Source organism: Bacillus sp. FSL R5-0820, from assembly GCF_038593385.1.
GTDB classification, from domain to species: domain Bacteria; phylum Bacillota; class Bacilli; order Bacillales; family Bacillaceae; genus Bacillus; species Bacillus altitudinis.
In genome coordinates this window covers 2,775,759-2,832,771 of sequence record NZ_CP151991.1, presented here as the reverse complement: position 1 = coordinate 2,832,771, position 57,013 = coordinate 2,775,759, and the positions used below count along the sequence as shown (strand labels likewise).

The following is a 57,013-nucleotide window of genomic DNA, read 5'->3' as shown; positions in this document are numbered from 1 at the left end:
TTAAATTGATTCCTATCGCATCAAGCGCACTAACGCGATCAGGAATAGAAGGTCCTTTGATGACCCGTATGACAAAAAGCAAAGTAGACAGCGCAAGAATCCCAAGTGACATTTGCAAGATCAGTTCCATTACTTACCGCTCACCTCCTGAATCGCTTTTTCAAATGATACCCGAATATCGTGGATGGCTTTTTCAGCATCTTCAATATCCATCGCATGAATATATAAAATCGAACGATCATCCGAAATATCGATGACCAGTGTACCAGGTGTTAATGTAATCATATTAGCCAGTATGGTGATTTCCCAATCTGTTTTTAAATCTGTACGAAAGGCGAAAATACCAGGCTTGATCTTTAGCTTTGGAGATAACACCGTCTTGAGTACACTCAAATTGGCAAGAAGCAGCTCTCTGATAAAAATGATGACGAGCTTGAAAATCGCATAAAGGGCATAGCCGTAAAAACGTTGCGGGAAGAATCGCCGTAGCATAAAAATGGCGATCATCCCTAGTGCAAAGCCTGATACAAAGTCTGCAGCTCTGTATGTATCATTCATAAACATCCATGTAAAGGCGAGGAGAGCGTTTAATAATATTTGAAAGGCCATGTTCATCTACTCCTTCAGCACAGCTTGAATATATTTTTCTGGTGTTGAAAGCATTTCCGCAGCTTGATTGATATAAGGTGCAATGAATTCTGTGCCTAATCCAATCGCAAGCGATAAGATAACAAGCAGTACCCCAGGATACACCATTCCTCTAATGGATGGCTTTCTTCTTCGCATATCCTGTTCCTCTCCCCAAAACGCGAGCATGAAAATTCTCATAACAGAATAAAGGACAAGAAGACTGGACAGTAAAACAAGGATAGAGAACGTCATGTACTCAGCAGAAAACCCACCTTCAACAATTTTCAGCTTGCCAACAAATCCACTTAGCGGAGGAATACCCGCAAGTGATAAAGCCGATATGAAGAACATCCAGCCGAGTAGAGGCTGGGATTGAATCAGCCCACCCATTTTTTTCAGATGATTGGTTCCAGCATACACAAACAGTGCCCCTGCAAGCATAAATAGAGCTCCTTTGATCACCATATCGTGAATGAGGTAATAAATGGCGCCTTGGAGTGATGCCGGTGTATTGGCCGCAATCCCAAACAAAATGACACCAACAGCTGTGACAATGTTATAAATCACAATTTTTTGCACATCAGAATAGGCGATAGAGCCAATGACACCGAATATAACCGTTAGAGCGGCTAGCCAAGCCATAATTGTATGTGTAAAACCTGTATCATGTATAAAGATGAGCGTAAAGACTCTGGCAATCGCATATAGCCCGACCTTTGTCAGCAGTGCGCCAAACAAAGCTGAAATCGCTGCCGGCGGTGCATGATAAGACCCTGGCAGCCAGAAATAAAGGGGGAAGACCCCAGCTTTTAAGCCAAATACGATCAGGAACAGAATGGCAATCACGGTGATTAACCCTGTTTGCCCAGATTCAGCTATTTTCACACTTAAATCAGCCATGTTCAGTGTGCCTGTGACTGCATATAAACACGCTACGCCAACAATAAATAATGCCGATGAGATAATATTAAACACAATGTATTTCAGTGATTCACGAAGCTGAGGCTTTGAACCACCCAGAACAATGAGCATATAAGATGCCATTAGCAACAATTCAAAGAAGACAAACAGGTTGAAAATATCTCCCGTTAAAAAGGCACCACTGACGCCAGCTAACAAGAATTGGACACCAGAATAATAGAACAGTCGCTCTCTTTCTTTCCCAATCGTTTGAAAGGAAAAAAGAACTGTGACAAGTCCAACAATGGAAGCGGTCAAAACAAGAAGCGCAGCAAACTGATCGGCCACAAGGGCAATGCCAAACGGTGCTTTCCAGCCGCCCAAATAAAGGGTTTGTATGCCGTTTGTGAAAATCGTTTGGACCAAATAGACATTACAGATAATGGCTAAAAGAGATGCAAACACACTAAAGCCTCTCGACAGCATGGTGTTTTTATTCATAAAGATCAATAATGTAGCAGCTAGTAATGGAATTAATATAGGCAGGATCACGAGATTATTCATGCTGATCATTTCCTCTCATTTGATCCATGTCATCTGTTCTCAGCTCTTGGAAGGCACGGAAGGCCATCACCAGCAAAAAGGATGTTACACCAAAAGCAATGACAATGGCTGTTAAAATTAATGCTTGTGGCAATGGATCTACATAGGATGTGAGCCCCTCTTTCAAAATAGGAGGTGCTCCCTTTTTTAAGCCGCCCATTGTTAATAGAAGCAAATGGACGCCGTGACTTAAAACGGCAGTACCGACGATGACCCGCAGAAGGCTTTTTGAAAGCATTAAATAGGTCGCTGCCATAAAAATGATTCCGACGATAATAGACATTAGAAATTCCATTATTCCTTCTCTCCAATCGTTTGAATAATGGTCATGGTGACACCAACAACAACTAAATACACACCGATATCAAACAGGACCGCTGTCGCCAGTTCTGTTTTCCCTAGAAACGGCAGTTGGAAATAATCGAATGCATGGGATAGGAAAGGTGCTCCGAACAGAAAAGATCCCATACCTGTTAGGATGGCAACGAGCAAACCGACACCAGCCACATAAATAAAGTCAAATGGTAAAATGCGTCTGACTGTTTTAAGGTCGTAGGCTAAAAGCAGAAGAACGACAGCACCAGCACTCATCAAACCGCCAATGAATCCTCCGCCAGGATTGTTATGTCCTGCAAGAAATAGGTGAAGTGAGAAAAGCAAGATGATGAATGCTGTAATTTTAGTAGTGACTTGTAAGAGCATATCATTCGTATCAATCTTTCTCATCGCCGTACGCCTCTCTTCCGTTTTCCTTGTGCTTTTACCTTCAATAATCCATAAATACCGAGTGCCGCAATGGCCAGCACTGTAATCTCAAAGAGTGTATCAAAGCCCCTGAAATCGACAAGAATGACATTGACAATATTGTCTCCGCCAGCCAGTTTGTAGCTGTTTTCAATGAAGTACGTTGAAATTGTGTCAAGAGACTGCTGGCTTGTTGAAGCGAAAGCAAGACAGGTGACAACGACTCCAACACCTAATGAGATGATCAAATTTGTTAATTTAAATCTTCGTGTTTTTTGCTTCAGACTCAGCTTTGGCAAATGATAGAAGCAAAGTAAAAACAGCGCGACAGAAATGGTTTCAATAATGAGCTGTGTCAGCGCAAGGTCAGGTGCTCTGAAAATCACGAAGAACAATGACAGCGTGTAGCCCATAACACCTAGCGCAATAATAGCTGTTAAGCGTGAACGAGCAAATACAGTCGTGACTGTCGCTGCGACCATCACAAGTGAAAGGATGACTTCGTACGTGCCGATTGATGCAGCGTGCTCAGTTTGAAATGAGAAGGCTTGCTTGTAGAACATCACGCTGCCAAGCACGATAATCATAAACCCAAATACATAGACAAGATAGTCACGAAGGAATCCTGTCATATAGCTGTTTGTTAGGCGGTAAGCCCCTTTTTCTACACCTATAAGTGAACGATCATACAAAGCGTTAAATGACCATTTTTCTTTAAATATGTTGTACATTGGGCGCCATTTCGACAGCGTTAAATAGCCAATGGTACCGAGCGCAACTACACCAATTGTCATGTAAAGCTCTGGCTGGAATCCATGCCACGCTTCAATTTTTACGGCAAAGCGGCTTCCTGTTTGAATGGCTTCTGGAATGATCGCTTGAATGGCAGGTTCAATGACAGAATAGGCAAGAATATTAGGGAAAAAGAAAAACGTGACCACAAGTGCAGCTAAAATAATTGGCGGGATCAGCATACCAATCGGTGCTTCATGCGGTTTTTTCTCCAATTGATCGACATTCAGACGGCCTCTAAATGTTTTGAAGACGATCATCATACTGTAGATGAACGTAAACACACTAGCGAGCCAAGCGATAGCAGGGAAGACAGCCCCCCATGTTGAAACATCCGTAAAGCTGATGTCAGAAATCCGAATCATACTTGTGAAAAATAGCTCTTTACTTAAAAATCCATTAAAAGGCGGGAGTCCAGCCATCGAGAATGTACCAATTAACGTAATTGTAAAGGTAATTGGCATGATGGTCATTAATCCACCTAATTTGCGAATATCACGTGTACCTGTTTCGTGATCGATAATCCCTGCTGCCATAAAGAGACTACCTTTAAAGGTCGCGTGGTTAATGAGATGAAAAATAGCAGCAAGAACGGCTGCGCCAAAAAAGGCAGGGTTGTTTTCATGAATGGCAGCTGCGCCTACTCCTAGCATGAGCATAATCATACCGAGTTGACTCACTGTCGAGAAGGCCAGAATGGCTTTCAAATCATTTTGCCGAACGGCGTGGAAAGATCCCCAGAATAGTGTGATAAGTCCGACAATCGAAATGGTCCAAAACCACACCTCTGATATAGCAAAAATCGGACTAAAGCGGGCAACCAGATAAATACCGGCTTTGACCATAGTAGCAGAATGCAGATAACTGCTTACAGGGGTTGGTGCTTCCATAGCATCAGGCAGCCAAATATAAAATGGGAACTGCGCTGATTTCGTGAAGGCCCCTAGTAAAATGAGAACCATCGCAGGGATGAAATAAGGTGATGCCATAATGAGCTGAAGCTGATTGACTGCTTCGCGAATACTGAATGAATCAGTGATCAGGTAAATGAGGATGAAGCCGCCAAGCATAGCCAATCCGCCAAACACAGTAATAAGCAGTGATTTGGTTGCTCCGTAACGGGAACGCTCACGCTTATACCAATACCCAATTAAGAGGAAGGAAGAGATACTTGTTAGCTCCCAGAACAAATAAAGTACGACCATGTTGTCAGAGAGGACAACACCAAGCATAGCGGTCATAAACATTAATAAATACGTATAGAAAGAGCCAAGCTGTTCTTTTTCCTTTGATAAGTAGAAAATACTGTACAGTACCACAAGTGCACCAATACCTGTGATGAGTAAAGCAAATAACAGGCTGAGACCATCTACATACACAGTGAAATTCATCCCTAGAGAGGGAATCCATTCAGCTTGTGAGAACAACGTTCGTCCATTCGAGGTGATCTGGAGCATTTGGATGAAATAGGTAAATAAAAGAATAGGCAAGATGAGAACAAACCATCCTGTATGTATACGCCTTACGTATTTAAAGAGAAAAGGGACGACAAAGGCAAGTAAAAAAGGTGATAGGATGGCGAAGTGAATAAGCTGCAAGAAAATGAACCTCCTTTGATCAATATAAATTCACGTTCTAAAGAACTGGTAATTAAAATTATAGCGTAAATACAGACATAGTGCATTGGTTTGAACTGATTTACGGCAAATTGAATTTATTTTGAGTTCTTTTGACCACAAAAAATATTTTATCAAAAATGAAACTCGTTGTATATTGTTTTGTATTTCGTACATGCTTTTCTTAAAGGAGCTGATCAAATGAAACGAAAGATCACCATCAGCTTAAGCATATTCTGCACGATTTTAGGAGGAGCATTCTTGATTGAACGAAATGATCAAAAAAGGTGGCAGGCCGGGAGTGAATGGCCGCTATTTTCCGAACAACTCCTCCATATGACCTATCCTCAGGCGAAACAGTATCCTTTTCAGCCTCGGGAATATTTACGAATTGTATTAGCTGATGAATGAGGATGTATGGGAGAAAAGAAATATAAAAAAAGCATGTCCCTTACGAAAAGGACATGCTCAGCGTGTAGAAAAACCCTCGCATTCGTTGTCAGTCCTGCGCTCCGGTGCTCACGAATGTCAAATTCGCTCTGCTCCGGTGCTCGTCCTTCCTAGACTGCAAAGGTTTTCTATCACGCTGAAAAGAAGACAAAGGGCTAAAATAAAGTACATTTTAGCCCTTTGTCAACTATCTGAGCATGTCCCTTATGAAAAGGACATGCTTTTTGTTTCTTTTTTAAGTAAACATTCTGAGTAAGATTGTTGCGCAAATAACGGTTGCTGCTCCGCCAAGACGTGTAGAGACTTGAGCGAAAGGCATAAGGCCCATTCTTCCAGAAGCTGAAAGAATTGCAACGTCACCAGTACCGCCTAATCCACTGTGACAGCCAGTCACAATTGCAGATTCAACTGGATACATGTTCATGAATTTACCAACAAAGTAACCAGAACCAACCATGCCTAGAACAACAGCAATACATACACATACGAAAGGAATAGAAATAACAGTGGCCACATCATCAAGTGGAATGTATAGAATTCCTAAACCAACCATTAGAGGCCATGTAAAGCTTTTCGATACAAACTTGTAGAACTGCTGTGAGCCGTTTTGCAAATGCTGAGGCATCACGTTTAAGTATTTGATTAATGCAGCAAGAACAATCATTAAGATTGGACCTGGAATATGAACAAAACTTTCTAATAAGCCGCCAAAGATAAAAGTTGTACATGCAACAAGCACACCTGCACCCATTAAGCTGAAGTCAACTTTAGTATCCATTTCAGGCTGTTCAAAGATTTCATTTGCTTCTTTTGATTTAACAAGTCGTCCATTCCCGTTTAGTTCAGGACGTTTTTCACCAAGCTTTTTCATTGCGCCAGCACAAATGATGGCAATGACGTTCCCAATAACAGCAGCCGGAATCAATTGAGAAATTAATGACTCTGCTGATACACCAAGAATTTGTGAATAAGCAATTGATAATGGCAATATTCCTTCACCGACACCACCGGCAATAATCGGTACAATGATAAAGAAGAACGAATGATGCGGTGTGTAACCAACTAGAAGACCCACTAGAATTCCAGCAGCTACAGCTGTAATTGTACCTGCAACAAGAGGAACAAACATACGAATAAGGCCTTGTACTAAAACAGTTCGTTGCATCCCAAGAATACTACCTACTACAAGAGCAGATATATAGAAGTATAGGAAGTTTGACGTTTTCATCAGAGACGTAACCGCTTCCAACGAGTTTGGATTCAGAACATGAAAAAAGACCAGGAACGATGGTACGAATAAAGAAAGAATCGCCGGTCCACCAATATCTTTTAAGATTGGAATACGTTGTCCTACATCTCCTAGGAAAATCCCCAAAATCATAATAACAGCGAAACCACCAAGCATATTTGCTGGAATTTTATTAAAATAAGCGGCAGTTAAAATAATCGCTGCAAGTACTATATACACAGGTAGATCAATAACACCAATTTTCCAAGAAAGAATTTTTCGGAAAACGCTTTTATTATTGTCAGAATCGTTTGTAATCGATTTCAATTGTTGTGTATTAGCCACATAAACACCCCCAAATGCTATTTGTCTCAATTGTAGAAGATTCTGTGACACTCATCTATTTATTAAACTAAATTAAGTGTAATAAAAGTAAAATAAACGGGGGTTTTGTCGTTTTTATCATACAAAAATCCCCTGAAGATAGTTTGTCCTTCAGGGGATTGATCATACATGGTATTTATTTATCGTTTTCCTTTTAAATAAGGGGTACCAAGTGCTTTTGGTGCGTCTGCTCGTCCAATGAAGCCAGTAAGAGCTAGGATCGTCAGCACATATGGTGCAATGAGCATGTATACGTTCGGGATATCTTGAAACAGTGGAAGCAGAGAGCCAATGATGCTTAAGCTTTGTGCAAATCCAAAGAATAAAGCAGCGCCCATAGCGCCAAATGGGTGCCATTTCCCGAAAACAAGGGCGGCTAACGCAATGAAGCCTTGTCCTGTAATGGTGGCGTGTGAGAAGTCAAGAGCGATGGTCGATGCATACACAGCTCCGCCAAGACCGCCAAATAGACCACTAATGAAGACGCCGATATAGCGCATCCGGTATACCTTGATTCCCATTGTATCAGCTGCCATTGGATGCTCGCCGACTGCACGAAGTCGCAAGCCAAACGGCATTTTAAATAAAACAAACCAAGCGACAACCGCAAGAACCAATGCGAGAATGGACGTATAATACACATCTTTAAAGAAAATATCACCAATGATCGGAATGTCACTTAAAAGGGGAATATCTCCTTTATAGAAAGGTTCTGTAATTTTATCCGTTTGTGCTTTGCCATAAATCAGTTTGACAACAAACAGCGTAGCACCAAGGGCAAGCATGTTAATCGCAACACCACTGACCGTTTGATCTGCTCTGAACGTAATAGTGGCAACAGCGTGAATGAGTGAGAACACGCCGCCAATGGCCATACCAACAAGAAGACCGAGCCAGGGGGTCAAGGCACCAAACGTATCAGCAAACATTAAGTTAAAGATAATACTAGAAAATGCTCCGACGACCATCAAACCTTCAAGACCGATATTGACGACACCTGATCTTTCTGAAAAGACGCCTCCAAGAGCGGTTAAAATAAGTGGTGCAGCATAAACAAGTGTAGCCGGGACGATGATTTCAAGAATTTGCAGAAATCCCACTTATTTTCCCCCCTTTTTCTTCAATTGTTGAATGACAAGACGGATGATATAGCTTGAGGCAACGAAAAGAATAATGATCGCAATCACAATATCAACGACCTCAGTCGGTACGCCAGATTCAAGCGGCATGTTTAAAGCACCGACTTTCAATCCACCAAGCAATAATGCCGCTAAGACGACACCAACAGCTGTATTTCCGCCTAATAAGGCAACAGCGATTCCATCAAAACCAACGCCAGTGAATGATCCTTTAATCGAAGCATATTCAAATGTTCCGAGTCCTTCCATCGCACCTGCAAGACCTGCAAAGGCACCAGAAATGAGCATCGCATAAATGATGTTGCGTCGAACGTTCATCCCAGCATAATGAGAGGCCTGCTGGTTCATCCCAACTGCGCGTAATTCAAACCCTTTAGAGGTTTTCTGGATAATAACCCACATGACAACAGCCGCAATAATGGCAACAAAAATCCCATTATGCATTCTAGAGAAATCAGTGATCTGCTCAAAAAAACCAGATCGAAGGGAAGCTGTTGCATCAATTTTTTCTGTTTTATCTTTATTGTTTGTTAAGACATTTGAGATTAAATAATTTGTGACATGAAGGGCAATGTAGTTCATCATGATGGTGACAATGACTTCATGTACGTAAAAACGAGCTTTTAAAAATCCGGGAATAAAGCCCCATAATGCACCAGCAGCTGCTGCTGTGATCAGTGCAAGAGGCAGATGGATATACATAGGTGCATGGACAGTTGTGCCGATCCATACAGCAGCTACCCAGCCAATCAGCATTTGACCTTCTACCCCGATATTAAATAGGCCTGTCCGAAATGCAAAGGCAACAGCAAGTCCTGATAAAATATAAGGAGTGACTTGTCGGATGGTTTCTCCCATATAATATGTTTCACCGAATACGCCATTCCAAAGGGCGCTATAACCTTCGATGACACTATAACCGCTTGCCAGCATAATGATGGCCCCAACGAAAAGACCAAGTACAATGGCTATAAGCGGAATCAGCAGATTTGTTAAGCGATTAGACATTTGCTTCTTTCCCCACTTCCTGTTGCGTACTTCCAGCCATTAACAGACCAAGTTCTTGCTCTGTTGTTTCTTTTGGATCAACAATGGCAATAATGCTGCCTTCGAAAATAACAGCAATCTTATCACTGACATTGATAATTTCATCAAGCTCAAAGGATATGAGCAGAACAGCTTTGCCTGAATCCCTTTGTTCAATCAGACGTTTATGAACAAACTCAATGGCTCCGACATCAAGTCCACGTGTCGGTTGTGCGGCAATTAATAAATCAGGATTTCGGTCAACTTCACGGCCAATAATGGCTTTTTGCTGGTTACCGCCTGATAGCGCACGTGCTTCTGTATATTCACTAGGTGTCCGTACGTCGTATTCAGCAATGATTCGTTTTGCTTTTTGATAAATATTTTTCATATTCATCAAGCCAAACTTCGAATATGGACGCTGATAATACGTTTGTAAGGAAATATTTTCTCCAATTGAAAAGTCAAGGACAAGTCCGTGCTTATGACGGTCTTGAGGAATATGTCCGATACCAGATTCTGTGACCTTACGAGGCGGGAGATTTTGAATGGCTTTCCCGTTTAGCATGATCGTGCCAGATTCGGATTTTTTCAGACCTGTAATGGCTTCAATTAATTCAGATTGACCATTTCCGTCTACACCCGCAATTCCGACAATCTCACCAGCTTTCACTGATAAATTGAGTTGTTTCACGGCTTCAATTCCTCGTGCATCTTTGACAGTGAGATCTTGAATTTGCAAGACTTCTTCAGCAGGGGAGGCTGCTTTTTTGTCTGTTTTAAATGAGACTTCGCGGCCGACCATTAAACTGGCAAGCTCGTCTTTGTTTGTGTGTTCCACATCAAGTGTACGAATGCCTTGCCCTTTTCGGATAATGGTCACGCGATGACAGGCATCCATAATTTCTTTTAGCTTGTGGGTAATTAAAATAATGGATTTGCCTTCATTGATTAAGTTTTTCATAATTTGTATGAGTTCTTTTATTTCTTGAGGTGTTAAGACGGCTGTTGGTTCGTCGAAGATCAAGATATCAGCGCCGCGGTATAGTGTTTTTAAGATTTCTGCTCGCTGCTGCATACCGACTGAGATGTCAGATACTTTAGCGGCAGGGTCTATTTTCAGTCCATAACGGTCAGAAAGTTCCTGCACTTGCTGAATGGCTTGTTCTTTGTCAATCTTTCCAAATTTCTTTGGCTCTTTTCCTAAAATGATGTTTTCAGCCACAGTAAATGTATCTACTAGCATAAAATGCTGATGGACCATTCCAATGCCTAAATCACTTGCATCATTTGGACTAGAGATTGTAACCGGTTTTCCGTGTACCTTGATTTCACCTTTTTCAGGCTGATACAGTCCGAAAAGCACGTTCATGAGCGTTGATTTTCCAGCGCCGTTTTCACCAAGCAGCGCATGAATTTCGCCCTTTTTTAGCTGCAGCGTAATGTTATCATTTGCTACAATGCCAGGGAATTCTTTGCGTATATTCAACATTTCAATGACATAATCCACAGGTTTAACCGCTCCTTTTTTAGGGTGCTGATGAAGATAAAAACTAGCAAAAGAAAAGCTGCAAAACAAGGCTGCAGCTTTTCTTTTACCACCTTTTACGAATAAAGAGGAGGTAAAGGAGAGGCAAGGGGATAAGGCGCGCTTATCCCGATGCACAAATTAAGCTTTAAAATCTTTTAGTTCATCACGTGTTGCAGGGATTTTCACTTCACCCTTGATGATTTTTTGTTTCCATTCTTCGACTTTCTTCAATACATCTTTATCAAGATTCTCTTGAGATGGAGAGATGTCAACGCCGCCTTCTTTCAGACCGTACGTGATCACTTCGCCACCAGGGAACTTACCTTCTTTTGCTTTTGTTGTTAAGTCTTGTACCGCTGTGTCTACTTTCTTAATCATAGAAGTAAGAGTGACACTTTGTTTTGTTCCAGGTACTTTACCCTCATCATACTGGTCTTTATCAACACCAATGACCCACACTTTGCGGTCAGGATCAGCTTTTTTCAGGTTTTTCGCTTCTGTGAAGACACCAGTTCCAGTTCCGCCTGCTGCGTGGTAAATGACGTCAACGCCAGATTTGTACATACTTTCAGCTGTTGCTTTACCGATGTCTGCTTTATCGAATGCCCCAGCATATTTCACTTCAACTTTTGCTTTTGGATTAGCTGCTTCAACGCCTGCACGGAAACCAACTTCGAATTTTCTGATTAATTCAGAATCAACGCCGCCAACAAAACCAATTTTGTTTGATTTTGTAGAAAGAGCCGCTGCAACACCTACAAGGAATGATCCTTCGTTTTCGTTAAATGTAATGCTTGCTACGTTGTCTTTTTTTACAACTGCATCAACGATGGCAAAGTGGTTTTTCTTACGTTGATTCGCAATTTCAGTAATAGAATCTTGCATTAAGAAACCAATTCCGTAAATCAAATCAAATTTCTCACGAGCAAGTGTGTTTAAGTTTGTTGTATAGTCAGCGTCTGATTTAGATTGTAAGTAATCAAAGCCGTTTTTACCTTTTGTTAAATTGTTGTCTTTCCCAAATGCTTGTAAACCTTCCCAAGCAGATTGGTTAAACGATTTGTCATCGACACCACCGACATCAGTTACCATTGCAACAGTGAATTGATCTTTATCTTTTTTGTTTTCACCGCTGTTTGAGCCAGAGTTGCCGCATGCTCCAAGGATGGTTCCTGCTGCTACGACTAAGGACAATGCAAGTCCAATTTTGCGCTTCTTCAAAACATAACCCCCTATAAAATTTAAAAGTTTCAGAAAAGTCTCGCGAAAAAAGACCGACTCTTGCCTTCTCCTATCCTTCTGAAAAGGGTATTTTATCCTGCATTCTTTTAAAATTGATGGAAACAGGAGAGAAGATGTAAGACATCAGACTTATATCTCGTTGAACTAATCAATCATAATTTATCATTTCCCATCGAATAAATAAATAGAAATTTGTTTTATTTTTAAAAAAATGTTAAAAGGCTAAATTCGATGTCTTTTTATGTGCTGAAATATGATATAATGCCGCTTTTATGATGTGCTCTACTACAGTGAAACCGCTGATATCAAGGGGTTTGTGACATCGTATGCCATAAAAAAACATCTGGCCTTTGTGAAAGGTCAGATGTGTCAAATTAAAGATATTGCTGTATCAAATTCATGTTGCTTGTATTCAGTTTATATTGGAAAACAGGGCGGCCGATTGTCCCGTATGCCATCTCCACATCAACCACTTCGATATCCTCAAGAAATTTCAAGTATTTTCTAATCGAAACTTGGGAGATTTCTGTATGATTGGCTAGGTCTTCGGTCGTGAAAGCCTGCTGACCGAATGATTGAATGCTTGTCCAGATGAGTTTGAGTGTGCTCTTCGTTAAGCCTTTTGGCAGCAGGACTTTTTCCGCCTCTGCTTTTTTATGAAAAAGCTTCGCGTCTAAATCATTTTGAGAGATGCTGTTCATCGTTTGGTATAGGGCATGTTTTCTTTTATATTCTGCCAGTGCTGATTGGAAGCGTTCGAACTCAAAAGGTTTGATTAAATAGTCGACAGCTCCGTTTCGCATCGTTTGCTGTACGACATCCACTTCATTTGCAGCTGAAATGACGATGACGTCAACGGAATGATTTTGCTCACGAATTTCTGATAATAGGGCGAGCCCATTTTGTCCAGGCATATAAATATCAAGCAATACAAGGTGAATGATTTCTGATTTTAAGATGTCTAGTGCCTTCTGAAATGAGGTGGCAATCCCTTTTAATTCAAAACCTTCTATTTGGGTCAAGTAGCGTTTATTCAGCTCCCCGACCATTGGGTCATCTTCTACGATCAACACATTAATCATGTGAATCCTCCTTTTGTTTATATGGAATACGGAGACTAAAGGTCGTTCCTTCTCCTTTTTCGCTTGTGACGATCATATGTCCGTTCAGTTTTTTGATGCTTTGGTCAACAAAGTAAAGGCCAAATCCTCTGTCTTCTCCTTTTGTTGAAAAGCCCTGATCAAACATAATGTCCTGTTCTTCTTTTGTCAGACCGACACCTGTGTCTGTAATTTCAATATGAAGCTGCTCTTGGACATATCTGAATGAGATGGAGATATTTTTGTTCTCTGTATGAGAAACGGCATCGAGTGCGTTATTTAACAGATTACCGATGACCGTAATAAGGTCATGTGTGACTGCTGGGTCCTCCGAGTTTGGTACCTGTGTACTGCAATTGACTTCTAAAGCTGCGCCTTGTTCTCTGATGTAGCTTTGTTTTCCTAGTAAAAACCCGGCTAAGACTGAGTTTTTCACATGGTTGATGATTTCATTTGTTTCTGTCTGCTGATAAATCGCAATATCTTTAATATAGGTGCCAAGGTCATCATAGTTCTTCAGCTGGACCAATCCTAAAATGACATGAAGCTTGTTCATAAATTCGTGTGACTGGGCACGAAGTGCATTGGCATACATCTTCACCCCGCTCAGCTGCTCAGCCAGGTGTTTGACTTCTGTTTTGTCACGGAAGGTTGCGATCGCTCCGACAATTTCCCCTTTTACCGTAATCGGCACCTCATTAAAGACCAGCTCCAATCCGTTCATTCTGACATCGCGATCAAGCAGCGGTTTCCGTGTTTCGATTACTTGCTTTAAGCCGCTTGAAGGAAGAAGAGCCTGTACATCTTGTTCTCTAGGGTCAACCATAATGCCCATATTATGAAAAAGACGTTTAGCTTCTGCATTTGCCAGCTTGATTTTACCGTGCTGATCAACGGCAAGAATGCCTTCTTTTGTTGATTCTAGCATAGCGCTTCGTTCTTTTAATAATGTGGCAATTTCATCTGGCTCTAGTCCAAACATAATCTTCTTTACTTTACGTGCCACAATGAGTGCACCGATAATGCCAGATAAAAGGCTTAGCGATGTGACAAAGTAGAGCGGGAGCAGGCTTTGATGAATAATTAAATCAATCTCCTTTAATGTAATCCCAACTGCCACAGCCCCGAGCTGCTTGCCATCTTGGTTATAAACAGGAACAAAGGCACGCATGGACTTGCCAAGTGTTCCAGATGCGGTACTAATATGTTCTTTACCCTGTAATGCCGGTTTTTCATCACCGCCAGCAAACCGCTTCCCAATCTTTTGCGGATTCGGATGTGTTTTGCGGATACCGTTCATATCCATGACGACAACGAATTCGGTTTTGGTAATACGCTGAACACTTGTTGTATATTTTCGCAGTGCTGTATATGATTGATCTTTTTCCAATGATTTTGCTGTGATCGGAGCCTCTGCGACCATTTTGGCAGTGGAGAGGGCGATATCACGTTCCTGCTGATGAATATTTTTGGCTGTTTCTGACCAGATCGTAAAGAATGTGATACAGAGGGAGATCAGGACAACAATACAGACAAAGATCGTCAGCCGTGTTTGCAGTCTTAAAGTTTTTTTCACGAGTATACCCCTAACGCGCAATTTTTTCGTAATAGTAATACTTTAACGGGAAAATGTAAGTTTGTGAAGGAATGTACGTGCAAAATCACAAATTTGATTTAGATTCCAGTTTACTTGGAAAGCATCTTGTCAATCCGTTTTAAGTGAGCCATAATAAAAATGAGCTTATGAGAAAGGATCTATTTATGAAAAATACATATTTGACTGGATATTTTCCGCTGATTTCAATTTTGCTATTCAGCTCTGCCTTTTCTATTTTTACAGTAGGTATCACGACTGACTTCTTGACCCAAGCAGGAATTTTAAAAGGAATGCTGGAATTTTTCTCTGAACAGGGCATTCGTCTTGCTTTATTTGCCGCATTTGCACTTGTTTATTTTATGATTTTATCTGCTTTAAAACTCATTGCAGATACGGTGTTAGAGTTGGCGCTGCTCTTTTTTGCAAAGGACCCTGAAGGGGAGAACTTAAAGAAAATTCGGATTGCATCGGTTGTCTATTTGTTTGCCAGCTTACTTGCATTTCTATTGACGCAGCAGCTCATTTTGCTTGTTGGGCTTTTTGTTTTAGCAAGTCTCGTCTATTTTATCTGGGTTGTGGTACGCATTTATCAATCACTTTCCATGCTGAATTTAATTGGGTTTATGATGTTTAATCTGCTGTTTTGGGCCACGTTTTTGATCGGCATTTTGTACTTATTTATTAAGCTTTATAACAGTGTGATGGCGAGTCTGCCAGCTTAATCAGACGAAAGAAAGCATCCTCCGATGATGGAGGATGCTTTTTTTATGGAAGAAACCGCTTCTGAATATCAGGTGTAGGCATCATACAGGATGTTTTTTGACCAAACCATTTGTAGCGATTCTTTGCAATGAGCTGATAAAACCAGTCACGGATTGGACGAGGGATCGCGAGGAGTAAATAGCTCCATCTGTATATCCCTTTTAAATGCCGCGCGGCTTTTAAGATGCCTGTTGACTTCATATAAAGGGTCCCATTTTCAATATAAATGAATGAATTGAACTCATCTAAAGGCAAGCCGTTTTCTTTTAAAATACGCTGCCCTGTATCTGATTGTAAAGAAGCAAACATCATCCGCTCATTCGGGTCGCGCTTGATGATAAACTGAACAGCACCACTGCACACGTTGCAGACACCGTCAAATAAAATGAAGTGAGAGGGTTGTGTTGAATGCATCGCAATCAAACCTCCTGTTTATCTAGCGTATTGCATAGTTTGTTTCCAAATACGTAAGTGCGGGCTTGAACTATAAATAGATTCAACGGTTCCTCTATCTCTTCCTACCCATACACCCATTGTGTATTGATCTGTCAGGCCAACAAACCAAATGTCTTTGTAGTCATTGGATGTCCCTGTTTTCCCCCCAATATAAGGAGAATTGAAATTCGCCTTTTTCCCTGTTCCACTTTTCACAACAGAGGCAAGCAGCTTGCGCATTGTTTCATTTGTACGCTGAGAATAGATTTGCTTCGGCGACTCTTTCCACTCGTAAAGGGTTTTGCCGTTTAAGTCTGTGACCTTTGTAATGGAGTGGTTTCGCGTATAGGCACCTTGATTGCCAAACACGGTATATGCATCGGTTATTTCTAGCGGCGAGAAGCCTTTTGTAAATCCTCCAAGTGCAGAAGGGAGGCGGTAATCATCTGCGACAATATGTTCGAATGAAAACTTTTCTAAATAGCTGAAGCCTTTTTTGACACCGACTGTATCAAGCATACGAATCGCTGGTGTATTGTAAGAGTTCTTAAAGGCTGTTTCAAGTGTTACAGTTCCATACGTTTTATGATTATAGTTTTGCGGGCAATATCCGCTACTGCAAAACTTGCCGGCACTGATTTTGCTTGATGCCGTGGCACCGGTTTGATCAATATAAGGGCCATAATCTAACAGTGGCTTAATGGCGGAACCTGGTTGTCTTTGCGCTTGATAGGCGTAGTTGAAATCAAATTTTTTATAATTCTTCCCGCCAGCAAGTGCGACGATTTGATGGGTTTGGTGGTTAATGACTGCTGAACCGCCTTCCACACCTTGATAAGGCAATTGTGCATTGAGCTGATAAACCGCTCTTTGTTGTAAGGAAGGGTCTAGTGCTGTATAAATCTTCACACCATCTTGAAGCAATGCACTGACCTTTTCTGATAATTCTTTTTGAATTGCCTTTTTTGCGCCAGCTGTTTTGGCTTTTTTCAATCGTTTTGTAAAGCCTTCCTGATCAGACACCAGATCGGTAAATTCTTCATTGGCGTATGTCACATAGTCAGGGTAAAGATTTTTCTTTTCACTTAAGGACAAGCTGATTTTTTCTTTCACTGCTTTTTTGTATTGCTTCTTAGTAATGACACCATCTTTTTCTAAAATACCAAGCAGCCGTTCCTGGCGTTTCTTTGTATGTTTGAATTGTTTCAATGGGTCATACAGCGTAGGGTTGTTAGGAATCGCAGAAATAAATGCCATCTGTGCAAGCGTCAAAGAACTAAGCGGCTTATCAAAATAGTAATTAGCCGCAGAACCGACACCGTAAACCCCGTTACTGAAATAAATCGTATTTAAATAGCTTTCGAGAATTTCCTCTTTTGTAAATTTTCGCTCGAGCTCATAGGAATAGAGCAGTTCTGTAAACTTTCGGCTGAATGAACGTTCATGACTTAAATATAAATTACGGGATAACTGTTGTGTGATGGTGCTGGCGCCTTGGCTAATGCCATGGTTTTTCACATTTGCAGCAAGGGCACGAATCACGCCCATAAAGTCAATGCCTTTATGGTCATAAAAGTTGCGGTCCTCTGATCGGAGGAACAGCTCCTTGACGGAATCAGGAATTTTATCGTATTTCACGAAAACACGGTTCTCATCGTTTGATACGATCTCAGAGATAAGAGAACCATCTCGATCATACATATAACTGTTTTGGGAAAAGTCTACCTTCTCCAGCTTGATTTTTTGATCAAGCACTTCGTTAACAGGTTTTACACTTGCGGCTTCTTCCTTTGATAGATAAAAAGTCAGAACAAATAATGGGATGAGGGCAGCAAGTAATAACCAACCAATGATTGCACGAAACATGAGGTCACTCACTTTCTTCGGATTTCTAGCCATATCGTACCATTCTTTTGCGATTACGAGAAGGTTATTTTTAGAAAAGAATAGACGTGAAGTCTAGTAAACAAGGCATTTAGACAGAAGAAAAGAGTATCTGATAATGGATCAGACACTCCTCTCTTTTGTCTTTGATTGTGAGCGGACCGCCCATAAAAATAATGCCCCGAAAAGGAAAATGCCGGCGGTAACATAAAAGACAGCTGGAATTCCGTAATGACTCGCCACAATGCCGCCTATAACGGGTCCGACGACATTTCCAAGAAAGCGGAAGCTGACATTGTAACCAAGCACTTCCCCTTGCATAGAGGCAGGCGCTTTGATGCGAATATAGGCCGTCGTACAAGGAATGATGCCGCCTAGTGCCATCCCGTATAAGAAACGGAAGATCACTAACATCCCGTAGGAATCCGCCATCGCTTGCGGGATGAATAAAATGGAGGAGAGGATGAGAAGGGCAAGTAGCACCTTATCGTGGCCAATACGATCTCCAAGGTCTCCCCATTTCCGTGTAAACAGCAAATTGCCAAGCCCCGTTGCAGAAAACGCCAGCCCTGCATAAAAGGCAAGATTGACTGGGCCGTGTAAATCATGAATGTACAAGGCTAAAAGCGGCTGAATACTAAAGTTCCCAACTTGCGTAATAAATGTGAGCAGCATGGTGACGACAAGTAAAGGCTGTTTGAAAATATGGACAAGGACGTCCTTCCGTGAGTAAGAAACCCGTTTTGCTTCTTTTGAACGGATCGGCTGTTCTTTCACACCGAAGATAATGACAATCGCTGACACATATATGACAGCAGCTGTTAAGAAAAATGTATAAATGAATCCGACACTGTCTGCCATAAATCCACCCATTAATGGACCGAATAATCCTCCGGCGACATTACTCATCTGCATCGTACCAAGGGTCTTACCGGCTGTTGCCTTTTCGGTCTGTGCAGAAATCAGTGCCATCGAAGTCGAAATAAAGCCTGTCACAAGCCCCATGAAAAGCCTTAACGCAAATAGTTGATAAACGGTTTGAACAAGCCCCATTAATAAAATGCTTGTTGCAATCCCAATGCCGTTAATGAGCAAAATCTTTTTATAGCCATGCCGGTCACCAATCCGTCCCCAAATTGGAGAAATGAGAAAGGCTGTTAAAAACGTAACCCCAAAGACATAGCCGCTCCATCTTTGAACAAATTCATTCGAATAACTGCTATCAAGAGACTCTATGTAAAGTGATAAAAAAGGGACGATCATTGTAATGCTGGCAGATACAAAAAAGTTCACAAACCACATGATGTACAAGTTTTTCTTCCTGTTTGTGATAAAGACCACCTTCTTTATTTATTTCGTGTTCCTTAATAATTATAAAGGAAAATAAACGATCTTTCATCTGATGAATAGGTTGGGCATAGTGAATCTGCATTATTTTCACGAAAATGAAGTGATTTCAAAGTCCGTCTTAATATAATAGTAGCAGGATGGAAAACAGACGAGAAAGTGGGGTGAGACTGATGGAACAGAAGACGCTGCTTGTGGTCGATTTTGAATTTACGATGCCTGATGGGAAATATCATCCGCAAAATTTTTTCCCGGAAATCATTGAGGCCGGTGTCGTCAAAGCATCAAATGAAACGATCATAGACACATTCTCAAGCTATGTCAAACCGAAAAAGTTCCCGAAGCTGACAAAGCGCTGTAAATCGTTCCTTGGCATTACGCAGCAGGATGTAGAAAGCGGGATTTCTTTTGAGGCGTTTATCGAGAAGCTCGTGTCACTCGATGGGGGAGAAGACTGTGAGATTATCACATGGGGAAATATGGACATGAAGGTACTGAAGCAAAACTGTATGCTCAATCATATTGGTTTTCCTTTTAAGGGGAATCAAAGGGATCTGGCTTTTGAATATAAAACCTTTTTTGGGGATAGAACACTCACAGGACTTCGGAAAGCAGCTAAGGAGTACGGCAGTGAAGGAGCTGGTAAGCATCATAAAGCACTCGATGATGCCATGACCACTTATCAGCTGTTCACCCTTTTTGAAAAAGATCGATCCTATGTGGAAAATCCGCAAACAACCAAAATTGGTGAACTCATTGACTTCTCTCACTTTTTTGATTCGGCAGATTAGCGGGCGTCTTCTGGAAAATAATCTTTTTCAAGAGAAGAGAGGCACGCTCTTGATTTTTCAGCCCACTTGGAATCATCCGCACTGAGCCCTTTTTTCAATTTGTCTACGGCGTCTTTCAGTGATACTTGATAATTAGGTATGTCGCCATCATAAGGCTTGACCATATGATGAGGGATATTCGTCTGTTCCCTAAAGGCCAAAGCCCGTCTTTCCTGAAAAAAAGGTACGTCCGCTTCTTTTGGATGATGCAGGTCACCTTGAGTGGGGTGTGTTAAAACCGCTTTTACTTGAACGAGATAAGTAGATGGTTTAACGGCTGTCACTTCCCCAATGTAAACACCTGTTTTGTAAAAACCTTTCACGATTTGTCCAATCTGAATGTCTGTCATATGAAATTCCTCCATTTCCTTCGCATAAGAAGGTATTTCCTTTCTTTTAGCCAATATAGTGAAGTAAACGAGCAAAAGGGGGAAGAGCGAATCATGTCGTTCATCATATTCTTTCTACTGTATTTTCCTGAAGATAAAAGGGAGTATATCCCTGCGGCAATCACGACGGTGCTTTTCTTTGCTGCTGCATTTATTTGCTTTCGTCTGATCGTTCGTGCTTCTAAGAAGCAGGAGCAGATCGATGAAAAAAGGACAAAAAAAATGGATTGATCATTTTCTTCTTGTATCTTCAGGAAACTTCACGGTGACTGTTGTACCAGACTGCAATGAGCTTTTGAAACGAATGGTTCCATGATGATTTTCAATGATGGAAAATGTTACTGTCAGCCCAAGCCCTGTTCCTTTATTTTTCAATGTGTAATAGGGTTCACCAAGCTTTTTCATTTGGCTTTCTGACATGCCTACACCGTTATCAACGAAATAAAGGCAGATTCGATGATTTTCTTTTGAAGCAAACAGTTCGATTTTACCTTCGTGTTCGGGCGCTGCTTCAATTGCATTTTTGATTAAATTAATCATGACTTGTTTGATTTTCGTTTCATCACCTTGGATGTATAAGTCTGGTTCAATCGATTGATGAATCGTGACCGACTTAAAATTCGCATAGGATGTCATCAGCGACGCACACTCTTCAAGTAATTTAGATAAATTGAGAGACTCAATTTGATAATAATTTTGTTTCGCAATATCAAGATAGCTCGTAATAATATCCTGCGCACGGTCAAGTTCAGATAAAACGAGATTTTTATAATCTTTATTGGTTGACGGCTCTTTCGAATTGTCACTTGAAAAGAGCAGTTGGATAAATCCTCTCACCACCGTCAGCGGATTGCGGACTTCATGGGCGACACTTGCTGCAAGTTCACTCACAATCGTCAGTTTCTCTGATTGGACAAGCTGTGTTCTCATTTGCGCATTCTCTTTCACAAACTCAATGGAATAAATACTCAGCACAAGGAAGAATATGTAGTAAAGAGTTGAGAAAAATAATTCGAGCAGCTTTTGTTGCATAATGAATGCAGGGCTGTACTCTATTAAGCTGACCACAAGCAGTCCAATGTAAATAAACATCCCTTTTGATAACGCAATCATGACTCCGTATAACAGCTTTCTCTGCTTAGAATATTGGCGCCATTTCCGGTAAAGCAGGAAAGGAATGAAAAAGTAAATCGGTACAACAATCAATCCAACCCATAAAAAAGAGCCATACATCACGAACTTTACGGTTGAACTAACTAAGATAGCGACGATTCCGGCGGTATATCCCCCGTATAAAATAGCCAGTACAAGGGGAATCGATTGAAGCCCAGTCTGCAAATCTAAAATCGAACCAACTGGATACATAATACATAGTGCTGATGAAATGGATGCAAATATGGTGATGAGCAGTTTATTCGTTTTAGGGAAATGAGCAGGGGTCCGGCTTAGCCATAGTGCATGATATAAAAAGATTGGAAATAGAATAAAAGATACATGGAGCAGAAAATCCTTGAACATTTCCATTTAAATGCTCTCCTCGTAAATAATTGTAATTCCTCTCATTATATCATTTCATGTACAAAGTAGATATGATAATAGGAGGGTTTTTTTCTTTAAAAAGAACACCCGTTAGGATGTTCTTTTGATAGAAATGGTTTTATTCGGATGATTGAGTGAATGCTTGGTGAAGGCGCTTCAGACCTTCTTTCACTGTTCCGGCAGGACAGCCTAGATTCATTCGAATAAAGCCGTCTCCTTCGTGCCCATATACGTTTCCGAGCTCTAGTATGACCTTGCCCTTTTTCAGCAGATTACGTTTCAATTCTGCTTGAGTGAGCTCATAATCACGAATATCCAGCCACAATAGATAAGAAGCATCTGGTTTCATATAACGCATGCTCGGCAGATATTCATCAATATAATCCATTGCGATCTTCATATTATTTTCGAGATAAAGAACAAGTGAATCAAGCCACTCATCTCCGTGGCGATAGGCCGCCTCCATGGCAGGAATCGCAAAGGCATTCAGTTTAGACAATCCATTTCTTTGCACTTCATTGGTGAAAAGGGTTCTTTTTTCTTCATCAGAAATGATAATGGCAGATGCCTGAAGACCAGCTAAATTAAATGTTTTACTCGGTGCAATACACGTTACCGTGATGTTAGCTATCTCATCAGAAAGGCTTGCAAAAGGCACATGCGGCTGTCCGTAAAGCATCAGATCGGAATGAATTTCATCTGACACGACGGTGACACCGTACTGTACACATAGATCTCCTACACGCTTTAATTCCTCTTTTGACCAAGCTCTCCCTGAAGGATTATGCGGATGACAAAGAAACATCAGCTTTGCTTCTGGTTTGCTTAATTTCTTCTCTAAATCATCAAAATCCATCATGTAACGGTTGTTTTCTATTTTTAAAGGGTTGGTTGAGACGATACGTCCGTTTCTTTCAATCATTTGATAGAAGGGCGTATACACCGGTGACTGAATGACCACTTCATCATTCGGAGCTGTAAAGGCTTGTACCGCAAAACTAAGTGCTGTCACGATACCTGGTGTGAAGGTGACGGCATCTGTTTGTATCGTCCAACCGTGTCTTCTTTTGACCCAGTCAGCTACTGCTTGCTGCGTATCCTGATCCTGAAATGCATAGCCGAATACGCCGTGATCTAATCGTTCTTTTAAAGCATCAAGTACGACTTGCGGCGCTTTAAAATCCATATCTGCTACCCACATTGGCAGCGCATCTGTTGTCAGGAACAAAGACTCTGCTTGATCCCATTTGACTGATTTTGAACCTTTACGTATGATCTGTTCGTCGAAATTCATGAAACCCACCTCTAGCCGTTTTTCAACCATTCTTGGTTGTGCTAAAATAAACATCACAAAATTTATTATAAGCGGTGATCCCCATGAAAGATAGTCAAGCTGTAGAAGAGATGATTCAAATCATTAAGGCATGGGACCCTTTTCAGTACGGAGAGGACTTTTACGAAACGGAGCCTGCTGACGTCATCAGTGCCTTATACGACGCAGAAGACCCGTTATCTTTCGCGAAAGACATTCAAGCCATTTACCATCACTCATTTGATCAGCTTCTTCCGATGGAAAGCTGCCAGCATATCGCAAATCAGCTTTTTATCATAAGAGAAAGTAGCTCCTGCTCGTTTTAAGACAGGCTGAAATGACCAATTTGATCAGACACAAAGACCGGATTTTCCTCAGGGATGAGGTGCCCGGTTTTTTTTAATGCGTGAAAGGTTGAATGTGGCAGATCCTTGTGCAGTCTTTCGCCAATTTGAATAGGAACGATCCGGTCTTCCTCCCCCCAAATCAGCAGGACAGGTGTCTCCATTTTCTTTAAGACATCTGACGCTAAATCGCCTTCCCTGTGCCGGATCAAACGAAAAATACCTTTAAAAATTTGGTCATCTGAAAAAGGCTTTAAATATCCGTCTACCATCTCTTGATCAATAATCGAATGATCATGCACAACAGCGGTTAAATTTTTCATAATACCTTGCTTGAACAACTTTCTTTTTAAATAGAGATAAAAATAAGGAATATATGTGCTGTAAACTAGCGACTTTTTGGACTTATTCATATACCCTGAGCTGCACAAAAGAACAGCTTTTTCAAATAGGTCGGGACGCTCAGAGGCAGCATATAAAGCAATTTGTCCCCCCATGGAATGCCCCACGAGGATCGCATGCTGAATCTGCAAATAACCAGCTAGTTCAATGATGATTTTTGCCATGTTGCGATAGCTGTAAATGAACGTATTTGATTTTTCGGACTGCCCGAATGGAGGCAGATCAATCGCAATTAAATTGAAGTCTTGTTTCAGAAGCGGGATGAGCTTTCGATAGCTGAAGGTAGATGAGAAAAGGCCGTGAATCAAAATCAATGTCTTCTTACCTTCATTTGGATAGTGTTCGTAATAGATATCTAAACCGAATTTACTTTTCATATAGGATGGCTGTACAATGTCCACACTCATCAACTCCGATATTTGATACTCACTCTCTGTTAGGTGACTGTATTGTACCCTAAAAAGTGGATTTTAAGCTACGATTAGAATCTTTTCCCTGCTTAGCATAATGGGAAAAACGTGCTATAATGTTCAGAAGATTTTTTAAAACTAGCTTTTTACAATCAGAGGTGTGAAATCAATGAAACTAACCGAAAAAGAAACTGAAATATTAGAGATTTTAGATGAAAACAGCCGCGCCGATTTAAATACAATTGCAAAAATGGCAGGTGTGACATCAGAAGAAGCAGAAGCCATTATTCAAAAGCTCGAAGATCAAAAAGTCATTATTGATTATTCGACCATGATTGACTGGCGAAAAGTAGACGGACACGAAGGCGTTACAGCGATGATTGATGTGAAAGTGACCCCAAAAAGAGGCGTCGGTTTTGATGAAATTGCTGAACGGATTTACAGGTTCCAAGAAGTGGAGTCCGTGTATTTAATGTCAGGCGTGTATGATTTATCTGTTGTGATCAGAGGAAGATCCATGTCTGATATCGCCCGCTTCGTATCTGAAAAATTATCGACACTTGATTCTGTTGTTTCAACCACTACCCACTTTATTTTGAAAAGATATAAGCATGATGGGAAAGTCTTTGAAACAGGGGACGATGACAAAAGAATCGTGGTGTCTCCTTAAATGAAAAAGTCTTATTTATCTGAAACGGTACAAAGCATTCAGCCGTCAGGTATTCGGAAATTCTTTGATTTGGCAGCCACAATGGAAGGGGTTATCTCCCTCGGGGTCGGCGAACCGGATTTCGTGACAGCTTGGAATGTGAGAGAAGCCAGTATTATGTCTTTAGAACAAGGACTGACCTCTTATACAGCAAATGCTGGGCTGCTCTCTTTGCGAAAAGAATTGAGCCATTATTTATATAAGCGGTTTCACATTGAGTACAGTCCTGAAGAAGAACTCATTATTACGGTTGGCGGCAGCCAGGCGCTTGATTTGGCCTTTCGCGCCATTTTAAACAACGGGGACGAAGTAATCATTCCAGAGCCTTGTTTCGTCGCATATGGGGCTCTGACGACACTTGCGGGCGGTGTACCGGTTTATTTAAGTACATCGGCTGAAAAAGATTTTAAAGCCGATTCTGCTGATCTTCGTACGAAGCTGACGCCGAAAACAAAAGCCATCTTGCTATGCTCTCCATCAAACCCAACAGGGTCTGTTTACTCGAAAGAAGAGCTTGAAGATATTGCTCAGTTTGCAAAGGAGCATGATCTTTTAATCATCACAGATGAGATTTATGCAGAGTTGACATACGATGAAGCTTTTACGAGCGTAGCGGCGATTCAAGATATGAAGGAAAGAACGATTTTGATTTCAGGCTTTTCCAAAGGGTTCGCTATGACGGGGTGGCGCTTAGGCTATGTGGCAGCACCGCCAGTCCTCCGTGATGCCATGCTGAAAATACATCAATATACTATGATGTGTGCACCAGCTATGGCACAATATGCCGCAGAAGAAGCATTAAAAAATGGACTTGAAGATGTGGAGAAAATGAAGAAAAGCTACAGAAGACGCCGTAATTTGTTTGTCGGCTCTCTCAATGAACTTGGACTCACTTGCCACCAGCCAAACGGAGCGTTTTACGCTTTCCCGTCCATTAAAAGCACAGGCATGACTTCAGAACAATTTGCCGAGGAGCTGCTGCTTAGCGAGAAAGTAGCGGTTGTCCCTGGAAATGTATTCGGTCCAAGTGGTGAAGGACATATTCGCTGTTCATATGCGTCATCACTCGATCACTTGCAGGAATCACTTTCAAGAATCCAGCGTTTTTTGCAGAATAGACAAGTGAAAGAAGAGGCACCTGCTATCTTAAAATAAAAAAAGGCATCAATCCATCTGGATTCATGCCTCTCAAATTAGGGGGGAATACTAGAAAGCATTCTTGTTTTCAGGTATTCCCCCTTTTGAACGGATCTAAACCCAATTAAAAAATATTTTGCGTAAAAGACCGTTCTGTGATATAGTTTTTAATTGCGTATAAACGAATATTAAAACATTTATTTAGGAGTTGTTATCATGGCGACAAAGTTTGAAGTAGGCAGTGTTTACACTGGTAAAGTAACAGGATTACAAGCGTATGGTGCGTTTGTTGCATTAGATGAAGAAACTCAAGGACTTGTGCACATTTCTGAAGTGACACACGGTTTTGTAAAAGACATCAACGAGCACCTTTCGATTGGTGACGAAGTACAAGTGAAAGTTCTTTCTGTTGATGAAAATGCTGGTAAAATCAGCCTTTCTATCCGTGCAACGCAAGAAGCACCTGAAAGAAAAGAAAGCAAACCAAAGAAACAAAGACCACAGCAAGTGAAAGAAGAAGCTGCTGCACCACAAGGTTTCAATACACTGAAAGATAAACTTGAAGAGTGGATTGAGCAATCAAACCGTAAAGACCTTATCAAGAAATAAAAAAAGCACCGCTTCAAACGGTGCCTTAGGCTGCCTCATAGGCAGTCTTTTTTTATGTCTTTTTCATTAGCGGACCTCTGGATTTGGCTCGTCACGGCGGACAGCTTCTTCACTAGGTTTGAACAACAGACCAAGATTGACAAGGCCTGCAATTCCAACAAGACCATAAATAATACGTGATAATGCAGCACCTTGACCGCCAAAGATCGCTGCTACTAAGTCAAATTGAAAAAAGCCGATTAGTCCCCAGTTAATAGCACCGATAATCGTGAGCACGAGGGCAATACGCTGAATAGCACTCATCGTGATTCCTCCTTTCGCTACAGTATCAATACATTTATATTTTGCAGATTTTTAGCCAAACTATGCGTAAGAAAATGGATGAAAGCAAATTACTTTACTTTTGGAATGAAAGAGGCGCATAATGTAGCGCGAGGAGGAGATCACATGGATCGATTTACTTATTGGAACCCAACGAAATTAATTTTTGGAAAGGGAGAAGTATCAGCCCTTTCAGATGAACTAAAACACTACGGAAAAAACGTATTGCTTGTATATGGTGGAGGCAGCATTAAACGAAATGGCCTTTATGACCAAGTTGTCAGTATCTTAAAAGAATCAGGAGCTGCAATCACTGAGCTTGCTGGTGTTGAGCCAAACCCGCGCTTAACAACGGTTAGAAAAGGGGTTGAGCTTTGCAAAGAGAACCAAATTGATTTTATTTTGGCAGTCGGCGGAGGTAGTGTCATTGACGCAACCAAAGCGATCGCAGCTGGTGCGAAATACGATGGAGATGCTTGGGATATCGTCACTCGTAAGCATGTCCCAATGGAAGCCATCCCATTTGGTACAGTATTAACACTTGCCGCGACAGGTTCTGAAATGAACTCTGGCTCCGTCATCACAAACTGGGAAACAAATGAGAAATACGGATGGGGCAGTCCAGCTGTCTTCCCTAAATTCTCTATTCTTGACCCAGTCAATACATTTACTGTGCCAAAAAACCATACGATTTATGGCATGGTCGACATGATGTCTCACGTGTTTGAACAATATTTCCATCACACGGAGAATACACCTTACCAAGATCGTATGTGTGAAGGACTTCTTCGTACGGTCATTGAAACAGCACCAAAGCTGATCAATGATTTGGAAAACTATGAGCTTCGTGAAACGATTTTATTCACAGGCACCATTGCACTGAATGGAATGCTTTCAATGGGCGCACGCGGAGACTGGGCATCTCACAATATTGAGCATGCGGTATCTGCGGTGTATGACATCCCTCATGCAGGCGGACTTGCGATCTTGTTCCCGAACTGGATGAAGCATGTCATTCAAGAAAACCCAGGTCGCTTCAAGCAATTAGCAGTGCGTGTATTCGATGTAGACCCTGCGGGCAAAACAGACGAAGAAGTTGGCTTAGAAGGAATCGAAAAACTTTCTGCTTTCTGGACAAGTTTAGGAGCACCAAACCGTTTAGCTGACTATGACATCAACGATGAGAAAATTGATCTGATTGCAGACCGTGCAATGGCACGTGGTGAATTTGGCCAATTTAAAAAGCTGAACAAGGAAGATGTTCTAGCTATTTTAAACGCTTCTTTATAATCGAACATGGAAAAGATAGCTGCTTTTAAGCAGTTATCTTTTTTGAGTTCTGCATGTACATATGTTACAGTAGTCTTTCATGTTTTTGGATATATATGTTTTAAGGAGATGTAGAACAGATGGAGAACTTTATTTACTATAATCCAACGAAATTAATGTTTGGAAAAGGACAACTAGACGGACTAAAAAGCGAACTCGCTCGTTATGGAAAGCGAGTGCTTCTTGTATATGGTGGAGGCAGTATTAAGAAAAATGGTCTTTATGATAAGGTCATCAGCACTTTAAATGAAGCAGAGGCTGACGTATTTGAACTGTCAGGAGTTGAACCGAACCCTCGCCTCACTACAGTGCAAAAAGGGATCGACATTTGCCAAAATGAGAACATTGATTTCTTATTAGCAGTTGGTGGGGGAAGTGTCATCGACTGTACAAAAGCCATTGCAGCTGGAGCTGAATATGACGGGAATGTTTGGGATATTATTTCAAAGAAAACGACCGCTCAAAAAGCACTGCCATTTGGCACAGTATTGACACTTGCAGCGACAGGCTCAGAAATGAACCCGGATTCTGTGATCACGAACTGGGAAACAAATGAAAAGTACGTGTGGGGCAGTTCAGTCACGCACCCTGCTTTTTCAATTTTAGATCCTGAGCACACATATTCTGTGCCAGAGAATCAAACGGTGTATGGCATGGTTGATATGATGAGCCATGTATTTGAACAATATTTCCATAATGTCAAAAACACGCCTTTACAAGATCGGATGTGTTTTGCTGTTCTTCAAACAGTCATCGAGACAGCGCCAAAGCTACTTGAAGACTTACAAAACTATGAGCACCGTGAAACCATCCTTTATGCAGGAACGATTGCTTTAAATGGCACGCTGCAAATGGGCTATTTTGGCGACTGGGCATCACATACGATTGAGCATGCAGTATCAGCTGTTTATGACATTCCGCATGCGGGTGGACTTGCGATCCTCTTCCCAAACTGGATGCGTCATACACTTGATCATAATGTCGAACGTTTTAAAAACCTCATGTTGAACATGTTTGACATTGAGACAGAAGGAAAATCGGATCGTGACATCGCATTAGAAGGAATCGACAAGCTGTCAGCCTTCTGGACAAGCCTCGGTGCACCGAGCCGTTTAGCGGATTATGATATTGGTGAAGATCAACTGGACAAAATTGCTGACATCGCAGCAAAAGAAATGGAATATGGTGGTTTTGGTAACTTTATGAAACTTGGCCGTGATGACATTTTAGCGATTTTGAAAGCTTCTCTATAATTTGGATGGCCGCTTCTCTTCATGAGGAGCGGCTTTTTGCTGCATCAATGATGATCACTTGATTTCAATAGCTAGTTCCGCTAAAGTGAAAGGGACAGAACTAACGTAATGGAGGGCTTACAAGCGATGACACATATTCAATTTGACTACTCGAAAGCGTTACCTTTCTTTCAAGAACATGAGCTTACATATTTAAAAGATTTTGTGAAGGTGGCCCATCATAATATTCATGAACAAACGGGTGCTGGCAGTGATTATTTAGGCTGGGTTGACTTACCGAAGCAATATGATCGCGAAGAATTTGCCCGCATTCAAAAAAGTGCTGAAAAGATTAAATCTGATTCTGATGTATTACTCGTTGTTGGAATTGGTGGATCTTATCTTGGGGCACGTGCGGCCATTGAGTTTTTAAACCATTCTTTCTATAATACTTTGCCAAAAGGCAAACGCAAAACACCGCAAATCATCTTTATTGGAAACAACATCAGTTCTTCTTATTTAACAGATGTAATGGATCTGCTAGAAGATGCCGATTTCTCCATTAACGTGATTTCAAAATCTGGTACAACAACAGAGCCAGCCATTGCGTTCCGTATCTTTAAAAAGCTCCTTATCGAAAAATATGGTGCTGAAGAAGCGAAAAAACGCATCTATGCGACAACTGACAAGGCACGCGGGGCACTCAAAACATTAGCAACTGAAGAAGGCTATGAATCATTTATCATCCCTGATGACGTCGGCGGACGCTATTCCGTCTTAACAGCAGTTGGTCTATTGCCAATCGCTGTAAGCGGTGCAGACATTGATCAAATGATGGAAGGTGCTGCGAAAGCAAGTGAAGACTTCGCTTCATCTGAGCTCTCAGAAAATGCGGCTTATCAATATGCGGTTGTTCGTAATGTTCTTTACAATAAAGGACGGACAATTGAAATGCTGATTAACTATGAGCCAGGATTACAATACTTTGCAGAATGGTGGAAGCAGTTATTCGGTGAAAGTGAGGGGAAAGATGAAAAAGGAATCTATCCTTCATCTGCCAACTTCTCAACGGATCTTCATTCACTTGGTCAATATGTACAAGAAGGAAGAAGAGACTTGTTTGAAACCATCGTGAATGTAGACAAGCCACGACATGAACTTGTCATCGAAGCAGAAGAACAAGACCTTGATGGGTTAAACTATCTTGCAGGAAAAACGGTTGATTTCGTCAATAAAAAAGCATTTGAAGGCACAATGCTTGCTCATACGGATGGAAAAGTACCGAACCTGATTGTGACGATTCCTGAAATGGATGCTTATACATTCGGATATCTCGTGTACTTCTTCGAAAAAGCATGTGCGATGTCTGGGTATTTACTAGGCGTCAATCCATTCGACCAGCCTGGAGTAGAAGCGTATAAAGTGAACATGTTTGCTTTATTAGGAAAACCGGGCTTCGAAGAGAAAAAGGCAGAACTTGAGAGCCGTCTCAAACAATCATAAGAATAAAAGGCACATCTTTTCATAAGGTGTGCCTTTTTTTATGTTCTCATGGTGTCAGTGCAAGCCTCCCTAAGCTCTGTACATAGAATAATCAATGGAGGAGGTTGATGAAGCGATGAGAACAAATCATATTTATATCCATGACATTTCAGGGCAGGCCATCGTTAACTTTGGGAATGTTGGGCGGATTTGTCCAATGAGTGCTACGAAAGAAACATCAGGAGCGGGCAGTGTGAACGAGACAAATGCATCATCCAGCCAGGCCTTATTTGATGCCGCATTTACAAACAATGTGCAAATCACAAAAGGCAAATGTATGAATTCCTCTCTTTAACGAACCCTATACAAAAAGGAGGGTTCTGTATGATTCATGTACCATCTAGGCTAACTGGTGAAAGCTTTTCACTGTACCATTTAGAAGAAAACATGAAGCCGCTCGGATATGTCATTAATGGGAATTGGGATTATGATCATGGATATTTTGATTATAAAATTGACAACCGTGACGGCTATACCTTTCTCAGAGTTCCGTTTACAGCCGAGAAAGGACAGCTGGATCAGCCAGGCGTTGTGGTGAAAATGGGACATCCATTTCTCTTAAAGCATGTCTATCAAGATAAATTAGATGACCATGCGATGGTTGGAAATGTCGGGGCATCTTTTAACCAATTCCAAGAACCGAAAGAGAAAGACGGAGATGTGTCAAAGGCTTATGCCGAAATTGGCTTTTCACTCGTCAAAGAATTAGAAGATGCACTGCTTTAAAAGCTGATCAGCTCATCCTCTGGATGAAGCTCATATCCAAAAGGAGGATTCATCATGGGTCCTTCTTTTTTTTGTACGCCTACAATGATGACATGGTGCTCTAGAAAGTGATGAAGTGCCGTTAAGAATGTCTCTCCAGCTAATGAAGCCGGTACTGGAATGATGGTGATCTGTTTATGGAGGGTCATGTTTCTTTTGATTTTTAACGCCATGAGCTGTTCTTTTAAAAGAAAATGCTCCACCATTAAATGATTCACGGCATCAGAAGTGTGGATGACTTGATTGGCTCCAGCCCGCTCAGCATTTTTCACATAGCGATCTGTTAAAATTTCAATTAAACAATATAACGAAGGATTTAATCCTTTTGCCGCAAGCAAGGTTAAGACACTCTGCATATCAGCCGTCACTTCATTTTCATGCTGGTCGGCGGTAATCATCAATGTATCAGCACTCATAATATTTGCTCTGCGAAGTGTGGCATCCTCTGTACCATGGCCTTTAATAAAATGGACATTCTCTAAAAGAGGTCCTTCCTTTAAGGAATCATCAATGAGTACAATCGGCATGGCGGGATCAATGGTTTGAAACGATTGAAGCAGTTTGTTCGTTTTCTCATTCCAGCCAACGATAATGACATGTCCTTTCCCCTTAAAAGCGACCTTTCCTTCTACATAATGGTGCTGCTTACTGAACACAGCGGCAGCGAGTGTGGCAAAATAAGCCGTTACAAAGCTTGCCCCGATCAGAATCAGCGCCATACCTGCGATTTGTCCGGGCATGGTTTGCGGCACAAAATCACCATAGCCTACCGTCGCGACTGTAATGAGAGCCCACCAGATCCCATCAAAGATCGTATGATACTGCTTTGGTTCAAGTATGACGATTAATTGTCCAAAAAAGAGAAGCAAGAAACAGATGATGATCGCAATGCGAACATAAAGAGGCCATCTTAGCCAGGCAATGAAGATACGGTTTGATTTCATCGAACTCGTCCTTTCAGGGAGACTGCTAATGTCAGTATGCCCGATTAGGAAACAATTTTTCATCATCGTCATGTATTGAAACAGAACCCATATCTTAAAATAAGAGAGAAGAAGGAGGGAATGCGAATGTCGTTTGTTCAAAAGACCGTACTTCTTTTTATCGGCGCACACTTTTTATCATCTGCGGTGATTTTACTCGTGTTTGATTTAAATGCGGTGAACCATTTCATGAATGATTTCTCGTGGCTTCGTTTTTTTCAAGACCTATATGGAACGGTGACATTTTATACAGCATGCATCGGAATGTTCTTCTTTTTCATTGGTGTAGTGATTCCCCTTAAAAAGACCTAGTGCTTTTTGCTGTACACGTTACATAAAAGTCATTAAAATTGTAAATAAATATATAAAATAAAAAGGAAGCTGATGAGCATGCTGTTTTTTTATTTTTTAACATTTGCCGCATTGGGATTGTCTTTTTGGGCACAATTTAAAGTAAAGAATAATTTTGAAAAGTATTCAAAGGTTGAAGCTGCCAGTATGAAAACAGGTGCTGAAACCGCTCGATATATTTTAGATCGCAACGGGTTATACGACGTACCCGTTGAACCGGTAAGAGGAACTTTGACTGATCATTACGACCCGACGCAGCGTGTGGTTCGTTTATCTGAACCAGTGTATTATGGCCATTCCATTTCGGCCATTTCAGTCGCATCACACGAGGTTGGACATGCCTTGCAGCATCAGGAATCCTATGGTGCGCTTGTCTTGAGACATAAGATTTTCCCTGTCGTGAACTTTGCATCTGGTGTTGCCCCGCTTCTTTTCCTAGGTGGATTATTGCTCGGCAGCCTTAACTTAATCGGGCTTGGGATCGTTTTGTTCTCAGCTGCTGTGTTCTTTCAGCTAGTGACATTGCCTGTTGAGTTTAACGCAAGTTCTCGTGCAAAGAATATCATTGTTTCAGAAGGAATCATTAGAAGCAGTGAAGAAAGAGGCGTGAACAAGGTGTTAAATGCCGCAGCTCTTACGTACGTAGCAGCGGCCCTTGTCTCCCTGTTTGAATTGCTCCGTTTTGTAATGATCTTCCTAAATGGCCGTAATGATTAATTGACGCCAGAGGAGGTGAGCCCTTACCCGTGTTAGGTAAGGGTTTTTTTGTATATTTTAAACGTATTTTTAGTCCTATTACTCATTGCTGCGACAGCATTTTTTGTTGTCACTGAATTTGCGATTGTGAAAATTAGAGGCTCAAAAATCAATCAGCTGATTGAAAGCGGTGATAAGAGAGCCATTCATGTTCAGAAACTGACAACCAACCTTGATGAATATTTATCTGCCTGTCAGCTTGGTATTACCATCACGGCATTAGGCTTAGGGTGGTTAGGGGAGCCGACAGTGGAACATTTCCTGCATCCGCTTTTTGAAAAGGCAGGGCTTCATTCCGCTTTGACAGACATCATATCGTTTATCATTGCCTTTGTGATCATTACGTTTTTGCATGTTGTCGTTGGGGAACTTGCTCCCAAAACGATTGCCATTCAAAAGGCAGAAGCCGTCAGTCTTGTGACGGCAAAACCTCTTATTTTTTTCTATAAAGTCATGTATCCGTTTATTAAAGCATTAAATGGGGCTGCACGAGGCATTGTGAAATTATTTGGTTTTCATTCTGTCAAAGAACATGAAGTGGCGATCAGTGAGGAAGAATTGCGTCTCATCCTGTCTGAAAGCTACGAAAAGGGCGAGATCAACCAATCTGAATACAAATATGTCAATAAAATATTTGAATTTGATAACCGAGTGGCGAGAGAGATCATGATCCCGCGCACAGAAATCTCTGCCATTGAAATTGAACAGAGCCTGGAAGACGTGACGCATTATATGCTGAACGAAAGGTATACACGTTATCCTGTCATTAAAGAAGATAAAGATCATGTCATTGGTGTGATCAATAGCAAAGACGTATTTAAAGCAAGTTTTCTTAATCAAGAGGTGTCCATTGAAGACTTAATGCGCCCTGTTATTCGAGTCATTGAAAGTACACCGGTTCAAGAACTGCTGATTTTGATGCAAAAGGAACGGATTCATATGTCGGTGCTTGTAGATGAATACGGCGGAACAGCAGGTCTCGTCACAGTTGAAGACATATTAGAAGAAATTGTGGGGGAGATTCGGGACGAATATGATCAAGATGAAACCCCACATATTGTGAAAAAAGGTGACTTCCACTATGTCATGGATGGAAAAGCCTTGATCGATGAAGTAAATGATTTATTGGATTTAGCGATTGAAAATGATGATGTTGATACAATTGCCGGTTGGATGATGACGCATAAAATTGACTTTGACATTGGAGATATCATTGAAGCAGAAGGCTGTGAATTTAAAATCGTCGATGCAGAAGATCATCATATTCGAACCATAGAAGTAAAAAAGGTTCACTTTTCCTAAAAACCTCGGAGCTATTGACGAGGTTTTTTTGCTTGGTAAACTTTAGGTAAGAAGATTTGTTTCTGCCAACCGGCAGTGATTGGTTTCACATAAAAAGGGTATGGTTTTATAGAGATGATCAAAAGGAGCAGAGAAATGAAAAAAATCAATGTACAAACAGACAAACACGATGACATGATAGACATTACCCATGAAGTTCAGCAATATGTCCGGGAAACTGGGATTCAAAACGGAACGGTTATGGTCTATTGTCCACATACGACGGCTGGAATCACCATTAATGAAAATGCCGACCCAGACGTCAAACGAGATATGCTGCGCCGGCTTGACGAAGTCTTTCCGTGGGAACATCCAAAAGATCGTCATATGGAAGGCAACACAGCAGCGCATATGAAAGCTAGTTATATGGGAGCATCTCAGCATGTTCTTGTCCATCATGGTGATCTTGTGCTTGGAACGTGGCAGGGAATCTATTTTTGTGAGTTTGACGGACCGAGACATCGTCACTTTTATGTACAGGTGTCATCTAACGAGTAAGGGCGGGGGAGAAGATGGGAGAATTCACAGCGTTACTTCAAATTGAACATGGCATCATTCAAGCACCAATGGCAGGAGGAGCGGTGACGCCGCAGCTTGTCGCTGCTGTTTCACAATATGGCGGTCTCGGCAGTTTAGCAAGTGGTTATGTACAGCCTGAAAAGATGAGGCAGCAAATCAGACAGGTCAAACAGCTGACATCTCGTCCATTTCAAGTGAATGTGTTTGTCCCTGAACCCATTTCAGAAACGAAAACAGAAGATGTATCATTTTGGACAGATCGGCTACCTGTCATTCCAGAAGCACAGATGATCCCTAGCGAGGAAGAATTATGGAAGGACTATGAACAAAAAATCAACATTCTTCAAGAAGAAGAAGTCCCAGCTGTGTCGTTTACATTTGCCTGTCCAAACGAACAAACAATTCATCACCTGAAACAAAAGGGGATCTTTCTCATCGGAACAGCTACAACAAAAGAAGAAGCACTACTTTTAGAAGAAAAAGGAATGGATGCCGTTGTCCTGCAGGGAAGTGAAGCAGGAGGGCACCGAGGCACCTTCTTACCTTCAAAGGGAGATGCTCTGCAGGGACTTTTCTCCCTGATCAGTGATGTCAGATCCGTCTGTCATATCCCATTGATCGCCGCTGGAGGGATCACAGACCGGACCACTATGAAAGCAGCACTAGCACTTGGAGCGGATGCGGTTCAAATAGGGACACGATTTTTAGCGAGTCAAGAAAGTGCTGCGGCAGATGTGTACAAAAAGGCGCTGTTACAGGCAGAAGGCAGTGAAACAGCGATGACACGGCTTTTCTCTGGAAAAAAAGCCAGAGGTATTGTCAATCAGTGGATGGAGGAAGAAAGACGAAATGAAGACCGGGTTCTTCCTTATCCCATACAGCACGTATGGACAACACCGATGCGAAAAGCGGCAGCTGCTGCAGGAAACCGAGAACAAATGGCTCTTTGGGCAGGTCAGGGGGTTGGCCGCATTCTCTCGATTTTAACCGTTGAAGAGATCATGCATGAACTCACGCAGAAATAATTTGATAATGGGTGGTGTGACAGGATGGATATCTTAAAACATTCATATCGGAAAAAAGGACAAATTGAATTTCTATTTGATGATTTTCCGCACTCCCCTGCCGTCCTTACCCCCATTCGTCATTACTATTTCGTTCGTTATGTCAAATGGAATCAGCACGACCCTCCAGTCACAAGAAACGATCTAGAAGAAATGGAAATCCTAGCAAACACAATGCTTGGCACGCTCCATGATTACCGCAAACGCAAGGCATACAAAGGCCCCTTGTCATAACCTATAGACAAGAGGCCCTTTTTAGCTACCAAACATTTGCCTGAGATAAATAACATCCATCCTAGTAGTCTGCGGCAGTAAATAAGCGGACTGAACAGCCCCTGGCCGTCTTCTGGCATTTAATTTATCGATAATCTCTGCAGCTGTTAAGATCCCAAGCCCATGCCCATAATATTGATCTTCCCCTAAGTAAATCACATTTTCTCCGCGCCATTGAGACTGTTGATAGCTAAACTCTGGATTCTCGAAATATAGGCAATCCCCATAAATAAAATCATTTCCGCGCTCTGTATAAATGGATAATGTATCATAGTGCCAGTCATACAGCGTTAAACTTCTAAGTCTTCGATTGAACTTCTCGTCTCCTACCGTTTGCAGGACTCCCATATAAAACACAATGACAATCGCTGTGGCACATTCAAAGGCATATTTTGAGCCATTTTCAAAGATGTCTTTAATCCCCGTAGATGGCTCGACTTGATAGCGCAGTTCTAACGCTCCGGCCTCTGATACACGCCAATAGGCGTCATTCGCACGGGACCTTTGAAAGATAGCAAATGAGGCACCGCTCTTGTTCAAATCTCTTGCCGCATTCATGATATTCGATCGTAAAGTCACCTCAAATAACAAATCAGATGCCTGCCTATAACGGAACGTATCATTTGAGGCTTGTAACTGCATCAAAATGATCCGCTTTTGTCCTTCTAGCTGAAACGATGCCAGCTGCTCATTTGTCACTGGCTGTCCTGAAAGGATAATCATATGAAAAGCGCCCCCTTTTGTATTAGCGTATGCGGGATGCTTGGGCAAGGAATCAATTTGTGAAAATAAACAAAAAGGCATCCTTTTTATTTGAAAAACATGAAAATAATATGAAGCTGTCCGATATAAAACATAACGTTTAAAAGGAGGAAAAACATGAAAAGTATCATAAAATGGTTGAAAAAACCATCGATTTCTAAAAGGCTGATTATTTCATTCACACTTGTTCTCGTCTTGCCTATCATTACACTCAGTACGATTTCATATCAGATTGCCAAAGAAGAATTAGATCATGAAATCATGTACGGAGCCAACGCAAGAGTCAATGAGCTGAATGACATGATCGAGCAAAAGCTTTTGAATAAGGAGAACGCAGTCAAACTGTTTACCGAAACATCCAGTGCTGCAGACTTTAAAAAGAAAAACCAGGACGAACTGTATGAGCATTTTGAGATATACAGTAAAATCAATGAAGATGATGTAGTTGGATTTTATGCAGCAAGTAAAAATCGTGATTTTATTCAGTTCCCTAAAGTGGACATGCCAAAAGGCTATGATCCAACAACTCGTGATTGGTATAAAGCGGCGATGCAGGACGAAAAAGGCGAACCTGTGGTCACCAATCCATACATCTCTGCCACAACAAACGGCATGGTTGTCACAATCGCTCAGCGTCTGAAGGACGGGTCGGGAGCCATTGGGATTGATATTGATGTTCAAGATATCGTCGATAAAATCAAAGATATTAAAATTGGACGAGAAGGATATCCAATTATTGCAAATAAAAACAAACAGATTGTAGCTCACCCAGAAGAAAAATCAGGCTCTGCAGTTACAGAAAATATTTCATCAATCCTTTACAGCGGCAAAGAAGGAACATCAACTTATGAGAATAAAGGAGAGCAAAAACGCCTCGTTTTTGTGACAAATGATTTAACAGGTTGGAAAATTGCTGGAACGATGTTTGTATCAGAAACAGAAGAAGCAGCACAGCCAGTTTGGAATTCTGCCATTATTCTTTTAATTTCTTCTTTTATCCTTGGCGGTATTGCGATCTTCTTTATCGTTCGCTCCATCACAATTGGACTTAGAAGGCTTGTTGATTTCTCAGAAAAGGTGAGTGAAGGGGATCTAACGGAAACCCTTGAAACCAAATCGAAGGATGAAATAGGAGACCTCACAAGAAGCTTTAGTAAGATGAGTGAATCTTTGCGTGAAGTTATCCGAGCGGTCCAGCAATCTGTTGACAATGTGGCTTCAGCTTCAGAAGAGCTGACTGCTAGTGCCAGCCAAACAAGTCAGGCGACAGAGCATATCACCATGTCGATTGAACAATTCTCAAATGGGAATGAAGCACAAAATGAGAAAGTCGAATCTAGCACGAATCAGCTTGTCGCAATGAATGAAGGATTACAAGGTATGTCACAAACTTCATCAGAAGTGACTGCTGTCTCCATTCAATCGACAGAAGCGGCTGGACAAGGCGGACGTATCGTTGAAAGCACAGCGAATCAAATGAAACATATCGACACATCTGTACAAGAAGCCGAACAAGTCATGAAAGAATTAGAATACAAATCTAAAGATATTACGAGCATTTTAAATGTCATTAATGGCATTGCAGATCAAACGAATTTACTCGCACTCAATGCAGCCATTGAAGCAGCAAGAGCAGGTGAATCAGGGCGCGGCTTCTCTGTCGTAGCGGAGGAAGTCAGAAAACTAGCGGTCCAATCCGCAGATTCAGCGAAAGAAATTGAAAAGCTAATCCAAGAAATTGTGTTGGAAATTTCCAAATCTCAAGAGATGTTCAAAGCTGTTAACCGAGAAGTAAATGCAGGACTTGGGATGACAGAAGAAGCAAAAGAAAGCTTCCAAAACATCTATGAGGCGGCAGAAGGTATGTCGAAAAAGCTCACTCAATTAAATGATACAGCGGTTGACCTATCAAGCGGTTCAAAAATTGTGTCACAAGCCATGCAGGAGATGCGTCAAGTTTCAAGAGAAAGTGCGGCGAACATTCAAGATATTGCGGCATCTGCTGAAGAACAATTGGCATCTATGGAAGAAATTTCGTCCTCTTCTGTCACACTTGCCAATATGGCTGAGGAACTAAAAGAGCTGACAAGTCAATTTAAAATTGATTAAAAAACGATGAAAAAATATCCAGAATTGTCTGGGTATTTTTTTTATTTTTAAACGTCATTTCCAGCCCTCTAAAAATAAACCTTTCATCCGATAATAACTTTAGAGAAGTAAAGGGGGAAAGAGAAAATGGGAAAAATGATCCAATGGTTCAAAAAACCATCCATTTCTAAAAAATTAGTTATTGCCTTTTTGGTAGTCCTCATACTGCCAACCGTCGCACTCACAATCAGTGCATTTTTTACATCAAAAACAGAGTTAGACAAACAGATTATGGGCAGTGCGATGAGTCAGGTCAATGCATTTGATACCTTAATCGATGAGAATATTGGGAACAAGGCAGAGGCTGTGACCCTGTTTACAGATGATCTCAAAGCGGCTAATCTTCAAGAAAAAAATAGAAAAGCTACCATTAAAGAATTGCAGCAATACGGAAAAATTAATGAAAAAGATGTCTCAGCCATTTATGCAGGTTCAGAAAAGGGCTTGTTCATGCAATACCCAGTTCAAAAAATGCCTGAAGGCTATGATCCGAGAGAGCGTCCGTGGTATCAAGAGGCCATGAGTGCTGATGGTAAACAAGTCATCACGAAGCCATACGTCGCAGCATCTACAGGTAAAATGGTCATCACCATTGCCCAAAAAACGAAAGATGGCTCAGGGGTAATTGGTCTTGATATGGAAATTGACAGCCTCATTCAAAAGCTAAAAGAAATTAAAATAGGTCAAAAAGGATATGCTTTCATCATGGAGAAGGATAAAACCGTGCTAGCAGATCCAACCCAAAAGCCAGGAAGCAAAGTCAATGAGAATTTGGCGAACATTATTTTTAAAAACAAACAAGGAAACGGCAGCTATACACTCAATGGAACAGATAAAAAGGTGGCGTATGTCACCAATGAACTAACCGGCTGGAAAATCGGCGGCACGATGCTCGTATCAGAAGTAGAGGATGCAGCTAAACCCGTTTTCAATACTGCCATTATTGTGTTCAGTGTGACACTGATCGTAGCAGGAACCCTCATCTTCTTTATTGTCCGCTCTATTTCAAGTAGATTATCCAATCTTGCCCGTTTCTCGAAAAAGGTCAGCGATGGTGATTTACGTGATAAACTTCAGATTCAATCAGATGATGAAATAGGACAAGTTGGTAAAGGCTTTAATACGATGATTGACTCATTAAGATCCCTCATTGGCGCCGTCCAAACCTCTGTTGAAAATGTCGCTTCTTCATCAGAAGAACTGACCGCAAGCGCAGGACAAACAAGTAAAGCAACAGAGCATATTACATTAGCCATTGAACAATTCTCTACTGGTAACGAAAGCCAGAATGATAAAGTGGAATCAAGCTCAGAAGAGTTAGAAGAAATGAACAGAGGCCTTCAGCACATGAATGAGTCGGCTGAATCGATTACCGCTTCATCCATCAAATCAACAGAGATTGCAGGAGAAGGCGGACAGCTAGTAGAAAAAACCGCCTCTCAAATGAACGTGATTGATCAATCAGTGAAAAAAGCAGAGAATGTCATCAGTGCGCTGGAAAGCAAATCAAAAGATATCACCCAGATTCTTGGTGTCATTAATGGCATCGCAGATCAAACGAATTTACTTGCGCTGAATGCAGCGATTGAGGCAGCAAGAGCTGGCGAATCTGGTCGAGGCTTCTCCGTTGTAGCAGAAGAAGTAAGAAAACTTGCTGTTCAATCTGCCAACTCAGCGAAAGAAATTGAAAACTTAATCAAAGAAATCGTTCAAGATATTGATGTATCACAAGAAGTATTCACGGCAGTAAATCAAGAAGTTCAATCAGGCTTAAGCTTTACTGAACAAACGAAAGTCAGCTTCCACAATATTTTCGACATGACCAAAGAAATCTCAGATCAGCTCCAAACAATGAATCGAACAGTTGTCCAGCTGTCAAAAGGATCTGCACATGTTTCTGAGGCTGTCCGTGAAATTGCAGACGTATCACGTGAAAGCTCCGCCAATATTCAAGACATTGCCGCTTCAGCTGAAGAACAGCTGGCATCAATGGAAGAGATCAGCTCATCCTCTGCCACCCTTTCTTCAATGGCAGAAGAATTACGTGATTTGATTAGCAAATTTAAAGTCGAATAAACAAAATGAAAAGAACCTCCAGCTAGGGGGTTCTTTTTTGAACTGAATATAACGAAAGAAATAGGTAAATATGCTTATTTTGGTGGTTTTTTGAACATTATACCTTGAAAAATAATCCGTATTACCTAAAAATAGAGGGGGATGATCCCAAATCATAAACCAAAAGGAGTAGAGTCATGAAAAAAATCAACTTTTTTAAGCACTTTACGATGTCAAAGAAATTAATTACTGCATTCTTAGCGATTCTCCTAGTGCCCATTCTTGTGTTGGCCGCATTTTCCTATGAAGTGGCGTCTAAGTCTCTCAATGATGAGATTATGTCTAGCGCTGCAAATGGTGTGAATCAATTAAATGAATTGATCAATAAAGATGTACAGCCTAAAATTGATATTGTTTCATATTTATCTAAATCGGTGAAAAAAAAGGAACTGGCCTCTAAAAATAAGGATTTACTTAAGGTGAAATTAGAGCAACTATCGGAAACAGACGACGATGTCGTAGAAGTATTTGTTGCAGATCAGAATGGTAAACTAACTGAATATTCCGAGATTCATAAAGGCAGTGCCAAAAGCGCAAAAAATGAACCATGGTTTCAACAATCAATGGGAGATGACAAACTCATCATTTCAGATCCTTTTACAGACAAGTCATCAGATGACCTGCTCATCACAATATCAGAACAGTTAGCAGATGGTTCTGGTGTCATTGGTATAAATGTACGATTGAACACGATTGTGAAAGATACAAACAGCATCAAAATTGGTCAAGAAGGTTATGCGTTTGTCGCTACCTCAGACCAACGTTACATTGCTCATAAAACGGAAAAGGCCGGGACGAAACTGACAGGCGATTTCATCGAAAAGATGTATCACAATAAAAAAGGAAGTTTCGAATATGAATTTAACGGACAGCCGAAGCAAATGTTTTATGACACAAATGAAGCAACAGGCTGGAAGCTTGCGGGAACAATGTATGTCAACGAAGTGAAGGAAGCCGCACAGCCAGTGCTTGACTTAACCATGATCATCCTAGCTGCTGCGATTGTCATCGGTGGAATCGCGATTTATTTTATTATTAAATCGATCCGAAAACCACTCATAGAGCTCTCTGAATCGGCTGAGAAAATCAGTCAGGGGGATCTCACCCAGCATATCGAGGTGCGCACACACGATGAAATCGGCAAGCTTGCACAGAGCTTTAACGATATGTCGGCAAAGCTGAAACAAGTCATTCAAGCCGTCCAGAATTCAATTGAAAATGTTGCTGCCTCATCTGAAGAATTAACAGCTAGTGCAGGACAGACAGCCCAAGCGACTGAGCATATTACCTCATCTATTGAACAGTTTTCAAACAGCAATGAACATCAAAATGAGATGATCGAAAAAAGCTCTGTCCAGTTAAACGACATGGATCGAAGCTTATCACATATGGTCAACACGACTTCTCATATGATGGAATCATCTATTGAGTCTAGCAAAACCGCTCAGGCTGGTGGAGAGCTCGTTCAAAAAACAGCAGGTCAAATGCAAACGATTGAACAAGCAGTGAAAGAAGCGGAGCTTGTGATTGCAGGGCTAGAACAGAAATCTAAGGACATTACAAGCATTCTTGGAGTCATCAACGGCATTGCAGATCAGACGAACCTCCTTGCTTTAAATGCAGCGATAGAAGCAGCACGTGCAGGTGAGGCAGGAAGAGGCTTCTCTGTGGTCGCTGAAGAAGTTCGCAAGCTTGCAGAGCAATCAGGCAGCTCTTCAAAAGAAATTGAAAGTCTGACGAACGAAATCGTAGATGAAATTGAAAAGTCGCAGAAGATGTTTAGACAAGTAGCAGGTGAGGTTCAATCTGGATTAAACATTACAGATGAAACGAAAGTGAGTTTTGAGAAAATCACCCATAAGACATCAGAAATGACAGAACAAATGAAACAAATGAACGGGTCAGCCCAAGAGCTTTCTCATGGCTCAAACGATATTTCACAAGCAGTCAATCAAATCAAAGAGCTTTCACGTGAAAGTTCCGCAGGTTTCCAAGATATTGCGGCTTCAGCAGAAGAACAGCTGGCATCAATGGAAGAGATCAGCTCATCTTCCGCCACTTTATCCCAAATGGCAGAAGAACTGAGAGAGCTCATCAAACAATTTAAAATATAAGAGTCATAGTGGAACACCTGACGTTTTGGCGTCAGGTGTTTTTCCGTTCTTTGCACATAATTTGGGTATTTTGGACTTATCTAGACTTTAATAAATTAAAAAAGTAAAGAACCTAGTAGTACTTCCGATATATATACTATCTTACTAAAAGGAGTTTTCTTTTTTATGAATTTCATACAGTATTTCAAAAAACCATCTATATCAAAAAAGCTCGTTTTCTCTTTCTTATTTATTCTTTTATGCCCAATTATCGTATTGGCATTCTCTTCATATCATACGGCGAGCACCTCTTTAAATGATCAAATCATGCAAAGTGCAAAGGAAAATGTAGAACAGCTGGACAAAAACATTACGAAGGTTGTGAAAGTAAAAACAGACGCAGCCGATTTCTTTAGCAAATGGATTACGAAGAAAAAGCTGGGGCAAAAAGGAACGACTGATATTCAAGGGCGCTTTGAGCAATTCATGAGCATGAATGATGACACAGAAGGCATCTTTGTTGCTTCAAGTGATGGAAAAGTGTTCTCAAGATATCCAAATCAAAAAATGCCTGCTGATTATGTCGCAACTGAGCGGGATTGGTACAAAGATGGCTGGGCGAAAAACGGTGAGCTGTCTGTTTCCGCTCCATACCCAACCGCATCAACTGGTACACTTGTTGTGACGATTTCTAAAAAACTAGAGGACGGTTCTGGTGTTATTGCCATGAACCTGGACATTGCGAATCTAGTAAAAGAGTCTAATAGTATCAATATTGGTAAAGAAGGTCATGCTTTTATCGGAAGCCCAGATCGAACATACGTGGCACATCCAACGAAAAAAGCAGGAACAAAATTAACAGGTGATTGGGTAGACAAGCTTTATACACAAGACAAAGGTTCAATGAGTTATATGTTTGAAGGGAAAGAAAAGCAAATGGAGTTCACAACAAACAAAGCGACTGGTTGGAAAATTGCCGGTACAATGTTTGTCAGTGAAGTAGAAGAAGCGGCGCAGCCAGTCTTCAACATGGCGGCCATTATATTAGCTGGTGCGCTCATCATTGGCGGTATTCTCATCTTCTTTATCATCCGTTCTATTACAAAACCACTTTCCATGCTTGTCTCCTCTTCTAAGAAGATTAGCGAAGGAGATTTAACAGAGAAAATTGATGTCCGGTCAAAGGATGAGATTGGTCAGCTCGGTACAAGTTTTAATGAAATGAGTGAGTCACTCAGAGATGTGATCCAAGCTGTACAGACATCTGTTGAAAACGTGGCGTCATCGTCGGAAGAACTGACGGCAAGTGCAGGTCAAACGACAAAAGCAACCGAACATATTACATCATCCATTGAAACATTCTCGAACGGAAACGAAAATCAAAGTGAAATGGTGGAACAAAGTGCAGCCCACTTGAAACAAATGAACGAAGGGCTAAATGAAGTTGCACAAACATCTGATGTCATTACAGAATCATCGGTTCAATCAAAAAAAGTCGCAGAAACAGGCGGACAGCTTGTTGAACAGACAGTTGGCCAAATGAAAACGATTGATCATTCAGTGAAAGAAGCTGAAAGTGTGATCAACGGATTAGAGCATAAATCAAAAGATATCACCAACATTTTAGGTGTCATTAACGGTATAGCAGATCAAACGAATTTACTGGCTCTGAATGCAGCCATTGAAGCAGCACGTGCGGGCGAGTCAGGCAGAGGCTTCTCGGTTGTAGCAGAAGAAGTCCGTAAGCTGGCGGTTCAATCATCAGATTCTGCAAAAGAGATTGAAAAACTCGTCAAAGAAATTGTCTCTGAAATTGAAACGTCTCAAAATATGTTCAAATCTGTGAATGAAGAAGTAAAAAATGGTCTATCAATTACAGACCAAACAAAAGAAAGCTTCTCACAAATCAATCAGCAAACGGCAGAAATTGCGACAAGAATCAATGAAATGAATACGACAGTTCGTGAGCTTTCAAAAGGATCTGAGCAAATTTCTAAAGCAGTGAATGAAATTGCAGATGTATCGAGAGAGAGTTCAGCAAGTATTCAAGATATCGCGGCATCAGCAGAAGAACAGCTGGCATCAATGGAAGAGATTAGTTCTTCTTCGACGACGCTTTCCCAAATGGCGGAAGAATTGCGTGACTTAATTAAAAAATTCAAGATCAGTGAATAATAGAAAGTGGTTCTCCTCAAGGGGAACCGCTTTTCTTTTTAAGAGATGATCTCGTACAATAGAGGAAATCCGAAGAAAAGGAGAGATGTTATGCGTTTATCAAATAAGAAGGTCATTGCGTTAGTCAGTGATGATTTTGAAGATTTAGAGCTATGGTATCCCGTTTTGCGATTAAGAGAAGAGGGGGCAACTGTCCATCTCGTAGGCGAAAAAGCAGATCATGAATATATCGGGAAGTACGGAGTGCCGGCTGTATCAGATGCAGACTTCTATTCCATTCAAGCAGATGATTATGATGCGGTTCTCGTTCCTGGGGGATGGGCGCCCGATAAACTGCGCCGATATCCAGAAGTATTAGACATCGTTCGTACGTTTGATGCAAAGGGCAAACCGATCGGACAAATCTGTCATGCCGGCTGGGTGCTCATTTCAGCTGGTATCCTGAAAGGTAAAAAAGTAACGAGTACACCTGGTATTAAAGATGATATGACGAATGCTGGAGCAGAATGGTTTGATGAAGCGGTTGTGACAGATGGTCATATTGTATCTAGCAGACGCCCGCCGGACCTTCCGCCATATGTGAAAGCATTTGCCGATGTATTAGCGGCAAACTAGATTCACATGAACAAACAAAGGGCTGTAAAACGCCCTTTGTTCATTCAATGCCTCATTACATTTGTCTGTCGGCTGGATAGATAATGCCCATTTGTCTTCTCGCCTCGTCCATGACGGACATGGTTTGAACAGATAAGGCAAATGTATTGATTGGAGACTGCCCCTTTTTTTGCTTGATGCATTGAATGAAGTGATCGATTTCATAATACATAGCCGGTTGATCATCTTTAATAGAAATATCGGTTTGCTGTCCATTCCGATCATGGATGATGATACGAGAAGGGCGATGGAATTGATCAATGACCATCGTGGCATCCTCCCCTTGAATTTCAGCAGATACATGAGATGTTGAGATTTTTGAATGGAAAAGAAGTGCTTGATGTCCTTCATATTGTAAAAGTAATGAACCGCTCCCATCTACTCCAGAAGAAAGTGTATAGCCTCTCGCGGTGATTTGATGTGGCAGCCCGAATAAATAAATGATGGGAAAGACAAGATACACGCCGATGTCCATTAAGGAGCCATTGGATAATTCCGGCTTAAAAGCGTTTGGAATCTCACCGTTTCGGTAGGCATCGTATCTTGAGGAATATTTACAGTAATGAGCGATCACTTGCCGAATGGGGCCTAGTTGATCAAGATGCTGCTTGATTTGAAGAAAATTCGGCAGAAATGTGGTCTTCATCGCTTCCATTAAGCACACCTGATATTTTTTCGCAGCAGCAATCATTTCTTCAGCCTCTTTACGGTGAGAGGCCAATGGTTTTTCACATAATACATGTTTTTGATGCGCCATCATCAGCATCGCTTGCTCTTTGTGAAGGGCGTTTGGACTTGCGATATACACAGCATCAAACGCATCACTTGCCGCCATTTGCTGTAAATTAGTAAAGACGGTATCAATGCCATACTTGTTTGCAAATGCCTGTCCTTTTTCAGCAGACCGAGAATAGACGGCCGTACATGTAAAATCCGCCACTCCTTCACCAGCCTGTAAGAATCGATCTGTAATCCAATTCGTTCCGATGACAGCAAATCGAATCATCACATTCCCTCCTTCTGCTTTTCTCTGATTATACATGCTTTGAAAGCGTTTGTATGAAAGAATCTTCTTTTTTATTGAAAAGCGGATGAAACCTTTACCTTAGCTGATGCGTCTTACATAAAGAATATAAATGTACGAAAAGTGGATAGTTTCCTCCTTCATTCGGGTAATACTTGAGAAGGAGGGAGGAGGAAACGAACATGAAGCGCATCCTACATATAGGAAGTACATACGCATTCGCGCTTTTATTTATAGCAGCCGGTGTTTTTCATGTGATAGAGCCAAGCGGCTTTGCCCGCATGATGTCTGGATGGCCATTTCCCTATGGTATCATTTATGCCACCGCATGCTTGGAATGGCTGTTGGCCGTATTACTGCTTCTTCCAAACGTAAGGATTGTGGCAGCAAAAATGATCGCTGTCTATCTGGTGCTCATTTTCCCTGCGAACCTATTTGCTGCGAGAGAAGGGATTCCATTTCCAGGGCAAGAGAGCACAGAACAAGCCTTGTTATGGATGAGATTAATCGGACAACCGATTTTGATTGGATGGGCCATGTCCATTGCGAAACGTGAAAAAAAGCTAAAACAATGATCACAAAATGATGATCAAGTAGTGTACAATTTACTAATAAAATAGCCCGTGTTTGGAGGAAAGATATGAATTCTATGCAAATGTGGAGCAGTCGATTTAGAAAATTTTTTCTTGATAACAAGTTTGTTCTCTTTTTACTCATCCTGCTATTAATAGGGTTGAATATCCTTGTTTTCATGAAAGCATCTTTTATTTTCACACCGCTCATTGTACTCATCAAAACCATTGCCTTACCGATTATTTTAACGGGGGTTGTGTATTATTTATTAAATCCAATTGTGAATTTATTAGAGAGATTTAAGGTCAAACGGATCTTTTCGATTTTGCTTTTATATATCGTCATTATTGGGATCATTACTGTGACCATTGTATCTATTATTCCTTTTTTACAAGCACAAACGATGAGTCTGTTTCATAATCTGCCAAAATACGTTGATACGGTAGAAGAACAGATTAGACAATTAACTGGAAGCAACTTTATTAGTCAAGTGCAGAAAACGATGAACTTTAACGTCTCTGAATTGGTAAGTAAAGCGTCAAGTCAAGCGACGAAGATTTTGGAAAGCACTTTTACCGGAGTCGGCACTTTCTTAGGGGCGCTTACTGAAATTATCATCTCGATCGTGACGGTTCCGTTCATTCTGTTTTATCTATTAAAAGACGGCAAAAAACTGCCTGACTATTTCTTGAAATTTATTCCGAATAAGCTAAGAGACCATACTCATATCGTGCTTCACGAAATGAACCATCGTCTGAGTTCTTATATACGCGGGCAGATCATTGTCAGCTTCTGTATCGGTATTCTTCTTTTAATTGGCTATATGATTATTGGACTTGACTATGCACTGCTGCTGGCGATTATTGCGGCATGTACAAGTGTAGTGCCATACCTTGGTCCAACCATTGCGATTACACCAGCGATTGTGATTGCGCTTGTGACATCACCAGTGATGCTTTTAAAACTCATCATTGTCTGGACAGTGGTTCAGCTCATTGAAGGGAAATTCATTTCTCCTCAGGTGATGGGGAAAAACCTTCATATCCATCCGATCACGATTATCTTTGTTCTATTAACAGCAGGTAAATTGTTCAGTGTCGTCGGCATCATTGTTGCGATTCCGACGTATGCCGTTCTGAAAGTGATCACGACCCACCTGTTTGATTGGTTCAAAATGCGATCCAATTTGTATAAAGAAGAAAAGGTTTGATGTCATAATCTTTTTTAGAAAAAAATATAGTATCATAAAGACGAGCTTTCGAAAAAGGAAGCTTGTCTTTATGTGGACATAGATGTTTGGCCAGTTCAAAAGATCAGAATTGAAAGGAAAGAAAATCATGAATCTATGGGATTTATTCGTGGCACTGGTTTTAGGAATTGTCGAAGGATTAACAGAGTATGCACCTGTCTCGTCTACAGGGCATATGATCATTGTTGATGATCTTTGGCTAAAATCAAAAGACATCATTACGCCAGAGGCTGCAAACACATTTAAAGTCGTGATTCAGTTAGGTTCTATTTTAGCTGTCATGATCGTGTTCAAAGATCGTATTTTGAACTTGTTAGGCTTAAAGAAAAATATCACAGAAGAACAAAAACGCAGCGGACATAAGCTGACCATTGCTCAAATTGCTGTTGGACTCGTCCCAGCCGTCATTTTAGGATTCTTATTTGAAGATTATATTGATAAATATTTGTTTGATGTGAGAACGGTCGCCGTCGGTTTGATTTTAGGGGCTGTGCTGATGCTTGTCGCTGATTGGATCAATAAACGTAAAACAGAAACAAGCTCTGTGGATAATATGACGTACAGACAAGCGCTGTATATCGGGTTATTTCAATGTTTAGCACTATGGCCAGGCTTCTCGCGTTCAGGTTCTACAATAGCAGGTGGTGTTATTCTTGGTCTGAATCACCGAGCGGCGGCTGACTTTACGTTTATTATGGCCATGCCGATTATGGCGGGAGCAAGCCTCTTAACACTTGTTAAAAATGCCGAATATTTAACAACAGACATGCTTCCATTCTTTATTGTGGGCTTTGTGAGTGCGTTTATTGTGGCTCTCTTTGTTGTTCGATTCTTCCTAAAACTGATTAATAAAATCAAACTTGTGCCTTTTGCGATCTACCGAATCATCCTAGGTCTGATTTTATTTATCCTGTTTATGTAATGATGGAAAACTACTCTTTTAAAAGAGTAGTTTTTTTGTTGTTTTGCCCTTTTAAACAGTAAAAACAGCCTCTTAATTGGTAGAAAAAGAAGTTTTTTCTTAAATTAGTGTTTAAGTGACAAAGAAAAGGGTAGTACATAAACATACCAATTAAAGGAGGAGTTAGAAATAATGAGGAAAACAAGTAAATTTTTTGTTAGCTCTGTGATTGCTACGTCAATGGTTGCTGTCCCTTTATCTCTTACGACTTTTGGTCAAAAGGCTGAAGCTGCTACGACAACAGGTGTCGATGGAAGTGTCTCGATTGATCCAGTAGCCATTGCCGATAAAATTGAACAAGCAGTAAAATCATCTCAAAATCGTGATGGATTTGTAAAAAATGCGGCATACAGTGCATTTTATGAAGCAGGTCAAAATTACAACGTAGTTGTTCAAAACTTAAGCCAAGATCATGATTTTAGCGGACTGAACAATGTTGTCTATTATGATAGTGTTGAATATGACGGCATTACGTTTGGTATTTGGGTATTTGAAGATGGTACGTTTGTCAACAATGGTGACGGCGGCTATATTAACTGGACTTTTGTTGGCAGCTTTGACCGCGAAGAAGGAAGCGGTACTGTCGATTTCCATAAAAGATTCTAATCTCAACGTCAAAAGTCTGCCGATTCATCGGCAGACTTTTTTAAAGCGCACATTCTTCTATTTCAAAACCTAAATCTTCAATGATGTGATGATCGGTTTGAACTTGCTGTCCTTTTGTCGTTAAATAATCGCCTACAAAAATAGAGTTCGCTGCATATAATGCTAGAGGCTGAAGCGTTCGTAAATTAAACTCTCTTCCCCCAGATACTCGAATTTCCTTAGCCGGGTTGATAAATCGCATCAGTGCCAAAACCTTCAACGCTTTGATCGGATGTGTGCGTTCTTGATGTTCAAGAGGCGTTCCTTCAATTGCATGGAGAAAGTTGACGGGAATCGAATCCGCATCAAGGGCTCTAAGCGCAAAAGCCATTTCGACAATTTGCTGATTGGTTTCGCCCATCCCAATAATAACTCCTGAACATGGTGACATCCCTGACTGTTTGACCTTCTCAAGGGTCGATACGCGGTCATCATACGTATGGGTCGTTGTAATTTGAGCATGATGATCTTGATGTGTATTGAGATTATGATTATACCGATGAACACCCGCTTCCTTCAGCCGCTTCGCTTTTTCTTCATTTAATAACCCAAGGCATGCACACACCTTTAAAGGCATCGTCTCAGTAATTTCCTTTACTGCTGCGGTGACTTCATCTAATTCACGGTGCGAAGGTGCTCTCCCGCTTGCTACGATACAATAAGTCCCTGCTTTTCTTTTTAACGCCTCACGCGCACCTGCCACAATGGTTTTTTGGTCAAGCATTGTATACCTCTCAACAGGAGCTGTTGAAATCACCGATTGTGAACAATAACCGCAGTTTTCAGGACAATATCCGCTTTTGGCGTTAAAGATCATATTTAACTTCACCTTTTTTTGAAAAAAATGAAATCTCACCTGATAAGCTGCATGCATAATAGGTAACAACTCTGCGTCGTCTGCTTCAAGTATATTTAGACCTTCTTCCATCGTAATCGGTTCATGATTGATGGCTTTCTTCACGATCGTTTCCCAAGACAAAGACGTTATTTTTCCCATCATAAGCCCCTCTCAATATGTAAACTTATTTTTATTAAAAGTTAACATAATAGATAGAGATTGGCAAGCACTGGTAAGCAGCTTAAAAGTAAAAACACAAAAAGGCGATGAACATGTAGTCATCGCCTTTTCATATGAAAAAAATCGCTTAACGAACAGTAATATAGTTAATGACGAGCTCACCTAGTGAATTATAGTAAGACACTGTAACAGAACCGCGTTGTACAGCACGGATCCAAGTGAAATTTGGAGCAGTTTGGTCTAATTGAATGGCATACGTTGCGCCTGATACAGAAATTTGGCTAGCTGGAAGTGAGACAGCAATTGAAGAACCTACAGTAAGTGTGCGGTTCACTGTAATCACTTTATTCATAATAGGAGCTTTTGCTATAACTGGTTCTTTAGGCTGTGCAGCTGCATGAGCACCTTCAGTTTGGAAGAACGTAAGAGCACCTAAAGCAGCTAAAGACAATGTACAAGCTTTCATTAATTTTTTCATCGGTAACACTCCTTTTTTTGGTATATACATATATTAATAATAATAGAATTATATGTCAATCAAAATAAGTGGAAAAATGAGTATTTTTGGTGAAAATTGTCACATATTATGTAGGGGAAGACGATTTTACCCAAAAAACACATGATTTTTTATTCATATGTCATTCTTTTTTAGGAGGAAAAAGAGACATAAAAAAAGCTGGGTATCTACCCAGCTATGTGATGCTTTATAAAAAGAGATCTTTTATTTGTCGTCTGTCTGTTTTGGCTGACGGCCTTTTTGTTTCTCTTTCTCTCTAATGTAGTTAATAAAGTCGATGGTTTGTCTTCGTGCTTCTTCAGAAAAATCGGAGGCAGCTTTAAACGCAATTTGCAAATCAGGATCATCTGCAAGATCGTCATCAGAGGCGTTTTTGTCTTTACCTGTGAGAAGATAATCTGTTGAGACCCCGTATAACTCGGCGATTTTCACAATCATTTCACCATCTGGCTTTCTCAATCCATATTCCCAGTTGGCATAGGTTGACATCGCCTTTAATCCAAGTTTTTTGGCAACGGTAGACTTACTCCATCCATGTTTCTCTCTTAATTCAGTTAGAATCTTTCCAGTCAAATTATCCATCGGAAACACCTTTTTTCATATTATGTGTAAATTTTATCATGAATTACACGGAAAAGATAAATAAATACACAAAAAGAATAAAAATATGATTGACTTACTCGTTTTGTGTATATTATCATAATGAATATAACTTACACATAATGAGTAAGAGGTGGAAACATGAAACTTGAAAATTTACGAGAAGAACGAATATTACAAGGAAAAACACAAACGTATATGGCGAAAAAACTTGGATATAAGTACACGAGTGGCTATGCAAATATAGAAATGGGCCGAACAAAGCCCAGCTTAGAAATAGCCAAGCATATTGCAGATTTGCTAAATATCGGTGTTCAAGAGCTTTTTTTTGGTCAAAAGTTACACAAAAAGAGTAATAGTCGTAAGGAAGACCGTTCTTAAAAAGGGGAGACAAACAGAATGAATATCGAACATCCGATGGTGACACAAATGAATGATTTCGGCTATCCAAAACGTTACTGGCCATATGAAATGTCCCGAAATGGTTATCGATTAGAGGACGAGAACCGTGAGAAAGGATTTGATGATGATGAGACATCAGATGACATTTGATGCCCGAAAAGAAGCACAGCATTGCCTAGTACAAGCTGGCGGCTGGATCACTTTTCATCAAAAAGAGCCGATGTTTGCTTTCCCCACGGCAGAAGAAAAACGCACATACATGACCCTCATGGCAGAAAAAGACGTTGATGACAATAAGAAGGAAAGGATGAATGCGACATGAATCGATTGAAGCAAATCATGACATTCCTGAAATGTTTGCTCAATGCGGGTCAAAACGAACAAGACATTCGGCAGTGGGCGAAGGATGACGGGAGATCGTAGCATGGTCCTTCATTTTATCATTGAAAAAGAACATTTATGCAAAAAAGAGACATTGATAAACAGAATTCAAGCAGCCGCAAAAGCGCAATGCTCAAGCAGAATAAAAGGCGCATTATCACTCGACATTCGCTTATTTTACAATATGCCCATTGATCTAGCGAACAGCCAAGACACGCGTACATCTGCTGAAAAAGGCTTGATACGCCCAGTACACATCAGCATTCTTCAACCAAGTTTGCAGTATATACAAGAAGCACTTCATGCCATTGCCGATGACGCCTCTTTACAGATTGTAGAATTAAGAGTTTCACAGTTTTATAGCATGCGTCCTCGAATGGAAATCATCTTAAATACGATGGGTGATGATATGAGATCCTCACCACCAAATAAGGAGACAAGCATATGAACGAGCCAAAACAACTCATGATTCAAGAAAACCAGACATTTGTCGGTGAAATGGAAAAAGGAAAGATTCAAGTCATTGTGTTAGATGGAAACGTAGGAACGGCTTATATGATGGATGTACCTGAGCATGGAAAAACGATTATTCAAACAGCAAAAGGACATTTTGCAAGAGTCGATCACGAGATTGGTTTTAAAATCAGCTAGCCTGATGAACAAGAATAACTGAATAAGTCCAAGACGGAAAGCCTGCGGACACTGATCAAGACCCTATAAAAAGGGGCTGATTGGTGTCCGTTTTTTATTTTCTTAAAAAAGGGAGAGAGCACAGATGCAAGATTTACTGATCGAATATAAAAGAAGTTTAAAAGATGCCAGAAAACGATATGAACAATTGAAAGACAAAGAAGAGAAACAGATGTCAGATCAGGACAAACATGATCAAAAAATGATCGCCAGTATGGTCAGCGATCTAGAATACGTGGTGGAATGGCTTCAAATCGGTAGAGAGCCAGGCGCACGCAGAGGATTAGACAGAAGATCTGTGTATCAGCGCACCATTCTTGCCAATCCAGAAGTATTAGAGGCTTTATCACATGAATACACCCTCATTCAAGAGAAAGAAAGAGAGGTAAGTGAGCGAGACAAAAGGCGAATCGATGAAGCTTTGTCTGTTTTAACAGATCGAGAGAAAGACGTATTTTTTATGCACACAACGCAGGGTCTGTCATTTAGCGAGATTGCGATTATGCTAGATGTAAAAAAAGGAACAGTCCAAAAACATATGGAAAGAGCTCGGACCAAAATGTCCAAAAAAGTACAAGAACGCCTATTCAAAGCTGCTGAATAGGTGTTTTTTCTTTCATCACTCAATCTTCAAAAGCTTGTCTTACAGTTGCCACCTATAGTTAGAAAGACCAAACGAATGTTTGCTAGCCCGGCACAAATGATTCCTCTTCAGGGAATCATTCGAACTAAAAGGAGGCGGCAGGTGAATGTAAATGAAAGATAAACGGATAGAGGCTAAGCAGGATTATATGAAAGGGATGACGTACCAGCAGCTAGCGGATCATTACAACGTCTCCATCCATACCGTCAAATCATGGAAAAGACGATACGGCTGGCAAAGACAAAAAACACCGTCAAAGCAGGCGCACTCGATTTTTCATCAATTTCTTTCAGATGAAACGATTGAAATCATGGAAAAAATGGATGGGCGCACATCTCTTGATATCATCTGGGATCAAATTCAAATTCAATACGCAGCCATTATTCGAGCGCAGCGCATCATGCATGTAGCAGATCAAGATGACATGATCAAAGAACTGAAAAAGGCGACGTACTTGCCTTCTTCATTAGAGGAAGAAACAGGTGAAGGCATTCATCCAGAGCCAGAGATCACGGCAGAGGAATTTTCGTTTCAATTTTCATGGGATCGGCATGCTACTTTTTTAAATGCCCAATCTCGTGCAATGGGAGAGCTAAGACGGCTGATTAAACAGTTTGAAGAGCTCGCTCATGCGAAAGATGAACGAAGATTAAGGCTGAAGCAAATTGAGCTAACAATCGAAAAAACAAAAAAAGCAGTTCGTGAGGAAAAAGAAGAAGATCTTCATATCATGATCAAAAGAAAAGAGGACGATTCATGACGCCGTTGATTGAAAAAGAAGTCAATCCTCACTTTG

The 57,013-nt window shown here is 40.9% G+C and carries 63 protein-coding genes (2 of these 63 only partly in view); 36 read left to right on the top strand and 27 right to left on the bottom strand.

Annotation, left to right across the window (positions count from 1 at the left end; all coding sequences use genetic code 11):
- The 6 genes in view from NST15_RS14735 to NST15_RS14710 are tightly spaced (at most 6 nt apart) and all read right to left on the bottom strand, a layout consistent with a single transcriptional unit that may run on beyond the window.
- Positions 1 to 130, bottom strand: the start of a protein-coding gene (locus tag NST15_RS14735) for a Na(+)/H(+) antiporter subunit F1 (protein WP_008345849.1). The gene continues 152 nt to the left of window position 1, outside the view; only the first 130 of its 282 coding nucleotides appear in the window; the start codon lies at positions 128 to 130; its stop codon lies off the left edge, out of view.
- Positions 130 to 609 carry a Na+/H+ antiporter subunit E gene (locus tag NST15_RS14730; protein ID WP_008345848.1) on the bottom strand — a complete coding sequence of 160 codons (480 nt, stop codon included), beginning with the start codon at positions 607 to 609 and terminating at the stop codon, positions 130 to 132. The genes NST15_RS14735 and NST15_RS14730 overlap by 1 nt, the downstream gene beginning before the upstream one ends.
- A gap of 6 nt (positions 610 to 615) precedes the next feature.
- Positions 616 to 2,094, bottom strand: a complete 1,479-nt coding sequence (locus tag NST15_RS14725) for a Na+/H+ antiporter subunit D (RefSeq protein ID WP_056702623.1) — start codon at positions 2,092 to 2,094, stop codon at positions 616 to 618.
- Positions 2,087 to 2,428 carry a Na(+)/H(+) antiporter subunit C gene (locus tag NST15_RS14720; protein WP_003213576.1) on the bottom strand — a complete coding sequence of 114 codons (342 nt, stop codon included), beginning with the start codon at positions 2,426 to 2,428 and terminating at the stop codon, positions 2,087 to 2,089. Before NST15_RS14720 ends, NST15_RS14725 begins: the two co-directional genes overlap by 8 nt.
- Complete coding sequence (locus NST15_RS14715; RefSeq protein WP_008345843.1) at positions 2,428 to 2,859, bottom strand: Na(+)/H(+) antiporter subunit B; 432 nt, start codon at positions 2,857 to 2,859, stop codon at positions 2,428 to 2,430. Before NST15_RS14715 ends, NST15_RS14720 begins: the two co-directional genes overlap by 1 nt.
- Entirely contained in the window at positions 2,856 to 5,267 is a 2,412-nt protein-coding gene (locus NST15_RS14710; RefSeq protein WP_035389255.1) for a Na+/H+ antiporter subunit A, read from the bottom strand. The genes NST15_RS14715 and NST15_RS14710 overlap by 4 nt, the downstream gene beginning before the upstream one ends.
- A gap of 219 nt (positions 5,268 to 5,486) precedes the next feature.
- Here NST15_RS14710 and NST15_RS14705 point away from each other — a divergent pair, with 219 nt between their 5' ends.
- On the top strand, positions 5,487 to 5,696 hold the full coding sequence (locus tag NST15_RS14705; RefSeq protein ID WP_035389253.1) for a hypothetical protein: 210 nt from the start codon (positions 5,487 to 5,489) through the stop codon (positions 5,694 to 5,696).
- A gap of 274 nt (positions 5,697 to 5,970) precedes the next feature.
- On the opposite strand, the gene NST15_RS14700 is transcribed toward NST15_RS14705, so the two are convergent.
- The 7 genes from NST15_RS14700 to malK form a co-directional block, all read right to left on the bottom strand.
- Positions 5,971 to 7,308, bottom strand: coding sequence for a 2-hydroxycarboxylate transporter family protein (locus NST15_RS14700; RefSeq protein WP_008345838.1), 1,338 nt, complete (start codon positions 7,306 to 7,308; stop codon positions 5,971 to 5,973).
- A gap of 179 nt (positions 7,309 to 7,487) precedes the next feature.
- Positions 7,488 to 8,447: an ABC transporter permease gene (locus NST15_RS14695; RefSeq protein WP_008345835.1), complete on the bottom strand. Its 960-nt coding sequence runs from the start codon at positions 8,445 to 8,447 to the stop codon at positions 7,488 to 7,490.
- Positions 8,448 to 9,494 carry an ABC transporter permease gene (locus NST15_RS14690; RefSeq protein WP_048002202.1) on the bottom strand — a complete coding sequence of 349 codons (1,047 nt, stop codon included), beginning with the start codon at positions 9,492 to 9,494 and terminating at the stop codon, positions 8,448 to 8,450.
- Positions 9,487 to 11,022, bottom strand: coding sequence for an ABC transporter ATP-binding protein (locus NST15_RS14685; RefSeq protein ID WP_008345830.1), 1,536 nt, complete (start codon positions 11,020 to 11,022; stop codon positions 9,487 to 9,489). Before NST15_RS14685 ends, NST15_RS14690 begins: the two co-directional genes overlap by 8 nt.
- 159 nt (positions 11,023 to 11,181) lie before the next feature.
- Complete coding sequence (locus NST15_RS14680) at positions 11,182 to 12,264, bottom strand: BMP family protein (protein WP_008345828.1); 1,083 nt, start codon at positions 12,262 to 12,264, stop codon at positions 11,182 to 11,184.
- A 395-nt stretch (positions 12,265 to 12,659) separates the two neighbouring features.
- Positions 12,660 to 13,367 (bottom strand): response regulator, encoded by a 708-nt coding sequence (locus NST15_RS14675; protein WP_008345826.1) that lies wholly within the window; start codon positions 13,365 to 13,367, stop codon positions 12,660 to 12,662.
- On the bottom strand, positions 13,360 to 14,961 hold the full coding sequence (gene malK, locus NST15_RS14670) for a malate sensor histidine kinase MalK (protein WP_017367953.1): 1,602 nt from the start codon (positions 14,959 to 14,961) through the stop codon (positions 13,360 to 13,362). The genes NST15_RS14675 and malK overlap by 8 nt, the downstream gene beginning before the upstream one ends.
- Positions 14,962 to 15,146: 185 nt before the next feature.
- On the opposite strand from malK, the gene NST15_RS14665 reads away from it, so the two are divergent.
- The gene (locus NST15_RS14665) at positions 15,147 to 15,704 is read left to right on the top strand and encodes a YufK family protein (RefSeq protein WP_017367952.1); all 558 of its coding nucleotides are present in this window, start codon (positions 15,147 to 15,149) and stop codon (positions 15,702 to 15,704) included.
- Positions 15,705 to 15,747: 43 nt separating this feature from the next.
- Here NST15_RS14665 and NST15_RS14660 read toward each other — a convergent pair whose 3' ends face one another.
- The 3 genes from NST15_RS14660 to NST15_RS14650 all read right to left on the bottom strand — a co-directional run bounded on the left by NST15_RS14660 (position 15,748) and on the right by NST15_RS14650 (position 19,365).
- Positions 15,748 to 16,158: a thiol-disulfide oxidoreductase DCC family protein gene (locus tag NST15_RS14660; RefSeq protein ID WP_017358953.1), complete on the bottom strand. Its 411-nt coding sequence runs from the start codon at positions 16,156 to 16,158 to the stop codon at positions 15,748 to 15,750.
- An 18-nt stretch (positions 16,159 to 16,176) separates the two neighbouring features.
- On the bottom strand, positions 16,177 to 18,078 hold the full coding sequence (locus tag NST15_RS14655; protein ID WP_041507700.1) for a transglycosylase domain-containing protein: 1,902 nt from the start codon (positions 18,076 to 18,078) through the stop codon (positions 16,177 to 16,179).
- Positions 18,079 to 18,186: 108 nt separating this feature from the next.
- Positions 18,187 to 19,365, bottom strand: a complete 1,179-nt coding sequence (locus NST15_RS14650) for an MFS transporter (protein WP_220482436.1) — start codon at positions 19,363 to 19,365, stop codon at positions 18,187 to 18,189.
- 218 nt (positions 19,366 to 19,583) lie between these two features.
- On the opposite strand from NST15_RS14650, the gene kapD reads away from it, so the two are divergent.
- Entirely contained in the window at positions 19,584 to 20,201 is a 618-nt protein-coding gene (gene kapD, locus NST15_RS14645; RefSeq protein ID WP_008345814.1) for a 3'-5' exonuclease KapD, read from the top strand.
- Here kapD and NST15_RS14640 read toward each other — a convergent pair.
- Positions 20,198 to 20,590: a kinase-associated lipoprotein B gene (locus NST15_RS14640; protein WP_008345812.1), complete on the bottom strand. Its 393-nt coding sequence runs from the start codon at positions 20,588 to 20,590 to the stop codon at positions 20,198 to 20,200. The two genes, kapD and NST15_RS14640, sit on opposite strands and share 4 nt — an antisense overlap.
- 93 nt (positions 20,591 to 20,683) lie before the next feature.
- Between NST15_RS14640 and NST15_RS14635 the strand changes: the two genes are divergently transcribed.
- Positions 20,684 to 20,860 carry a hypothetical protein gene (locus NST15_RS14635; RefSeq protein WP_008345810.1) on the top strand — a complete coding sequence of 59 codons (177 nt, stop codon included), beginning with the start codon at positions 20,684 to 20,686 and terminating at the stop codon, positions 20,858 to 20,860.
- On the opposite strand, the gene NST15_RS14630 is transcribed toward NST15_RS14635, so the two are convergent.
- Both NST15_RS14630 and NST15_RS14625 read right to left on the bottom strand, forming a co-directional pair.
- Entirely contained in the window at positions 20,861 to 22,153 is a 1,293-nt protein-coding gene (locus tag NST15_RS14630; RefSeq protein ID WP_138826349.1) for a HAMP domain-containing sensor histidine kinase, read from the bottom strand.
- Between the two features lie 133 nt (positions 22,154 to 22,286).
- Positions 22,287 to 23,462 (bottom strand): MalY/PatB family protein, encoded by a 1,176-nt coding sequence (locus NST15_RS14625; protein WP_212356996.1) that lies wholly within the window; start codon positions 23,460 to 23,462, stop codon positions 22,287 to 22,289.
- A gap of 83 nt (positions 23,463 to 23,545) precedes the next feature.
- On the opposite strand from NST15_RS14625, the gene NST15_RS14620 reads away from it, so the two are divergent.
- Positions 23,546 to 23,806, top strand: a complete 261-nt coding sequence (locus tag NST15_RS14620) for a DUF1871 family protein (RefSeq protein ID WP_025207895.1) — start codon at positions 23,546 to 23,548, stop codon at positions 23,804 to 23,806.
- On the opposite strand, the gene NST15_RS14615 is transcribed toward NST15_RS14620, so the two are convergent.
- On the bottom strand, positions 23,803 to 24,627 hold the full coding sequence (locus NST15_RS14615) for an alpha/beta hydrolase (RefSeq protein ID WP_342498608.1): 825 nt from the start codon (positions 24,625 to 24,627) through the stop codon (positions 23,803 to 23,805). The two genes, NST15_RS14620 and NST15_RS14615, sit on opposite strands and share 4 nt — an antisense overlap.
- A gap of 178 nt (positions 24,628 to 24,805) precedes the next feature.
- Between NST15_RS14615 and NST15_RS14610 the strand changes: the two genes are divergently transcribed.
- The 3 genes from NST15_RS14610 to yugI all read left to right on the top strand — a co-directional run bounded on the left by NST15_RS14610 (position 24,806) and on the right by yugI (position 27,091).
- The gene (locus tag NST15_RS14610) at positions 24,806 to 25,306 is read left to right on the top strand and encodes an Lrp/AsnC family transcriptional regulator (protein WP_007500517.1); all 501 of its coding nucleotides are present in this window, start codon (positions 24,806 to 24,808) and stop codon (positions 25,304 to 25,306) included.
- Positions 25,307 to 26,500, top strand: a complete 1,194-nt coding sequence (locus tag NST15_RS14605; RefSeq protein ID WP_342498607.1) for an aminotransferase — start codon at positions 25,307 to 25,309, stop codon at positions 26,498 to 26,500.
- A gap of 198 nt (positions 26,501 to 26,698) precedes the next feature.
- Positions 26,699 to 27,091 carry a S1 domain-containing post-transcriptional regulator GSP13 gene (gene yugI / locus NST15_RS14600; RefSeq protein ID WP_008345795.1) on the top strand — a complete coding sequence of 131 codons (393 nt, stop codon included), beginning with the start codon at positions 26,699 to 26,701 and terminating at the stop codon, positions 27,089 to 27,091.
- Positions 27,092 to 27,157: 66 nt separating this feature from the next.
- Here yugI and NST15_RS14595 read toward each other — a convergent pair whose 3' ends face one another.
- Entirely contained in the window at positions 27,158 to 27,394 is a 237-nt protein-coding gene (locus NST15_RS14595; RefSeq protein WP_008345792.1) for a DUF378 domain-containing protein, read from the bottom strand.
- A gap of 144 nt (positions 27,395 to 27,538) precedes the next feature.
- On the opposite strand from NST15_RS14595, the gene NST15_RS14590 reads away from it, so the two are divergent.
- From NST15_RS14590 to NST15_RS14570, 5 genes are all read left to right on the top strand, one after another.
- Complete coding sequence (locus tag NST15_RS14590) at positions 27,539 to 28,702, top strand: iron-containing alcohol dehydrogenase (protein WP_017358962.1); 1,164 nt, start codon at positions 27,539 to 27,541, stop codon at positions 28,700 to 28,702.
- Between the two features lie 119 nt (positions 28,703 to 28,821).
- A complete protein-coding gene (locus NST15_RS14585) occupies positions 28,822 to 29,994 on the top strand; it encodes an iron-containing alcohol dehydrogenase (RefSeq protein ID WP_058213663.1) in 1,173 nt (390 codons plus the stop codon).
- 126 nt (positions 29,995 to 30,120) lie between these two features.
- A complete protein-coding gene (locus NST15_RS14580; RefSeq protein ID WP_017367943.1) occupies positions 30,121 to 31,476 on the top strand; it encodes a glucose-6-phosphate isomerase in 1,356 nt (451 codons plus the stop codon).
- 115 nt (positions 31,477 to 31,591) lie between these two features.
- A complete protein-coding gene (locus NST15_RS14575) occupies positions 31,592 to 31,810 on the top strand; it encodes a spore germination protein (RefSeq protein WP_144610069.1) in 219 nt (72 codons plus the stop codon).
- 29 nt (positions 31,811 to 31,839) lie between these two features.
- On the top strand, positions 31,840 to 32,241 hold the full coding sequence (locus NST15_RS14570; protein WP_008345780.1) for a YugN-like family protein: 402 nt from the start codon (positions 31,840 to 31,842) through the stop codon (positions 32,239 to 32,241).
- Here the strand turns inward: NST15_RS14570 and NST15_RS14565 are convergent.
- Complete coding sequence (locus NST15_RS14565; RefSeq protein ID WP_041507696.1) at positions 32,238 to 33,224, bottom strand: potassium channel family protein; 987 nt, start codon at positions 33,222 to 33,224, stop codon at positions 32,238 to 32,240. The two genes, NST15_RS14570 and NST15_RS14565, sit on opposite strands and share 4 nt — an antisense overlap.
- Positions 33,225 to 33,350: 126 nt before the next feature.
- On the opposite strand from NST15_RS14565, the gene NST15_RS14560 reads away from it, so the two are divergent.
- The 6 genes from NST15_RS14560 (at position 33,351) to NST15_RS14535 (ending at position 37,528) form a co-directional block, all read left to right on the top strand.
- On the top strand, positions 33,351 to 33,575 hold the full coding sequence (locus NST15_RS14560) for a hypothetical protein (RefSeq protein WP_008345775.1): 225 nt from the start codon (positions 33,351 to 33,353) through the stop codon (positions 33,573 to 33,575).
- Positions 33,576 to 33,656: 81 nt separating this feature from the next.
- Positions 33,657 to 34,331 (top strand): zinc metallopeptidase, encoded by a 675-nt coding sequence (locus tag NST15_RS14555; RefSeq protein ID WP_024719711.1) that lies wholly within the window; start codon positions 33,657 to 33,659, stop codon positions 34,329 to 34,331.
- A 48-nt stretch (positions 34,332 to 34,379) separates the two neighbouring features.
- Positions 34,380 to 35,672, top strand: a complete 1,293-nt coding sequence (locus NST15_RS14550) for a hemolysin family protein (protein ID WP_007500537.1) — start codon at positions 34,380 to 34,382, stop codon at positions 35,670 to 35,672.
- Positions 35,673 to 35,807: 135 nt separating this feature from the next.
- Entirely contained in the window at positions 35,808 to 36,209 is a 402-nt protein-coding gene (locus NST15_RS14545) for a secondary thiamine-phosphate synthase enzyme YjbQ (protein ID WP_007500538.1), read from the top strand.
- Between the two features lie 14 nt (positions 36,210 to 36,223).
- Complete coding sequence (locus tag NST15_RS14540; protein ID WP_342498606.1) at positions 36,224 to 37,255, top strand: nitronate monooxygenase; 1,032 nt, start codon at positions 36,224 to 36,226, stop codon at positions 37,253 to 37,255.
- Positions 37,256 to 37,279: 24 nt separating this feature from the next.
- Positions 37,280 to 37,528 carry a hypothetical protein gene (locus NST15_RS14535; RefSeq protein WP_342498605.1) on the top strand — a complete coding sequence of 83 codons (249 nt, stop codon included), beginning with the start codon at positions 37,280 to 37,282 and terminating at the stop codon, positions 37,526 to 37,528.
- A 21-nt stretch (positions 37,529 to 37,549) separates the two neighbouring features.
- On the opposite strand, the gene NST15_RS14530 is transcribed toward NST15_RS14535, so the two are convergent.
- The gene (locus NST15_RS14530) at positions 37,550 to 38,290 is read right to left on the bottom strand and encodes a protein-glutamine gamma-glutamyltransferase (RefSeq protein WP_008345763.1); all 741 of its coding nucleotides are present in this window, start codon (positions 38,288 to 38,290) and stop codon (positions 37,550 to 37,552) included.
- 156 nt (positions 38,291 to 38,446) lie between these two features.
- Between NST15_RS14530 and NST15_RS14525 the strand changes: the two genes are divergently transcribed.
- The 5 genes from NST15_RS14525 to NST15_RS14505 all read left to right on the top strand — a co-directional run bounded on the left by NST15_RS14525 (position 38,447) and on the right by NST15_RS14505 (position 47,475).
- Positions 38,447 to 40,438 carry a methyl-accepting chemotaxis protein gene (locus tag NST15_RS14525; RefSeq protein ID WP_057079144.1) on the top strand — a complete coding sequence of 664 codons (1,992 nt, stop codon included), beginning with the start codon at positions 38,447 to 38,449 and terminating at the stop codon, positions 40,436 to 40,438.
- A 126-nt stretch (positions 40,439 to 40,564) separates the two neighbouring features.
- Positions 40,565 to 42,553, top strand: coding sequence for a methyl-accepting chemotaxis protein (locus NST15_RS14520; protein WP_017358968.1), 1,989 nt, complete (start codon positions 40,565 to 40,567; stop codon positions 42,551 to 42,553).
- Positions 42,554 to 42,729: 176 nt separating this feature from the next.
- A complete protein-coding gene (locus tag NST15_RS14515; protein ID WP_007500548.1) occupies positions 42,730 to 44,706 on the top strand; it encodes a methyl-accepting chemotaxis protein in 1,977 nt (658 codons plus the stop codon).
- 165 nt (positions 44,707 to 44,871) lie between these two features.
- Positions 44,872 to 46,860: a methyl-accepting chemotaxis protein gene (locus tag NST15_RS14510; RefSeq protein ID WP_017367940.1), complete on the top strand. Its 1,989-nt coding sequence runs from the start codon at positions 44,872 to 44,874 to the stop codon at positions 46,858 to 46,860.
- 90 nt (positions 46,861 to 46,950) lie between these two features.
- The gene (locus NST15_RS14505) at positions 46,951 to 47,475 is read left to right on the top strand and encodes a type 1 glutamine amidotransferase domain-containing protein (RefSeq protein ID WP_008344162.1); all 525 of its coding nucleotides are present in this window, start codon (positions 46,951 to 46,953) and stop codon (positions 47,473 to 47,475) included.
- Between the two features lie 55 nt (positions 47,476 to 47,530).
- Here NST15_RS14505 and NST15_RS14500 read toward each other — a convergent pair whose 3' ends face one another.
- Positions 47,531 to 48,520, bottom strand: a complete 990-nt coding sequence (locus tag NST15_RS14500) for a Gfo/Idh/MocA family oxidoreductase (protein WP_008344161.1) — start codon at positions 48,518 to 48,520, stop codon at positions 47,531 to 47,533.
- Between the two features lie 200 nt (positions 48,521 to 48,720).
- Between NST15_RS14500 and NST15_RS14495 the strand changes: the two genes are divergently transcribed.
- The 4 genes from NST15_RS14495 to NST15_RS14480 all read left to right on the top strand — a co-directional run bounded on the left by NST15_RS14495 (position 48,721) and on the right by NST15_RS14480 (position 51,927).
- Positions 48,721 to 49,113, top strand: coding sequence for a DoxX family protein (locus tag NST15_RS14495; RefSeq protein WP_008344160.1), 393 nt, complete (start codon positions 48,721 to 48,723; stop codon positions 49,111 to 49,113).
- 65 nt (positions 49,114 to 49,178) lie between these two features.
- A complete protein-coding gene (locus NST15_RS14490; protein ID WP_008344159.1) occupies positions 49,179 to 50,321 on the top strand; it encodes an AI-2E family transporter in 1,143 nt (380 codons plus the stop codon).
- A 127-nt stretch (positions 50,322 to 50,448) separates the two neighbouring features.
- Entirely contained in the window at positions 50,449 to 51,282 is an 834-nt protein-coding gene (locus NST15_RS14485; protein WP_024719699.1) for an undecaprenyl-diphosphate phosphatase, read from the top strand.
- 171 nt (positions 51,283 to 51,453) lie between these two features.
- Positions 51,454 to 51,927 carry a hypothetical protein gene (locus NST15_RS14480; RefSeq protein WP_008344156.1) on the top strand — a complete coding sequence of 158 codons (474 nt, stop codon included), beginning with the start codon at positions 51,454 to 51,456 and terminating at the stop codon, positions 51,925 to 51,927.
- Between the two features lie 40 nt (positions 51,928 to 51,967).
- Here NST15_RS14480 and bioB read toward each other — a convergent pair whose 3' ends face one another.
- The 3 genes from bioB to NST15_RS14465 form a co-directional block, all read right to left on the bottom strand.
- Positions 51,968 to 52,963, bottom strand: a complete 996-nt coding sequence (gene bioB, locus NST15_RS14475) for a biotin synthase BioB (protein ID WP_008344154.1) — start codon at positions 52,961 to 52,963, stop codon at positions 51,968 to 51,970.
- A gap of 148 nt (positions 52,964 to 53,111) precedes the next feature.
- The gene (locus NST15_RS14470; RefSeq protein ID WP_003213146.1) at positions 53,112 to 53,462 is read right to left on the bottom strand and encodes a hypothetical protein; all 351 of its coding nucleotides are present in this window, start codon (positions 53,460 to 53,462) and stop codon (positions 53,112 to 53,114) included.
- A 243-nt stretch (positions 53,463 to 53,705) separates the two neighbouring features.
- The gene (locus NST15_RS14465) at positions 53,706 to 54,083 is read right to left on the bottom strand and encodes a helix-turn-helix transcriptional regulator (protein WP_007500560.1); all 378 of its coding nucleotides are present in this window, start codon (positions 54,081 to 54,083) and stop codon (positions 53,706 to 53,708) included.
- A 159-nt stretch (positions 54,084 to 54,242) separates the two neighbouring features.
- Between NST15_RS14465 and NST15_RS14460 the strand changes: the two genes are divergently transcribed.
- The 8 genes from NST15_RS14460 to NST15_RS14425 form a co-directional block, all read left to right on the top strand.
- Entirely contained in the window at positions 54,243 to 54,482 is a 240-nt protein-coding gene (locus NST15_RS14460; protein ID WP_008344138.1) for a helix-turn-helix transcriptional regulator, read from the top strand.
- An 18-nt stretch (positions 54,483 to 54,500) separates the two neighbouring features.
- Positions 54,501 to 54,653, top strand: a complete 153-nt coding sequence (locus NST15_RS14455; RefSeq protein ID WP_008344135.1) for a hypothetical protein — start codon at positions 54,501 to 54,503, stop codon at positions 54,651 to 54,653.
- Positions 54,631 to 54,825: a hypothetical protein gene (locus tag NST15_RS14450; protein ID WP_223255589.1), complete on the top strand. Its 195-nt coding sequence runs from the start codon at positions 54,631 to 54,633 to the stop codon at positions 54,823 to 54,825. Before NST15_RS14455 ends, NST15_RS14450 begins: the two co-directional genes overlap by 23 nt.
- A gap of 102 nt (positions 54,826 to 54,927) precedes the next feature.
- Positions 54,928 to 55,332 carry a hypothetical protein gene (locus tag NST15_RS14445; RefSeq protein WP_008344131.1) on the top strand — a complete coding sequence of 135 codons (405 nt, stop codon included), beginning with the start codon at positions 54,928 to 54,930 and terminating at the stop codon, positions 55,330 to 55,332.
- Entirely contained in the window at positions 55,329 to 55,535 is a 207-nt protein-coding gene (locus NST15_RS14440; RefSeq protein ID WP_008344129.1) for an XtrA/YqaO family protein, read from the top strand. Before NST15_RS14445 ends, NST15_RS14440 begins: the two co-directional genes overlap by 4 nt.
- Positions 55,536 to 55,659: 124 nt before the next feature.
- Positions 55,660 to 56,178: a sigma-70 family RNA polymerase sigma factor gene (locus NST15_RS14435; RefSeq protein ID WP_007500562.1), complete on the top strand. Its 519-nt coding sequence runs from the start codon at positions 55,660 to 55,662 to the stop codon at positions 56,176 to 56,178.
- Positions 56,179 to 56,329: 151 nt separating this feature from the next.
- On the top strand, positions 56,330 to 56,977 hold the full coding sequence (terS, locus tag NST15_RS14430) for a phage terminase small subunit (RefSeq protein WP_008344125.1): 648 nt from the start codon (positions 56,330 to 56,332) through the stop codon (positions 56,975 to 56,977).
- Between the two features lie 8 nt (positions 56,978 to 56,985).
- A protein-coding gene (locus NST15_RS14425; RefSeq protein ID WP_160758062.1) for a PBSX family phage terminase large subunit crosses the window boundary here: on the top strand, positions 56,986 to 57,013 show its 5' portion. It continues 1,274 nt past the right edge of the window; 28 of the gene's 1,302 nt are visible here — the first part of the coding sequence; it begins with the start codon at positions 56,986 to 56,988; its stop codon lies off the right edge, out of view.

Coding starts and splice junctions, on each gene's coding strand:
- NST15_RS14520 (WP_017358968.1), top strand. CDS start 40,565: ATGGGAAAAATGATCCAATGGTTCAAAAAACCATCCATTTCTAAAAAA.
- NST15_RS14485 (WP_024719699.1), top strand. CDS start 50,449: ATGAATCTATGGGATTTATTCGTGGCACTGGTTTTAGGAATTGTCGAA.
- NST15_RS14585 (WP_058213663.1), top strand. CDS start 28,822: ATGGAGAACTTTATTTACTATAATCCAACGAAATTAATGTTTGGAAAA.
- NST15_RS14560 (WP_008345775.1), top strand. CDS start 33,351: ATGTCGTTTGTTCAAAAGACCGTACTTCTTTTTATCGGCGCACACTTT.
- NST15_RS14610 (WP_007500517.1), top strand. CDS start 24,806: ATGAAACTAACCGAAAAAGAAACTGAAATATTAGAGATTTTAGATGAA.
- terS (WP_008344125.1), top strand. CDS start 56,330: ATGAAAGATAAACGGATAGAGGCTAAGCAGGATTATATGAAAGGGATG.
- NST15_RS14605 (WP_342498607.1), top strand. CDS start 25,307: ATGAAAAAGTCTTATTTATCTGAAACGGTACAAAGCATTCAGCCGTCA.
- NST15_RS14450 (WP_223255589.1), top strand. CDS start 54,631: ATGAGACATCAGATGACATTTGATGCCCGAAAAGAAGCACAGCATTGC.
- NST15_RS14590 (WP_017358962.1), top strand. CDS start 27,539: ATGGATCGATTTACTTATTGGAACCCAACGAAATTAATTTTTGGAAAG.
- NST15_RS14510 (WP_017367940.1), top strand. CDS start 44,872: ATGAATTTCATACAGTATTTCAAAAAACCATCTATATCAAAAAAGCTC.
- NST15_RS14640 (WP_008345812.1), bottom strand. CDS start 20,590: ATGACAGACATTCAGATTGGACAAATCGTGAAAGGTTTTTACAAAACA.
- NST15_RS14445 (WP_008344131.1), top strand. CDS start 54,928: ATGGTCCTTCATTTTATCATTGAAAAAGAACATTTATGCAAAAAAGAG.
- NST15_RS14650 (WP_220482436.1), bottom strand. CDS start 19,365: ATGTGGTTTGTGAACTTTTTTGTATCTGCCAGCATTACAATGATCGTC.
- NST15_RS14705 (WP_035389253.1), top strand. CDS start 5,487: ATGAAACGAAAGATCACCATCAGCTTAAGCATATTCTGCACGATTTTA.
- NST15_RS14530 (WP_008345763.1), bottom strand. CDS start 38,290: ATGATTATCCTTTCAGGACAGCCAGTGACAAATGAGCAGCTGGCATCG.
- bioB (WP_008344154.1), bottom strand. CDS start 52,963: ATGGGAAAAATAACGTCTTTGTCTTGGGAAACGATCGTGAAGAAAGCC.
- NST15_RS14725 (WP_056702623.1), bottom strand. CDS start 2,094: ATGAATAATCTCGTGATCCTGCCTATATTAATTCCATTACTAGCTGCT.
- NST15_RS14720 (WP_003213576.1), bottom strand. CDS start 2,428: ATGGAATTTCTAATGTCTATTATCGTCGGAATCATTTTTATGGCAGCG.
- NST15_RS14505 (WP_008344162.1), top strand. CDS start 46,951: ATGCGTTTATCAAATAAGAAGGTCATTGCGTTAGTCAGTGATGATTTT.
- NST15_RS14515 (WP_007500548.1), top strand. CDS start 42,730: ATGAAAAAAATCAACTTTTTTAAGCACTTTACGATGTCAAAGAAATTA.
- NST15_RS14440 (WP_008344129.1), top strand. CDS start 55,329: ATGAACGAGCCAAAACAACTCATGATTCAAGAAAACCAGACATTTGTC.
- NST15_RS14490 (WP_008344159.1), top strand. CDS start 49,179: ATGAATTCTATGCAAATGTGGAGCAGTCGATTTAGAAAATTTTTTCTT.
- NST15_RS14570 (WP_008345780.1), top strand. CDS start 31,840: ATGATTCATGTACCATCTAGGCTAACTGGTGAAAGCTTTTCACTGTAC.
- NST15_RS14545 (WP_007500538.1), top strand. CDS start 35,808: ATGAAAAAAATCAATGTACAAACAGACAAACACGATGACATGATAGAC.
- NST15_RS14665 (WP_017367952.1), top strand. CDS start 15,147: ATGAAAAATACATATTTGACTGGATATTTTCCGCTGATTTCAATTTTG.
- NST15_RS14595 (WP_008345792.1), bottom strand. CDS start 27,394: ATGAGTGCTATTCAGCGTATTGCCCTCGTGCTCACGATTATCGGTGCT.
- NST15_RS14455 (WP_008344135.1), top strand. CDS start 54,501: ATGAATATCGAACATCCGATGGTGACACAAATGAATGATTTCGGCTAT.
- NST15_RS14525 (WP_057079144.1), top strand. CDS start 38,447: ATGAAAAGTATCATAAAATGGTTGAAAAAACCATCGATTTCTAAAAGG.
- NST15_RS14480 (WP_008344156.1), top strand. CDS start 51,454: ATGAGGAAAACAAGTAAATTTTTTGTTAGCTCTGTGATTGCTACGTCA.
- kapD (WP_008345814.1), top strand. CDS start 19,584: ATGGAACAGAAGACGCTGCTTGTGGTCGATTTTGAATTTACGATGCCT.
- NST15_RS14635 (WP_008345810.1), top strand. CDS start 20,684: ATGTCGTTCATCATATTCTTTCTACTGTATTTTCCTGAAGATAAAAGG.
- NST15_RS14620 (WP_025207895.1), top strand. CDS start 23,546: ATGAAAGATAGTCAAGCTGTAGAAGAGATGATTCAAATCATTAAGGCA.
- NST15_RS14500 (WP_008344161.1), bottom strand. CDS start 48,520: ATGATTCGATTTGCTGTCATCGGAACGAATTGGATTACAGATCGATTC.
- NST15_RS14690 (WP_048002202.1), bottom strand. CDS start 9,494: ATGTCTAATCGCTTAACAAATCTGCTGATTCCGCTTATAGCCATTGTA.
- NST15_RS14715 (WP_008345843.1), bottom strand. CDS start 2,859: ATGAGAAAGATTGATACGAATGATATGCTCTTACAAGTCACTACTAAA.
- NST15_RS14675 (WP_008345826.1), bottom strand. CDS start 13,367: ATGATTAATGTGTTGATCGTAGAAGATGACCCAATGGTCGGGGAGCTG.
- NST15_RS14460 (WP_008344138.1), top strand. CDS start 54,243: ATGAAACTTGAAAATTTACGAGAAGAACGAATATTACAAGGAAAAACA.
- NST15_RS14625 (WP_212356996.1), bottom strand. CDS start 23,462: ATGAATTTCGACGAACAGATCATACGTAAAGGTTCAAAATCAGTCAAA.
- NST15_RS14630 (WP_138826349.1), bottom strand. CDS start 22,153: ATGGAAATGTTCAAGGATTTTCTGCTCCATGTATCTTTTATTCTATTT.
- NST15_RS14660 (WP_017358953.1), bottom strand. CDS start 16,158: ATGCATTCAACACAACCCTCTCACTTCATTTTATTTGACGGTGTCTGC.
- NST15_RS14580 (WP_017367943.1), top strand. CDS start 30,121: ATGACACATATTCAATTTGACTACTCGAAAGCGTTACCTTTCTTTCAA.
- NST15_RS14535 (WP_342498605.1), top strand. CDS start 37,280: ATGGATATCTTAAAACATTCATATCGGAAAAAAGGACAAATTGAATTT.
- NST15_RS14465 (WP_007500560.1), bottom strand. CDS start 54,083: ATGGATAATTTGACTGGAAAGATTCTAACTGAATTAAGAGAGAAACAT.
- NST15_RS14730 (WP_008345848.1), bottom strand. CDS start 609: ATGGCCTTTCAAATATTATTAAACGCTCTCCTCGCCTTTACATGGATG.
- NST15_RS14495 (WP_008344160.1), top strand. CDS start 48,721: ATGAAGCGCATCCTACATATAGGAAGTACATACGCATTCGCGCTTTTA.
- NST15_RS14435 (WP_007500562.1), top strand. CDS start 55,660: ATGCAAGATTTACTGATCGAATATAAAAGAAGTTTAAAAGATGCCAGA.
- NST15_RS14470 (WP_003213146.1), bottom strand. CDS start 53,462: ATGAAAAAATTAATGAAAGCTTGTACATTGTCTTTAGCTGCTTTAGGT.
- NST15_RS14655 (WP_041507700.1), bottom strand. CDS start 18,078: ATGGCTAGAAATCCGAAGAAAGTGAGTGACCTCATGTTTCGTGCAATC.
- NST15_RS14575 (WP_144610069.1), top strand. CDS start 31,592: ATGAGAACAAATCATATTTATATCCATGACATTTCAGGGCAGGCCATC.
- NST15_RS14565 (WP_041507696.1), bottom strand. CDS start 33,224: ATGAAATCAAACCGTATCTTCATTGCCTGGCTAAGATGGCCTCTTTAT.
- yugI (WP_008345795.1), top strand. CDS start 26,699: ATGGCGACAAAGTTTGAAGTAGGCAGTGTTTACACTGGTAAAGTAACA.
- NST15_RS14540 (WP_342498606.1), top strand. CDS start 36,224: ATGGGAGAATTCACAGCGTTACTTCAAATTGAACATGGCATCATTCAA.